This is a genomic window from Roseovarius gaetbuli (assembly GCF_900172365.1).
Classification (GTDB): domain Bacteria; phylum Pseudomonadota; class Alphaproteobacteria; order Rhodobacterales; family Rhodobacteraceae; genus Roseovarius; species Roseovarius gaetbuli.
Genome location: NZ_FWFJ01000014.1, coordinates 1 through 57,671 on the forward strand (window position 1 = coordinate 1; position 57,671 = coordinate 57,671).

41 protein-coding genes and 1 pseudogene (1 of these 42 running past the window's edge) are annotated in these 57,671 nt (G+C 62.8%); 21 read left to right on the forward strand and 21 right to left on the reverse strand.

What is annotated here, in order from left to right:
- Window positions 1-124: 124 nt before the first annotated feature.
- Window positions 125-304, reverse strand: a pseudogene (locus ROG8370_RS20915) (HNH endonuclease); the annotation flags it as partial.
- Between the two features lie 68 nt (window positions 305-372).
- Between ROG8370_RS20915 and ROG8370_RS08810 the strand changes: the two are divergent.
- A complete protein-coding gene (locus ROG8370_RS08810) occupies window positions 373-1,689 on the forward strand; it encodes a mechanosensitive ion channel family protein (protein ID WP_085826773.1) in 1,317 nt (438 codons plus the stop codon).
- Window positions 1,686-2,858 (forward strand): TIGR03862 family flavoprotein, encoded by a 1,173-nt coding sequence (locus ROG8370_RS08815; protein WP_085826720.1) that lies wholly within the window; start codon window positions 1,686-1,688, stop codon window positions 2,856-2,858. Before ROG8370_RS08810 ends, ROG8370_RS08815 begins: the two co-directional genes overlap by 4 nt.
- Here the strand turns inward: ROG8370_RS08815 and ROG8370_RS08820 are convergent.
- The 4 genes from ROG8370_RS08820 to leuS all read right to left on the reverse strand — a co-directional run bounded on the left by ROG8370_RS08820 (window position 2,834) and on the right by leuS (window position 7,739).
- Window positions 2,834-3,421, reverse strand: coding sequence for a glutathione S-transferase family protein (locus tag ROG8370_RS08820; protein ID WP_085826721.1), 588 nt, complete (start codon window positions 3,419-3,421; stop codon window positions 2,834-2,836). The genes ROG8370_RS08815 and ROG8370_RS08820 overlap by 25 nt on opposite strands.
- Window positions 3,422-3,494: 73 nt before the next feature.
- Complete coding sequence (gene holA / locus ROG8370_RS08825) at window positions 3,495-4,523, reverse strand: DNA polymerase III subunit delta (RefSeq protein ID WP_085826722.1); 1,029 nt, start codon at window positions 4,521-4,523, stop codon at window positions 3,495-3,497.
- Entirely contained in the window at window positions 4,520-5,011 is a 492-nt protein-coding gene (gene lptE, locus ROG8370_RS08830; RefSeq protein ID WP_085826723.1) for an LPS assembly lipoprotein LptE, read from the reverse strand. The genes holA and lptE overlap by 4 nt, the downstream gene beginning before the upstream one ends.
- Window positions 4,998-7,739: a leucine--tRNA ligase gene (leuS, locus tag ROG8370_RS08835; protein ID WP_085826724.1), complete on the reverse strand. Its 2,742-nt coding sequence runs from the start codon at window positions 7,737-7,739 to the stop codon at window positions 4,998-5,000. Before leuS ends, lptE begins: the two co-directional genes overlap by 14 nt.
- A 152-nt stretch (window positions 7,740-7,891) precedes the next feature.
- On the opposite strand from leuS, the gene ROG8370_RS08840 reads away from it, so the two are divergent.
- Window positions 7,892-9,136 carry a glycosyltransferase gene (locus ROG8370_RS08840; protein WP_085826725.1) on the forward strand — a complete coding sequence of 415 codons (1,245 nt, stop codon included), beginning with the start codon at window positions 7,892-7,894 and terminating at the stop codon, window positions 9,134-9,136.
- Between the two features lie 60 nt (window positions 9,137-9,196).
- Here ROG8370_RS08840 and ROG8370_RS08845 read toward each other — a convergent pair whose 3' ends face one another.
- Window positions 9,197-9,676 (reverse strand): DUF3576 domain-containing protein, encoded by a 480-nt coding sequence (locus ROG8370_RS08845; protein WP_085826726.1) that lies wholly within the window; start codon window positions 9,674-9,676, stop codon window positions 9,197-9,199.
- A gap of 143 nt (window positions 9,677-9,819) precedes the next feature.
- Between ROG8370_RS08845 and ROG8370_RS08850 the strand changes: the two genes are divergently transcribed.
- On the forward strand, window positions 9,820-10,473 hold the full coding sequence (locus ROG8370_RS08850; RefSeq protein WP_085826727.1) for a YggS family pyridoxal phosphate-dependent enzyme: 654 nt from the start codon (window positions 9,820-9,822) through the stop codon (window positions 10,471-10,473).
- Here ROG8370_RS08850 and ROG8370_RS08855 read toward each other — a convergent pair.
- Complete coding sequence (locus tag ROG8370_RS08855; RefSeq protein WP_085826728.1) at window positions 10,470-10,967, reverse strand: L,D-transpeptidase family protein; 498 nt, start codon at window positions 10,965-10,967, stop codon at window positions 10,470-10,472. The two genes, ROG8370_RS08850 and ROG8370_RS08855, sit on opposite strands and share 4 nt — an antisense overlap.
- Before the next feature lie 196 nt (window positions 10,968-11,163).
- On the opposite strand from ROG8370_RS08855, the gene ROG8370_RS08860 reads away from it, so the two are divergent.
- Window positions 11,164-14,049, forward strand: coding sequence for a calcium-binding protein (locus tag ROG8370_RS08860; RefSeq protein WP_170925206.1), 2,886 nt, complete (start codon window positions 11,164-11,166; stop codon window positions 14,047-14,049).
- Here the strand turns inward: ROG8370_RS08860 and epsE are convergent.
- Window positions 14,033-15,280 (reverse strand): exopolysaccharide biosynthesis GT4 family glycosyltransferase EpsE, encoded by a 1,248-nt coding sequence (gene epsE / locus ROG8370_RS08865; protein ID WP_085826730.1) that lies wholly within the window; start codon window positions 15,278-15,280, stop codon window positions 14,033-14,035. The two genes, ROG8370_RS08860 and epsE, sit on opposite strands and share 17 nt — an antisense overlap.
- Before the next feature lie 99 nt (window positions 15,281-15,379).
- Between epsE and ROG8370_RS08870 the strand changes: the two genes are divergently transcribed.
- From ROG8370_RS08870 to ROG8370_RS08900, 7 genes are all read left to right on the forward strand, one after another.
- Entirely contained in the window at window positions 15,380-16,222 is an 843-nt protein-coding gene (locus tag ROG8370_RS08870; RefSeq protein WP_085826731.1) for a glycosyltransferase family 2 protein, read from the forward strand.
- A gap of 102 nt (window positions 16,223-16,324) precedes the next feature.
- Window positions 16,325-17,683 (forward strand): oligosaccharide flippase family protein, encoded by a 1,359-nt coding sequence (locus ROG8370_RS08875; protein WP_170925207.1) that lies wholly within the window; start codon window positions 16,325-16,327, stop codon window positions 17,681-17,683.
- A gap of 105 nt (window positions 17,684-17,788) precedes the next feature.
- Window positions 17,789-24,223, forward strand: coding sequence for a type I polyketide synthase (locus ROG8370_RS08880; protein ID WP_170925208.1), 6,435 nt, complete (start codon window positions 17,789-17,791; stop codon window positions 24,221-24,223).
- Window positions 24,220-25,224, forward strand: coding sequence for a glycosyltransferase (locus tag ROG8370_RS08885; protein ID WP_085826734.1), 1,005 nt, complete (start codon window positions 24,220-24,222; stop codon window positions 25,222-25,224). The genes ROG8370_RS08880 and ROG8370_RS08885 overlap by 4 nt, the downstream gene beginning before the upstream one ends.
- 10 nt (window positions 25,225-25,234) lie before the next feature.
- Window positions 25,235-29,818, forward strand: coding sequence for a MupA/Atu3671 family FMN-dependent luciferase-like monooxygenase (locus tag ROG8370_RS08890; RefSeq protein WP_085826735.1), 4,584 nt, complete (start codon window positions 25,235-25,237; stop codon window positions 29,816-29,818).
- Window positions 29,819-29,822: 4 nt separating this feature from the next.
- Window positions 29,823-30,470 carry a 4'-phosphopantetheinyl transferase family protein gene (locus ROG8370_RS08895; protein ID WP_245827278.1) on the forward strand — a complete coding sequence of 216 codons (648 nt, stop codon included), beginning with the start codon at window positions 29,823-29,825 and terminating at the stop codon, window positions 30,468-30,470.
- A 218-nt stretch (window positions 30,471-30,688) separates the two neighbouring features.
- Window positions 30,689-31,984 carry a Wzz/FepE/Etk N-terminal domain-containing protein gene (locus ROG8370_RS08900; RefSeq protein WP_245827280.1) on the forward strand — a complete coding sequence of 432 codons (1,296 nt, stop codon included), beginning with the start codon at window positions 30,689-30,691 and terminating at the stop codon, window positions 31,982-31,984.
- On the opposite strand, the gene ROG8370_RS08905 is transcribed toward ROG8370_RS08900, so the two are convergent.
- From ROG8370_RS08905 to ROG8370_RS08930, 6 genes are all read right to left on the reverse strand, one after another.
- Window positions 31,978-33,165 (reverse strand): CpsD/CapB family tyrosine-protein kinase, encoded by a 1,188-nt coding sequence (locus ROG8370_RS08905; RefSeq protein WP_245827281.1) that lies wholly within the window; start codon window positions 33,163-33,165, stop codon window positions 31,978-31,980. The genes ROG8370_RS08900 and ROG8370_RS08905 overlap by 7 nt on opposite strands.
- A 181-nt stretch (window positions 33,166-33,346) precedes the next feature.
- The gene (locus ROG8370_RS08910; RefSeq protein WP_085826738.1) at window positions 33,347-35,452 is read right to left on the reverse strand and encodes an NAD-dependent epimerase/dehydratase family protein; all 2,106 of its coding nucleotides are present in this window, start codon (window positions 35,450-35,452) and stop codon (window positions 33,347-33,349) included.
- 13 nt (window positions 35,453-35,465) lie between these two features.
- Window positions 35,466-36,431 carry a glycosyltransferase family 2 protein gene (locus ROG8370_RS08915; RefSeq protein WP_085826739.1) on the reverse strand — a complete coding sequence of 322 codons (966 nt, stop codon included), beginning with the start codon at window positions 36,429-36,431 and terminating at the stop codon, window positions 35,466-35,468.
- Window positions 36,428-37,675, reverse strand: a complete 1,248-nt coding sequence (locus tag ROG8370_RS08920; RefSeq protein ID WP_085826740.1) for a glycosyltransferase — start codon at window positions 37,673-37,675, stop codon at window positions 36,428-36,430. The genes ROG8370_RS08915 and ROG8370_RS08920 overlap by 4 nt, the downstream gene beginning before the upstream one ends.
- Window positions 37,672-38,637, reverse strand: coding sequence for an NAD-dependent epimerase/dehydratase family protein (locus tag ROG8370_RS08925; RefSeq protein WP_085826741.1), 966 nt, complete (start codon window positions 38,635-38,637; stop codon window positions 37,672-37,674). The genes ROG8370_RS08920 and ROG8370_RS08925 overlap by 4 nt, the downstream gene beginning before the upstream one ends.
- Window positions 38,628-39,746, reverse strand: a complete 1,119-nt coding sequence (locus ROG8370_RS08930) for a Gfo/Idh/MocA family protein (RefSeq protein WP_085826742.1) — start codon at window positions 39,744-39,746, stop codon at window positions 38,628-38,630. The genes ROG8370_RS08925 and ROG8370_RS08930 overlap by 10 nt, the downstream gene beginning before the upstream one ends.
- Before the next feature lie 252 nt (window positions 39,747-39,998).
- Between ROG8370_RS08930 and ROG8370_RS08935 the strand changes: the two genes are divergently transcribed.
- Window positions 39,999-40,754, forward strand: coding sequence for a WecB/TagA/CpsF family glycosyltransferase (locus ROG8370_RS08935; RefSeq protein ID WP_085826743.1), 756 nt, complete (start codon window positions 39,999-40,001; stop codon window positions 40,752-40,754).
- Here ROG8370_RS08935 and ROG8370_RS08940 read toward each other — a convergent pair.
- From ROG8370_RS08940 to ROG8370_RS08960, 5 genes are read right to left on the reverse strand one after another with little or no spacing between them, the layout of a single operon-like run.
- The gene (locus ROG8370_RS08940; RefSeq protein ID WP_085826744.1) at window positions 40,746-41,513 is read right to left on the reverse strand and encodes an SDR family NAD(P)-dependent oxidoreductase; all 768 of its coding nucleotides are present in this window, start codon (window positions 41,511-41,513) and stop codon (window positions 40,746-40,748) included. The two genes, ROG8370_RS08935 and ROG8370_RS08940, sit on opposite strands and share 9 nt — an antisense overlap.
- The gene (locus tag ROG8370_RS08945) at window positions 41,510-43,093 is read right to left on the reverse strand and encodes a GMC oxidoreductase (RefSeq protein ID WP_085826745.1); all 1,584 of its coding nucleotides are present in this window, start codon (window positions 43,091-43,093) and stop codon (window positions 41,510-41,512) included. Before ROG8370_RS08945 ends, ROG8370_RS08940 begins: the two co-directional genes overlap by 4 nt.
- A complete protein-coding gene (locus ROG8370_RS08950; protein ID WP_085826775.1) occupies window positions 43,090-45,108 on the reverse strand; it encodes an acyltransferase family protein in 2,019 nt (672 codons plus the stop codon). The genes ROG8370_RS08945 and ROG8370_RS08950 overlap by 4 nt, the downstream gene beginning before the upstream one ends.
- A complete protein-coding gene (locus ROG8370_RS08955; RefSeq protein WP_170925209.1) occupies window positions 45,105-46,448 on the reverse strand; it encodes a glycosyltransferase family 4 protein in 1,344 nt (447 codons plus the stop codon). The genes ROG8370_RS08950 and ROG8370_RS08955 overlap by 4 nt, the downstream gene beginning before the upstream one ends.
- A gap of 10 nt (window positions 46,449-46,458) precedes the next feature.
- Window positions 46,459-47,853: a hypothetical protein gene (locus ROG8370_RS08960; RefSeq protein WP_085826746.1), complete on the reverse strand. Its 1,395-nt coding sequence runs from the start codon at window positions 47,851-47,853 to the stop codon at window positions 46,459-46,461.
- 202 nt (window positions 47,854-48,055) lie between these two features.
- On the opposite strand from ROG8370_RS08960, the gene ROG8370_RS08965 reads away from it, so the two are divergent.
- A complete protein-coding gene (locus ROG8370_RS08965) occupies window positions 48,056-49,288 on the forward strand; it encodes a glycosyltransferase family 4 protein (protein WP_245827282.1) in 1,233 nt (410 codons plus the stop codon).
- Between the two features lie 4 nt (window positions 49,289-49,292).
- On the opposite strand, the gene ROG8370_RS08970 is transcribed toward ROG8370_RS08965, so the two are convergent.
- Window positions 49,293-49,982 carry a sugar transferase gene (locus ROG8370_RS08970; protein ID WP_085826747.1) on the reverse strand — a complete coding sequence of 230 codons (690 nt, stop codon included), beginning with the start codon at window positions 49,980-49,982 and terminating at the stop codon, window positions 49,293-49,295.
- A 905-nt stretch (window positions 49,983-50,887) separates the two neighbouring features.
- Window positions 50,888-51,754, reverse strand: coding sequence for a branched-chain amino acid aminotransferase (locus ROG8370_RS08975; RefSeq protein WP_139838089.1), 867 nt, complete (start codon window positions 51,752-51,754; stop codon window positions 50,888-50,890).
- A gap of 166 nt (window positions 51,755-51,920) precedes the next feature.
- On the opposite strand from ROG8370_RS08975, the gene ROG8370_RS08980 reads away from it, so the two are divergent.
- The 7 genes from ROG8370_RS08980 to ROG8370_RS09010 form a co-directional block, all read left to right on the forward strand.
- The gene (locus tag ROG8370_RS08980; protein ID WP_085826749.1) at window positions 51,921-52,418 is read left to right on the forward strand and encodes a MarR family winged helix-turn-helix transcriptional regulator; all 498 of its coding nucleotides are present in this window, start codon (window positions 51,921-51,923) and stop codon (window positions 52,416-52,418) included.
- The gene (locus ROG8370_RS08985) at window positions 52,415-53,116 is read left to right on the forward strand and encodes a response regulator (protein ID WP_085826750.1); all 702 of its coding nucleotides are present in this window, start codon (window positions 52,415-52,417) and stop codon (window positions 53,114-53,116) included. Before ROG8370_RS08980 ends, ROG8370_RS08985 begins: the two co-directional genes overlap by 4 nt.
- 138 nt (window positions 53,117-53,254) lie before the next feature.
- The gene (locus tag ROG8370_RS08990) at window positions 53,255-53,752 is read left to right on the forward strand and encodes a hypothetical protein (RefSeq protein ID WP_212580071.1); all 498 of its coding nucleotides are present in this window, start codon (window positions 53,255-53,257) and stop codon (window positions 53,750-53,752) included.
- A 298-nt stretch (window positions 53,753-54,050) separates the two neighbouring features.
- Window positions 54,051-55,457: a 3-isopropylmalate dehydratase large subunit gene (leuC, locus tag ROG8370_RS08995; protein WP_085826751.1), complete on the forward strand. Its 1,407-nt coding sequence runs from the start codon at window positions 54,051-54,053 to the stop codon at window positions 55,455-55,457.
- A complete protein-coding gene (gene leuD, locus ROG8370_RS09000; protein ID WP_085826752.1) occupies window positions 55,457-56,062 on the forward strand; it encodes a 3-isopropylmalate dehydratase small subunit in 606 nt (201 codons plus the stop codon). The genes leuC and leuD overlap by 1 nt, the downstream gene beginning before the upstream one ends.
- Before the next feature lie 333 nt (window positions 56,063-56,395).
- Entirely contained in the window at window positions 56,396-57,241 is an 846-nt protein-coding gene (locus tag ROG8370_RS09005) for a hypothetical protein (RefSeq protein WP_139838090.1), read from the forward strand.
- 74 nt (window positions 57,242-57,315) lie between these two features.
- Window positions 57,316-57,671 carry the 5' portion of an endonuclease/exonuclease/phosphatase family protein gene (locus ROG8370_RS09010; RefSeq protein ID WP_245827283.1) on the forward strand. The gene runs 655 nt beyond the window's last position, so only the first 356 of its 1,011 coding nucleotides appear in the window; its start codon is at window positions 57,316-57,318; its stop codon lies off the right edge, out of view.

The following is a 57,671-nucleotide window of genomic DNA, read 5'->3' on the forward strand; positions in this document are numbered from 1 at the left end:
CCTCAGAAAAATGAGCCTCCGACCCGGCTGCGGCTCATTTTTCTGAGGGTACGATCATAAAGCGATTCTTTCACGCTGAAGCGGGTCCGACTGGAAGTCGGAGGGTTTGCTCCACGGCGTGGATACTAAAGTCACGCGCAAGCTCGGCCTCGGTCAGCGTGGCATGGATTTCGTTGTGGCAAATCTGGTGCAATAAGACGGTAGCCCCGCCCTTAAGTTTCGGCACAAGGTGGTGCAGGCTTTGCCGCGTGCCCGGCGCAATGACACGGCCACAAAGCGGGCAGATCGGTAATTCTGACGCTATGACTTGATCCTTTCATCCACTGCGGGCAAGAGGATGGCGCGCAGTGGATGAAAGACAAGAGGTACGTGATGGACGGGCAGCCAGAAATTATCACCCAGGCGATGGGATATGCCCTGCAAGGGTGGGAGATGGCCCAGGGCTGGCTGCTGAGCCCCGCCGCTTGGTCGCAATTCGCGCTTTTGGTTGCCGCCTATCTTTTGGCCGTGCTGATCAGTCGCCGCCTTGTCCCCAGCCTGACCCGGTTTTTGACACCTCCCGCAGGGCAGGAAAACGTCATCGCCTCGGCGCGGCGCTTTGTGCTGATCTTCTTGCCGCTTTTGATGCCCTTGCTGGCCTATGGCCTGACCGGGATTGGCGAGGGCGTGACCCGCTCGATCTTTGGGTCGGGCGAGGTGATCGCCTTTGGCAAGCGGCTGTTCCTGTTTTTGGCAGCGCGCCTTTTCGTTCGAGAGATTCTGACCGACCCGTTCCTGCGCATGTTGGGGCGGTTCGTTCTCATGCCGGTCGCCGCCCTCTATCTTTTCGGCCTGTTTGACGTTGCAAATGCCAAGCTTGCGGCGATTTCGGTCAACCTTGGCAATATCAGCTTTTCGGTCCTCGCATTGATCCGCGGGGCGGTCTCGGGCGCGCTGTTGTTCTGGCTCGGGCGCTGGTCGCACACGCAATCCGAGGATTATATCAAGCGCCAGGAAGAGCTGCGGCCCGCCACGCGGGAACTGGCGATGAAGGCCAGCCAGATCATGATTTTCGGCGCAGCCTTCCTGTTGCTGATGTCGATCATGGGCATCGACCTTACGGCGATCGCCGTCTTTGGCGGTGCGCTTGGTGTTGGTATCGGGCTTGGCCTGCAACAGATCGCGGCGAATTTCGTCTCGGGTGTCATCCTCTTGCTCGAGGGGCAAACAACGGTTGGCGATTACGTGGTTCTGGACAATGGCGAAGAGGGTACGATTTTCAAAATGACCGCCCGCGCCGCCATTCTGGAAACCATCGACGGGCGCTGGATCGTGGTGCCAAACGAGGATTTCATCACCAGTCGGGTGGTCAATTATTCCGATGCCGGCACGCGTCATCGCTATGAGGCGGCGTTTTCCGTTAGCTATGACACGGATATCAACCTGATCCCCGACATGGTCGAGGCCGCCGTGCGCAAGCTGCCCTTTATCCTGCAAGAGCCCGACGGCCCCGAATGCGAGCTTAAGGCCTTTGCCGATAGCGGCGTGGAATTCAGCGTCGAATATTGGGTCGAGGGGATCGAGGACCTGACCCAGAAATACCGCTCCGACGTTCTTTTCGCCATCTGGAACGTGCTCAAGGCCAACAATATCGAAATTCCCTATCCGCAACGCGTCGTGCACCACAAAGGGCTGAACCCGGTCACATGACACAGGCGTTGGTCATCGGGGCCGGGCCTGCGGGCCTTATGGCGGCGCAGGAGATGGCGCAGGCCGGGCTAAGCGTTGTCGTGGCCGAGGCGAAACCATCGGTTGGGCGCAAGTTCTTGATGGCCGGCAAGTCCGGGCTGAACCTGACCAAAGCCGAGGAGTTTGACGCATTTCTTGCCGCCTACGGCGAGGCCGCCCCGCACCTGCGCCCGATGCTGGCCGAGTTTGGGCCCGACGCGGTACAGGACTGGGCGCGTGACCTTGGGCAGGATCTTTTTACCGGCTCCACGGGGCGGGTTTTCCCGCGCGCGATGAAAGCCTCGCCGCTCATGCGCGCCTGGCTCAATCAGCTGCGCGCTGCGGGGGTAGATATCCGCACCCGCTGGTCCTGGCAGGGCTGGGATCAGGGCGCGGTTTTCGACACGCCCGATGGGGTGCAAAGGGTGGCCTCGGATGTCACGGTTCTGGCCTGTGGCGGCGCAAGCTGGGCGCGACTGGGGTCTGACGGGGCCTGGACGAGGCATTTGCCCCCCGGTGATATCGCCGCGTTTCAGCCCGCTAATGTCGGCGCTCTGGTCGAATGGTCGGCGCATATGAAACGCCATTTCGGACAGCCCGTCAAAGGCGTGGCGCTTGGGGCCGGGGCGCTTCGCTCTCGCGGCGAATTTATCATCTCGGCAAGCGGGATTGAGGGCGGCGGGGTGTATGAGGTCAGCGCCGCGCTGCGCGAGGGCGCGCCGCTTGTGCTTGATCTCCTGCCCGACATGACAGAGGCGCAGATCGACAGCAAACTGGACAAGACCCGCGGCCGCGACAGCCTGCAAAACCGGCTGCGCAAGGCGCTGAAACTTGATCCGGTAAAACAGGCGCTGTTGATGGAATTTGGCCGCCCTCTGCCCGATGATCCGGCAAAGTTGCTGAAAGCCCTGCCCATTCGTTTTGTCGGCATGCGCCCGATGGATGAGGCGATTTCAACCGCCGGGGGGCTGCGGTTCGAGGCCTTGGATCGCGGCTTGATGATCCGCAATCGCCCCGGCGTTTTTGCCGCCGGTGAGATGCTTGACTGGGAGGCACCGACAGGTGGCTACCTGTTAACCGCCTGTCTTGCGACCGGGCGTTGGGCCGGGCGCCACGCCGCCGCGTATCAGGGCAATGCCGCCGCCTTTTGAAACGCCGGACGCTCCATGATGCTCGCCGCATAGGCGTTCAGCTTGTCACCGGCATCCGGGAAATCCGCCTTTTTCGCCCAGCCGATGCAATGGGTCAAAAGCATATCGGGCACAGTCATTTCCTCGCCCATCAGGAACGGCCCTTCAAGGGCGTCCGAGATACGCGCGATATTGCGGGCATATTCCCATTTCAGTGAGTCCTTGACGGCCGGCACGCGCTGTTCTTCGGGCAGCACGAAACTGTGACGCGCGGCGGCCCAGAGAACGCCGTCGATGTCATCGAGAATCTGGTGGGTAAAGGCATCCTGACGGGCGCGTGCGACGGTGCCGGGCGCATTGGTGAGCGCGCGGTGCTTGTCGGCCAGAAAGGTCATGATCGCGGCGGAATCGGTCAGCACCGCATCGCCATCCCGCAGCGCCGGGATCTTGCCCGACGGGTTGGCGGCAAGCGCCTCGGGCGAGCGGGGCGCGGCCGGGATGTGGGTATAGTCCTGGCCAAGTTCTTCTAGCATCCAAAGCACGCGAAAGGCGCGGCTGGCGCGGGTGCCGATGACGTCATACATTACGAATTATCCCTGTTTTTGAGTGATTGACACAGCTTCGCCCAAACGGCGGGCGGGTGCAATGCCATAGCGCCTAGCGCATCGCCGCAAGCATCGCCAGACGGATCAGGGCGCGCTCGACAAGGGCCATGCCCGGCGCGCGCTGCCCGGCGGATCGCAATTGCAGGTCGGTATCGGTGAGGATCGTCAGCGCCTGTTCAAGCTTGGGCGCGCCCCAGCCTTGCGCCTGACGCAGCATGCGATCACGACGCGGACCAAAGATCGGCGGGCGCATGCGGCCGATGCCCTGTGCCGCGCCGCCGGGATCAGAGGCCGCCGTATAAAGCGCGCGAAAATGCCGGGTGGCGCCGATGCAAAGCGTCACCGGCTGTGCGCCCTGCGCCTTGAGCCGCCGCATCACCGGGCCGATTTCGGGCGAGCGGCCTTCGGCCACGATATTGAGCACATCATCAAGATCGGCCTCGGTCGAGGCAGGCGCGCAGGCGGTGATGTCATCCGCCGTCACCGGCGTGTCATCGTCGATCTTGTAGAGCGCAAGCTTTTCCATGGTCTGGCGGAAATCACCGGGGTCAAGATCCTGCGCAAGCGCCGTCAGATCGGTCATCGCGCCAGAGCCGACATTGCGCAGCCCGACCTTGGCCAGAGACGCCTCGATATCCGCGCGCGAGGGTGGATCGTCGTAAATCCCGACGGCATAGGCGTTGGGATGGGCCTCGAACGCCTTGCGCAGTTTTGATGTCGCCTTGAGCTGGTTGGCGCTTACGATGATCTGGGCGTCGCCCTCGGCCCAATCGGCAAGGGCGGCAAGAATCGGGGCGCAGAGCACCTCGGTCGCCTCTTCGACAAAGGCGACGCGGGGGCCGGGGAAAAACCCCTGCGCCTTGATCGCATCAAGCAAAAGGGCCGGGTCCTTGCGCAGATCGCCCGCCGACATGCGGGTCAGGCGCATTTCCTCTTCACCAGTGGGGCCAATGAGGGCCGCAATCACCTCTTGCCGTTTGAGGGCAATGCGCATGGCATCGGGGCCATAGATCAACAGGCCGGCGCGTCCCGGCTCGGGCCGCGAAAAATACCGCAGCGCATCACGAGGCGAGAGTTTCATTGCGCCGGGGTTGGCGCGGCGGCCAGAAGGCGGGTGCTTATCTGTTCGCTGAGGATGTTCATCAGGCGTGTTTCAGCGTCGCGTTCCGCGGCCAGCGTGGCAACCGGCGTGCCCGAGGCGGAATAGCTTGTAAAGCTGTCAACCTTGCCCGAGGTCACCACCGCGCCGGTTTCAAGATCGCGCAGGGCATAGGTCACATTGCCCAGAACGTTAAAACGGGTGGCCACGTTGCTGGCGCTGATCGCGATCGAATCTTGCCGGATATCAATGCCATAGCTAAGCCCATAGCGCGCCGAAGAGGTCCGCCCAAAGCGGTTTTCTAGCGCGCGGGTCAGCAGATAACCGGCGCGGGTGTTGGGCGCGTCGATCTCGATCTGGCCCTGAAGGGCATTACCCGCCCCGCCCGGCGCATAGGCCGGGGTAAACCCGCAGGCCCCAAGAGCAGCGGCCCCCAGAAAAAGCAGATGGCGGCGGTTAAATGACAACATTCACGATCCGTCCGGGGACGACGATGACCTTCTTGGGCTGGGCCCCATCCAGCGCCTTGACCACAGCATCGTGGGCCAGCGCGATTTTTTCAACCTCAGACTTCGGCATATCATGCGGAACGCTGATTTCTGCGCGCCGCTTGCCGTTGATCTGGATCGGCAGGGTGACGTTCTCATCGACCAGCATCTTTGCGTCGGCCACCGGCCAGGGCGCGGTGGCGACAAGGCCCTCGCCGCCCAGCATCGCCCAGATATCTTCGGACAAATGCGGCGTCATCGGCGACATCAGCTGTGCCAGCGTGAGGGTGGCGCCGGTCTTGGCCGCCTTGCCCGCGCCAGAGCGCGCCAACGTGTTGGTAAAGGCATAAAGCCGGGCGATGGCGGCGTTGAAGCCGAAGGATTCGACGCCCTTGGTGACCTCGTCGATGGCCTTGTGCATCTCGCGCAGGAGGGCCTCGTCGGCCTCTGGCGTGGCCGCCTCGGGGGCGTTGGCGACCTCGGAGGCGATGCGCCAGACCCGCGCAAGGTGTTTCGATGCCGCCTCGGCGCCCGAGGCGGTCCATTCGACGTCGCGCTCGGGGGGGCTATCGCTCAGCACGAACCAGCGGGCGGTATCGGCGCCATAGGCGGAAATGATGCTGGCGGGATCGACCACGTTTTTCTTGGATTTGGACATCTTGGCGGAGGGGATCACATCTAATGCGTTATCCTCTTCACCAACAGTTTTCGTGCGCCGCCGTTCAAATTCCCAAAACTCGTTGAGAGCAATCACGTTTTGCGCATCTATTTCTTCTTTCTCAACAGCACCTCTTAGCAGCGCCTTAGGCCGCCCGTTGAACTCAAAGCGAATTACGTCCTCAGGAAAATAATACTTAACTCTTGTTTCCCGTCCGGCATTTATGACCTGCCCCTCCTCCTCGTCGGAGCTTACGCCAGCTTCTCGAGTGGTCTCAGCACCCGCATACATTTCATGCGTGACCATGCCTTGGGTGAACAGCGCATTGAAAGGCTCGATTGCCTTTTTCGGCAAATGCCCGGTGATGTGCATCGCGCGGGCAAAGAAGCGCGAATACAAGAGGTGCAGGATCGCGTGCTCGATGCCGCCGATATACTGATCGACGTTCATCCAGTATTCGGCCTCGGCCATATCGGTGGGCGTCGCTGCATGCGGCGCGGTGAAGCGCGCGTAATACCAGGAGCTATCGACAAAGGTGTCCATCGTATCGGTTTCGCGGGTCGCGGGCGCGCCACAGCTCGGGCAGGTGCAATCGCGCCACGTGGGGTGGCGGTCAAGCGGGTTGCCGGGAGTCGAGAAATCAATCGGCGTGCCGTCCTCGTCGTAGGGCAATTGGACGGGAAGGTTTTCCTTGGCCTCGGGCACTACGCCGCAGGCCGCGCAATGCACCACCGGGATCGGACAGCCCCAATAGCGCTGCCGCGACAGGCCCCAATCGCGCAGGCGGAACTTGGTCACGCCCTGCCCGACGCCATTGGCTTCGCAGAATTCAATCGCGGCATTGACCGCCTCTTCGCCGGTCTGCACCTCGTCACCGGCAAAGCCGCGCACAAAGCGGGTTTTGTCGGATTTCGCGGGCACGAAGGCCTCGGGCAGCGGCTCGGCACCGCCATCAAGCGGCTCGAACACCGGGATGATCGGAAGCTCGTATTTGGTGGCAAACTCAAAGTCGCGCTGATCATGCGCTGGACAGCCGAAGATCGCGCCGGTGCCATAATCCATCAGGATGAAATTGGCGATATAGACCGGCAATTCACAGGATGTATCGAACGGGTGACGCGCGCGCAGCCCGGTGTCAAAGCCCATCTTTTCGGCCTTCTCAATCGCCTCGGCGGTGGTGCCGCCCTTGCGGGCCTCGGCGCAAAAGGCCGCCACGTCCTCACGCTCGCGCTCAAGCGTCTTGGCAAGCGGGTGATCCGGCGAAATGCCCACAAAAGACGCGCCCATCAATGTGTCGGGGCGGGTGGTATAGACCTCGACCCGGTCATGCCCGTCAAACCCGTCGACAAGACCAAAGGCAAACTGAAGACCGCGCGATTTGCCGATCCAGTTTTCCTGCATCAGGCGCACCTTGGCGGGCCAGTTTTCCAGCCCGTCCAGCGCCTCAAGCAATTCCTCGGCCATGTCGGAAATGCGGAAGAACCATTGCGTCAACTCGCGGCGCTCGACCTCGGCGCCAGAACGCCAGCCCTTGCCGTCAATCACCTGTTCGTTGGCCAGAACGGTCATATCAACCGGATCCCAGTTGACCACGGCGTTCTTGCGATAGACCAGACCCTCGGCGAGCATATCGAGAAAAAGCGCCTGTTGCTGACCGTAATACTCCGGATCGCAGGTCGCGAATTCGCGGCTCCAGTCGATGCTGAGGCCAAGCGGCTTCATCTGGGCGCGCATGTCGGCGATGTTCTGATAGGTCCAGTCCTTGGGATGCCCGCCGATCGCCATAGCGGCGTTTTCGGCCGGCATGCCAAATGCGTCCCATCCCATCGGGTGCAGCACGTTATGCCCGGTCGCGATCTTATAGCGCGCCACCACATCGCCCATCGTATAGTTACGCACATGGCCCATGTGGATACGTCCCGACGGATAGGGGAACATTTCCAGCACATAGTATTTTGGCTTGTCGCCCTCGCGGGTGGCCTCGAAAATACCGGCCTGATCCCAGGCCTGTTGCCATTTCGCTTCGATTTCAGCGGCTGAATAGCGCGACATGGACGGCGCCCCTTATCTGTGATCACGGTGTTGGGGCGGTGATAGGGCCTCGCTGCGCGCGGGTCCAGTGGTTAGGGCCAAAAATGCAGGGCTTTGCAGCGCAGAGCGGCAGTATTATAAGCCCACAAGTGACAGAGGCAGCGGCAATTTACATGAAAATCCTTTTCATCCATCAGAATTTCCCCGGACAATACAAACATCTGGCCCCGCTCTTGGCGCGCCAGGGGCATCAATGCGTGGCTTTGACCCTGCGGGTGAAAGAGGCGACCACCTGGCAAGGGGTGCGGGTTCTGCCCTATGCCCTGCCGGAACGGGACGGCCAAAAGCTTCATCCCTGGCTGGTTGATCTTGATACCAAGGTGACGCGTGGCGGGGCCTGTTATCGCGCGGCCAGCAGAATCCGCGATGCGGGTTTCGAGCCGGATCTTATCCTGGCGCATCCCGGCTGGGGCGAATCGATGTTTCTGCGCGATGTCTGGCCAAAGGCGCGGATGGGGCTTTACTGCGAGCTTTATCATCACGCAGGCTTTCCGCATCTGAATTTCGACCCGGAGTTCGCCAGCAAATCGCCCGAGGTCGAGCCGCTGCGCATTCGGATGAAGAACCTCAACAACCATCTGCATTTCGAGTTTGCCCATGCCGGGATAAGCCCGACGGCGTTTCAGGCCGATACATTTCCCGCGCCGTTTCGCAAGCGTATCACCCTGAGCCATGATGGTATCAACACGGTTCAGGCCTGTCCCGCCCCGGACGTGCGCCTTACCATCGAGGGGCAATGCGACGTCACCCGCAAGGATGAGGTGATCACCTTCGTGAACCGCAATCTGGAACCTTACCGCGGCTATCACATCTTCATGCGCGCCCTGCCCCGGCTTTTGCGCGAACGCCCGAATGCAACCGTGCTTATCGTGGGCGGCGACGAGGTAAGCTATGGCGCGCGCGCGCCCAAGGGAAAGACCTGGAAACAGATTTTCATCGACGAGGTGCGCGACCAGATTTCAGATGCCGATTGGGAAAGGGTCCGGTTCCTGGGCCGCATCCCCTATGATCAGTTCCTGCGCCTGCTTCAGGTCAGCCGCGTTCACGTCTACCTGACCTATCCGTTTGTTCTAAGCTGGAGTTTGCTTGAGGCAATGAGCTGTGGCGCGGCAATCGTGGCGGGCGACACAGAGCCGGTGCGCGAAGTGATCCGCGACGATGAAACCGGGCGGCTGGTCGATTTCTTTGACGGCGATGCACTGGTGGATCAGGTCTGTGATCTGCTCGACGATCCGGGGGCGCGCAAGCGTATGGGCGAAACCGCCCGCAAGATGATCCGCGCAAAGTATGATCTTCAAACGATCTGCCTGCCCCGGCAAATCGACTGGGTCAAAGATGTGATGGATCAGCCGCTTTAGCCAAGAACAGATGCAAAGCGTCGTGCCGGGGAGAACGCCCCGGCACGCATTTCGTTCAAATCAGAACTTCGCCGCATTGATCCGCAACTGACGGGCCCGGTTGAGAATCGCATCCTCGACCGCGCGTTCGGTGGCGGCGCTGACCGGTCCGCCACGGGTTTGCAGCGCGACATTCAAGGATCGTGCATCAAGCGCCGGATTACTGATCAGGATCGTGGCGCGATAGGCCTGACCGCCGCCCGGAGGTGTGCCATAACCGGTTGAAATCACGCCGGTAAACGGATCGGCCGCCTCGACAGGCAGGAAATCCAGCACCTGAAGCGTCGCGGTCCAGAGAAAGCGATTTACCTTGATCTGATCCTTGGAGCCCTTGAAGGCGTCAAGAAGAGAGGACCCATCGCCATAGACCGTGGCTTCGCGTCCGCCTTTCACCTGCATTGCTTCTGGATCAAGCCTTGCATCCTTGAAGGCGCTGCACCCGGTAAAGAGCACAAGGCAGGCCACACCAAGGCCAGCGATATTCATACGGGATTTGATCATGGCACCGTCCGACACTGTTTCTCTTCCCTACTATCCAAGCTGGGCCAGAGGGGCAAGGCGTTTGACGGAACCGGATGGACTTGTGCCCGCCCGTCGGGCTGTGGCAAGGATAAATCACCGCCACTTGTGAAAGGAAATGCGCCGTGGGCCTGAGCGAGATCAAACAGCGCGTGCATAAAGCCGAGGCCGAGGCCGGGCGTGCCCCCGGAAGCGTGACCCTGATCGCTGTCTCCAAGGTACAGCCCGATGCGCGCGTCGAGGCGGTTCTTGAAGAGGGCCACCGCACATTCGGCGAAAACCGCGTGCAGGAGGCGGCCGGCAAATGGCCCGGCTTTCGCGAGCGTTTTGACGGGATCGACCTGCACCTGATCGGCCCGCTTCAGACCAACAAGGCGCGTCAGGCGTTTGATCTGTTTCAGGCGATCCACTCGGTTGACCGCCCCAAGCTGGCCCAGACCATTGCCCGGCTCGCGCAGGAGGTCGGCCATTGCCCCGATCTGTTCCTTCAGGTCAACACCGGCGAAGAAAACCAGAAAGTCGGCGTTCTGCCCGCTGACGCGGATGCCTTCGTGGCCGACTGCCGCGCGCTTGATCTGCCGGTCAAGGGCCTGATGTGCATCCCGCCGGTCGACGAAGAACCAAGCCTGCACTTCGCGCTTCTGGCCAAGATGGCGGCGCGCAACGATCTAAGCGGTCTGTCGATGGGCATGAGCGGCGATTTCGAGCGCGCGATTGCCCTCGGCGCCACCCATATCCGGGTCGGCAGCGCGATCTTCGGCGAACGCGACTACGGCTAGCCCCTGACGATTAACCGCGTCCTCTCGGTGATCTGCCCGGCAATCCGGCGCAGGTGATCCGGGCGCAGCCCGATACACCCCGCCGTCGGATAACCCGGTCGCCGCCAGCGATGGATGAAGATGCACGACCCCCGCCCCGGCACCGCCTCGGGCCAGTTCCAATCCGTGATCAACACCAGATCATAAAGCGGGTCGCCCCGGCGCAACGCCTCATGACTATGAGGATAGGGCGCGCGCACCATCAGGTTATAGTCTTCATGGCCCGGATCATCCGACCAAAGATCGCCGGGGCCAATCGGCACCGCCCATTTGGCGGGCCGCGCCATGCGATCGGGCCGATACAGCATACCCACAATCCGGTGCACCCCGACCGGCGTCGCCCCGTCGCCCTCGCGCTTGCGCGCAGAAATCCCACCCAGCCCGATGGTACAGGGATACCGCATCCCGCGAAATCGCAGGCCAAGCGGGCTCAGGAAAAGATCATCAGGCGTCATCCGCTCATTTTGTCGCAAATCCCCGCATAGGGAAAGCCGCGACAGCCCTTCTTTTCAAAAGCCTGACTTTCATCTTTCCATAAATACTCAAATCCTCAGTCGGCCGCGCGCGATTCCGACTGTGGCAAGGCGCGCCCGCTGCGCCTATACTACTTCGAGTGGGGGCTTTGCGGGACATCGGAACGATATGAATTGGATGCGGATTTTCATCACCGGGCTTGCCATGCTGACGGCCGCCCCGGCCCTCGCCGAGCGCGACAGCGTGAAAAGCTATATTTTCGGCAATAGCCTGATCAATCACCTAAGCGACAGCCCCGGCACGGCCGTGCCCTATTGGCTTGGCCAACTGGCGCGCGCGGATGGCAAAACTTTTGCAACTTCGGGGCAATGGGGCTTTCTGCGCGACTTTGCCGATCTGCCGCCCAAACCCAACTGGTCCTTTCCCGGCGTGACCTCGGCGGGCACCCCGCGTGCCGGTGCCGGGTTTGACACGGTGATGATCAGCCCGGCGAATTTCATTCAATATCAGGCTCCCGATGCCGCCTTTGAGGGCGATAATCCCGACGCCCAAAGCCCGCTCTCCGCGACGCTCAAGGTGCTTGACTGGACCCAAGAGGCCTGGCCCGGCGCGCGCGTCATGATTTACGAGGGCTGGCCCGATATGGGCGGCTTTGCCCGCAATTTCCCACCCTCCAAGCGTGGTTTGCGCCGTTGGCACGCTCATGCAACGGGGGACTATCGCGACTGGTATGACAGCTATGTCATGGCACTGCGTGCCGCGCGCCGCGACGTGGATGTGACGCTCGTGCCGGTCTCGTCGATCCTGTCGGGGCTGCAAACCGGGCTTTTGTCCGATGTGCCCGTAGGCGCACTTTTCACCGACAATGCGCCGCATGGCACCGATACGCTCTATTTCCTCGCCGCCCTCGTCACCTATGGCGCGTTTTACGAGGCCCCGGCGCCCAAGGGATTTGATCTGCCCGACACGCTGCACCCGCTGGTGCGCGAGAGGTATCCGCAGATCGTCGACGATATCTCAAAAGCCCTTGGGCTAGCCCCCGAGCAGGCAAATGCCGCTGCCGCGGGTCGGCAAACGGCAAGTACCACCCTGCCCGGCATCGGGGTTCAGTCTCCAAGCCTCGGGATGGGCCTGAATGGTGTGTCGGACTGGTCAAGCCAGCACCCGTTTCTTGACGTGATGAAAACCGCGCGCCCCTGGATCGGCCATAGCACCGAGGACTGGGGCGCATTCACCACCGAAGCCCTGCGCGCGGGGGGCTATCTTGACGCCAATGGCTGGCCGCTTGCGATCCCCGAGGGTGCGCGTGCGCTTGAGTCCTTCATCCTGACCGATCAACCAACCGGGGCCAGCCATCTCAATGGTCGCTATCTTTTGCGCTATGACGGCGATGGCGTGATCCGGGTGACCGGGCGGGCCGATAATGTGCGCTATAATTATCGCCTCCGCGAGGTCCGCTTTGATGTGACACCCGGTGACGGGCCGGTCGCACTCAGCCTGCTGAAAACCAATCCTGATGATCCGCTGCGCAACATCACGATCATACGCGAGGACCAACTGGCGTTGAGCGACCTTGGCGTGATCTTCAACCCGCTCTGGCTTGATCGTATCGCCGATATGCGGGTGCTGCGGTTCATGGACTGGATGTTCACCAACGGCTCGGTTCAGATTACATGGGATGATCGGCCCACCCTGAGCGATGCAAGCTATGTCTGGCGCGGCGTCCCGGTCGAGGTGATGGTCGCACTTGCCAATGAGGTAGGCGCCGATCCGTGGTTCAACATGCCCCACGCCGCCGATGATGCCTATATGCGCGCCTTTGCCGAATTGGTGCGCGATCACCTTGATCCTGCCCTGCGCGCGCATGTGGAATATTCCAACGAGGTCTGGAATTTCATCTTTCCTCAGGCGGTCTGGGCGCGCGACGCCGCAACCGCGCTTTGGGGGGAAGAGGCGGGCGAAGATGGCTGGATTCAATTCACCGGCCTGCGCGGCGCGCAAATGTCGGCGATCTGGCGCGAGGTTTATGGCGACGGCGCCGATAGGCGGCTGGCGATGGTCGCCGCCACCCATACCGGCTGGCCCGGCTTGGAAGAGCCGCTCTTGCAGGCGCCCTTGGCGATCAAGGCCGGACAGTTGAAACAGCCCCCCGCCGAGGCCTTTGATGCCTATGCGGTCACCGGCTATTTCGGTCATGATCTGGGCGGTAAAGACACCGTAGAGAGGGTTCTGTCATGGATCGCGGCAAGTCGCGCCGTGGCCGAAGCCAAGACCTTTGAGACCGGGCTATCGGGCGCGGCGCGCGAGGCCTATCTTGAGGCGCATGCAAGCGATCTTGCCTATGATCTGGCGGCGGCAAGCCTGCGGCAGGGATCGTTTCGCGAGCTGCTGCAAGAGCTTTTGCCCTATCACGCCGAAGTCGCCCGCCGCCATGAGCTGCGCCTTGTGATGTACGAAGGCGGAAGCCATGTGACCGGCCGTGGCACGGCGGTGGACAACGAAGCGCTGACCCGCTTCTTTACCGCGTTCAATTACACCTCGCAGATGGGTGCGCTTTATGACGACCTTTTGACCGGCTGGTCAAAGGCGGGCGGCACCCTGTTCAACGCCTTCGTCGATGTCGCCGCCCCCTCGAAATGGGGAAGCTGGGGCGCGCTGCGCCATCTCAACGACACCAACCCGCGATGGGACGCCTTGATGCGCGCCAATAAAACCGCCCCCGAATGGGCAGATCCTCGCGCGCCGGATGCGTTTTTGAAGGGGATAACACGGCAGGCAGGCGAGAGCGGCGCGACGCTAAATGGCACCGCCAAGGCCGATATCCTGTTGGGCGGCGCGGGGGATGATACCCTGCGCGGACATGGCGGCAATGACCGCCTGCATGGCGGCGCGGGGCGTGATCTTGCGATCCTGACCGGCGCGCGCGCCGATTTCACAAGCCGACGCGACGGCCCCCGCGTGATCCTGAAAGGGCCGGATGGCGAGGTCACGCTTGTCGCGATTGAGGCCGTGGAATTCACCGCAGAGCCGGGTGCAGAGCACGCCCTTAACGATCTGATGTAATCGCGCGGCGCGCGCCCTCGATCAGGGTCTCGGCGCCAAGGGACGAGCGGAAATGAGCCACGACCCGGCGCCGCCCCGCCTCTGACAAAGCCGCACAAAGCGCGGGATCACCCGCCAAAGCGGCAATCGCATCGGCAAGCATTTCCGGCTCTTTCGGGGGCACAAGCATGCCGTCCTTGCCGTGGGTGATAAGCTCTCGCACACCGCCCGCATCGGTGCCGATGGTCGGCACGCCACAGGCCATCGCCTCCATATAGGCAACGCCAAGCGGTTCGTGCCAGCTTGCCAACACAAAGACATCCGCCGCCAAAAGATGACGGCGCACCTCGGCGGCACTTATCGCGCCCAACAGGCGGGCGTTCTGGCCAAGGCCAAGACCGTCAAGATGCGCCTGAAGCGCCTGATGATAGCCCGCGCCGCCGGCGTCATCCTCGCCCGCGATATCAAGCTCGACCTCGATACCGCGATCCCGCAGGATACGCAGCGCGCTCAGCAGGTCCTGATGGCCCTTGACCACATTGAGCCGCCCACAGGCAAAAAGCCGCAACGGCGCGCCGGGTTTGGGCGGGATGTAGGGCGCGCTGCGTTTGAAATCTTGCGTATCGACGCCCATCGGCTGAATCATGACGTCGCGCGGAAGGTCGGGGCCAAGCACCGCCTCGGCCTCGGCCAGCAATTTGCGGGTGATGATCGTGGCAAAGCTGGCATGGCGCCACTTGAAGCCCTGACCGGGGCCATAATCGGACATCGGCCCATGCAGCGTCAGGCTAAAACTCGGCCCGCCCATCCGCCGGGCAAGCGCACAGATCAGCGCGGCGCGACCACAGGAATGCGCGTGCACATGCTCAATTCCACGCGCCCGGCACTCGGCCATCAAGCGGTGCGCTGCGGGAAGGCAGATCAGGGCATCGCGCAAGAACGCCGTGCCGCCACCCTCGCCCAGAATATCACGCAGAATATCCCCCCAAGGCGCACGCAACAGGCCCGCAACCGCAGGAATCGGCGCGATTTCACCGAGGTACGTGGTGCGCGCCATCGCCTCTTTTGACCAGTCATGCGAAATCAGACCCGGCGGCGGCGGGCGGGTGCTGAACAACGTCGCCTCAACCCCGAGCCGCGCCAGATCGGCCAGTTCGCGCCAGAAAAAGATATGCGTCTGGCCCGGAAACTGGGGCACGAGATAGCCAAGTTTCAGCGGCGCATCCTGTTTTGTCGGCGGGAATTCTGGCATCTGCTGTTTCGCTTTTGAAAGGTTTGCTAAATAGGGGCTTAGCACAGGACGCGCAGGCGCATAAAGTTTGCGCAAGAAAGAATTGGAAACCCTCTGTTGATGGATCACGCCAAACCCGCGCTGAGCGTCATCATCCCCGCCCATAACGAGGCCGGGTTGATCGGGCCCTGCCTTGATGCGCTTTTGGCCTCGGATTGGGCCGGGGGCGGGGTCGAGGTGATCGTCGTCGCCAATGGCTGCACCGACGCGACCGTGCCCGAGGCCGAAACCCGGCGCGCGCCCACAGAGGCGCGGGGCTGGCACTTGCAGGTGCTTGATCTTGCTCAGGGCAGCAAACCCGGCGCCCTCAACGCCGGCGAGCGGGCGGCGACGGGTCGGGTGCTTGCCTATCTTGATGCCGACGTAGAGGTGACGCCGCCCCTGTTGGCCCAGATCGCACAGGTTCTGAGCGGCACGGACCCGGCCTATGCCAGCGGGCAGGTGATCATTCCGCCGCCGCAAACCGCCTTTAGCCGCACCTATGCGCGGTTTTACCGACAGGTGCCGTTCTTTCACCATGGCGTTCCGGGATGCGGGTTTTTTGCCATGAACCGCAGCGCGCGGGCGCGGTGGGACGATTGGCCCGGTATCATTTCGGATGATACATTTGCGCGGTTGAATTTTGCCCCTCAAGAACGCACCGCGGTCAAAGCCGGGTATCGCTGGCCCCTCGTCGAGGGGTTTGGCGCGCTTGTCAAAGTGCGGCGCAGACAGGATCGCGGCGTCGCCGAACTTGCCGAGGCCTATCCCGCGCTTTTGGCCAATGACGATAGCCGCCCCTCGGGGCGTGACTGGATCATCGGCGCGGCGCGCCGCGCGCCGCTGGCGTTTCTGGCCTATGTCGCCGTCGCGCTTGCCGTGCGCATGGGCAAAGGCAGCGGCGAATGGACACGCGGGCGCTAATGCCCTGCGATTTCAATGGATTCGCCGCAGAACTGCCGTAATGCTACGGCAGATCGGTGCGGGGTCGCCATCAAGGTCAAGACGGGGTTTAGAGTGCGCGTTATGACGCAGGTTTTCTCAGGAGACGGGCTTTTGGCTCGGGCGATGCGCTCTTCGGCGCTGACCGTGGCAAGCTTTGGCAGCTCGCAGGTGCTCCGGCTTGCCTCGAACCTGATCCTCGCGCGGCTGTTGTTTCCCGAGGCCTTCGGCATCATGGCGATTGTCAGCGTGATCATCCAAGGCCTGATGCAGTTTTCTGATGTCGGCGTCAGCCCGGCCATCATGCAGAGCAAACGCGGCGATGATCCGGATTTCCTAAACACCGCCTGGACCATTCAGATGATGCGCGGGATCGGCCTCTGGCTGGCGGCCTGTGCCCTGGCCTGGCCGGTGGCGCAGATCTACGACGCGCCCCTCCTGCTTCAGCTTTTGCCAGTCGCGGGGCTGTCCCTGCTGATCACCGGGTTCAACCCGACGCGGCTTGACAGCGCCAAGCGGCATTTGCGCTTTGGCCGGGTGACGGCGATAGATTTCGCCGTGCAGATCGCGGGCATTCTGGCCGCCGTTGGGCTTGCCTGGTGGCTTCAATCGGTCTGGGCGCTGGTGATTTCAGGGCTAATCAGCGCGCTTGTGGGGCTGGTGCTCTACTGGGTGTTTCTGCCCGGTCCGGGCAACCGCGTGCGGTGGGAAAAGCCCGCCGCGCAAGAGCTTGTCAATTTCGGAAAATGGATTTTCCTGAGTACGATCTGCGGCTTTCTGTTCAACCAGGCGGATAAGCTTATCCTTGGCAAATACCTTAGTTTCTCGGTCTTTGGCGTCTATAACATCGGGTTTTTCCTGGCCTCTTTCCCGATGCTTCTGGGCAATATGCTGACCTGGCGGCTGCTGATCCCGATCTACCGCGAATTGCCACCCGGCGAGAGCCCCGAGAACTTTGCCAAGCTCAGACGGATGCGCTTTGCCGTCACGCTTGCGCTTTTGGCGCTTGTGGCGATCTTTGCGCTTTTGGGGGTCTGGCTTATCGGGGTGATGTATGATGATCGCTATGAAATGGCCGACGCGGTGGTGGTCATGATGGCAGTCATGCAAATCCCGCAGATCGTTGTAATGACCTATGATCAGGCCTCGCTTGCCGCCGGGGATTCGCGCCGCTTTTTCATTCTGACGCTGGCCAAGGCCGTGTTGATGATCACCGCGCTTATCCTTGGCCTTGAATGGGGCGGCTTGATGGGGGCGCTGATAAGTTACGGCGTGGCCATGCTTTTTGCCTATCCGGTTGTGGTCTGGCTGGCGCGCCGGATGCGCGCCTGGGATCCGTTGCATGACGCGTCGATGGCGCTTGTCGGGCTTGGGATCGGGGGGCTGGCGGTTTGGGTCAATCTTGACGCGGTTGCCAATCTGGCGCGTGCGTCGGGGTGGTAAGGCGCAAGGCGGGGGACAAAAACTATGGTATTGCCAAGGAGTTGCCCCAAATTCTTCGCATTGTTTGGCAATATCAAAGCACCTATATTTTAAGCAGTGGATTTGATGAAAGATGACATGATCCCCCAAGCGGCCGACGACAATGACATTGCGATTGTCGGCATGGCGGCGCATCTTCCGGGTGCGCAGACGGTGGCACAGTATTGGGAAAATCTGCGCAGCGGCATAAGCTCGATCCGCAAGCTTTCGGAAGACGAGCTTTTGGCAAGCGGCGAAAGCCAGCACATGATCCGCCAGAAAAACTATGTCCCGTTCGGCGCACCGCTTGACGGGTTCGAGATGTTCGATGGCGAGTTTTTCGGCTTTGGCCCCAAGGAAAGCGCCATTCTCGACCCCCAGCACCGCCATTTTCTTGAAACCGCCTGGGAGGCGCTTGAAGATGCCGGGCACCCGCCGGAAAATTTCGGCGGCACTGTCGGGGTTTTTGCGGGCTGCGGCATGGGCAGCTATTTCTATTTCAACCTGTGTTCCAACCCTGATCTGGTCGACAATGTCGGCATGTTCCTGTTGCGCCATACCGGCAATGACAAGGATTTCCTGACCACGCGGCTTAGCCATATTCTTGATCTCAAGGGGCCGAGCCTGTCGATCCAGACCGCCTGTTCGACCTCTCTTGTGGCTGTGCATTACGCGGCGCAATCGCTTTTGAATGGCGAATGCGACATGGCGCTTGCCGGTGGCGTGACCATCGAGCTGCCGCAAAAACGCGGCTATCTTTACAAGGACGGCGAGATTCTGTCGCCCGACGGGCAATGCCACGCCTTTGATCACCGCGCCCAAGGCACGGTCTTTGGTTCGGGCTCCGGCGTTGTCGTGCTGCGCCGATTGGCCGATGCACTGGCCGATGGCGATCACATCTGGGGCGTGATCAAGGGCACGGCGGTCAATAACGACGGTGCCGCCAAGGCCGGTTACCTTGCCCCCTCGGTCGACGGTCAGGCGATTGCCGTGGCCGAGGCACAGGCGATTGCCGGCATCAGCGCCGAAACCGTGGATTATGTGGAATGCCATGGCACCGGCACCTATCTTGGCGACCCGATCGAGGTTGCCGCCCTCACACAGGCGTTCCGCGAGACCACCCAAGCGGTGGATTTCTGCCGCATCGGCAGTGTGAAGACCAACATCGGCCATCTCGATACCGCCGCCGGTGTGGCCAGCCTGATCAAGGCGACGCTGGCGCTCTATCACAAGGAAATGCCGCCTTCTCTGGGCTATGAGGCGGCCAATCCCGCGATTGGCTTTGACGGCAGCCCCTTTGCCGTCAATGACCGACTTACGCCTTGGCCAAAGCGCGACCATCCGCGCCGCGCCGGGGTCAATTCGCTTGGGGTTGGCGGCACCAATGCCCATGCGGTTTTGCAAGAACCGCCCGAAGCTGCGCCCTCTGAGCCCGGCGATTGGCCGTTTCAGCTTTTCACCCTCTCGGCGCGCAACAAATCCGCACTTGAAGACGGTGCCGCGCGGCTGGCAAGCCATCTGCGCGCGCATCCCGAGCAACCGCTGGCCGATGTCGCCTGGACCCTGAAAGAGGGTCGGCGCGCCTTTGATCGCCGCCGCGTCGTAGTCGCTGATAGCCACGAGGCCGCCGCCGCGCTTTTGGAAAAGGGCGATCCTCGGCGGGTGTTTACCCACGAGGTCCTGGGCCATGACCCGCAGGTCGTGTTCATGTTCCCCGGCGGCGGTGCGCAATATGCGGGCATGGCGCGCGACCTTTATGAAACAGAGCCGGTCTTTGCCGAATGGATGGATCGCGGGCTTGATCTGCTTCAGCCCAGGCTTGATTACGACATCCGCGCGATCTGGTTGCCGGACGGCGATGGACTGCCCGAGGCGCAAGAGCGGCTCAAGCGCCCTTCGGTGCAATTGCCGCTGATCATGATCACCGAATATGCGCTTGCCCAACTCTGGCAGAGCTGGGGGGTGACCCCCGCCGCCCTTATCGGGCATTCGATGGGCGAAAACACCGCCGCCTGTCTCGCCGGGGTGATGAGCTTCGAGGATTGCATCGGTCTTGTGCATCTGCGCGGGCAGCTTTTTGACGAGGTCGCGCCGGGCGGCATGCTGAGCGTGCCATTGGCCGCCGAGGCGCTGCGCCCCTGGCTTGGCGAAGGCCTTGACCTTGCGGCGGTGAATGCGCCCGAACTCTCGGTTGCCTCTGGGCCGCAGGCGGCCCTTGATGATTTGGCCGCGCGCCTTGCCGCCGAGGGGATCGAGGCACAGCGCATTCCAATCGACATCGCCGCCCATAGCCGGATGCTCGTGCCGATCCTTGACCGGTTCCGCGCCTATCTGGCCTCTATCACTCTCAATCCGCCACAAATCCCGCTGATCTCGAACCGCAGCGGCGATTACATGACGCCGGAGCAGGCCACCGATCCGGATTACTGGGTTGGGCATCTGCGACATACGGTAGAGTATGCAAAGGGCCTTGGCCGCCTTGCCGAGGGCGAGGCACGGGTGTTTCTTGAGGTCGGGCCCGGCAAGGCTTTGTCGTCCCTGGCTCAGGCGCATGACGCGATCACCGCCAATCAGGTGATCGGCACCCTACGCCATCCCGATGACGTGGTGCCCGATGACGAATACTTCATGGCGATGCTTGGCCGGATGTGGGCCGTGGGCGTCACCATCGACTGGCATCAGATCTGGGGCGAGGCGCGCCGCTTGCGCGTGCCGCTTCCGACTTATGCCTTTCAACACAAACCCTATTTCATCGCCCCCGGCGCGGCGCGGCACGAGGCAGCAACCGATTTTCCGCTGCGGCGCGATGATCTGGCGGACTGGGGGTATCGACCGCATTGGCGGCCTCGGCTGGCCGAGGTCGACCTCAGCGACGGCGCCGACATGGACGCGATCCCGCCCGAGAGCTGGCTTATCTTTGAGGATGACGCCGGGCTTGCCAAAAAGGTTGGCGCGCGCCTTGAGAGCGCCAATCATACGGTGACGTATGTTAGCCCCGGCGATGCCTTCGCCACACTTGCACCGGGGCGTTATGCGCTCTCGCCGGAACGCGGGCGCGAGGGCTATGATCAGCTGATCCGCGCGTTGGTCTCGGAGGGGCGTGCGCCCACCCGGATCGCGCATTTCTGGCAGGTTACGGCGGATGAACGCCACCGCCCCGGATCAAGCTTTTTCCACCGGCTTCAGGAACAGGGATTCTATAGCCTGCTGTTTCTGGCACAGGCCATGGCCGACGAGGGCCTGCCGACGCCGATCCATATCACCGCGATCACCTCTGGCGCGGCGCAGGTCAAGGGCGAGCCGCTTGCGCACCCGGCCAAGGCCACCGCGATGGGCCCGCTGCGGGTGATCCCGCGCGAGATGCCCGGCGTGACCTGCGCCAGCCTTGATATCCCCATGCCCGACACCCGGCGCGGGATGCCCGACGCGCTTGTCACGCAGGTGCTGGAGGATCTGCTGCAAGAGCCCGGCAACCGCGTGGCGGCCCTGCGCAGTGCGCGGCGCTATGAACAAGACTATCGCGCCCAGCCGATCCCCGAGGGCGAGACGCCGATTGCCGATGGCGATACGGTTCTGATCACCGGCGGCTTTGGTGGCATCGGCCGGACGCTGGCCGAAGACCTGATCCGCAGGAATGGCGCCAATATCGTGCTGATGTCGCGCCGGGCGCTGCCCGCGCGCGAAGATTGGCCACGCTATCTTGCGACCCGTGGCGCGGGCGATCCGCTGGCGCGCCGGATTGCCGCGATCGAGCGATTGGAGGGGCTTGGCGGGCGCGTGATGGTGATCACGGCGGATGTCTGCAACATCGAGGATATGCGCGCCGCACGGGCGCAGATCGAGGCCGGGTTTGGCCGCGTCAACGGCGTCATCCACGCCGCCGGCGTGATCGCCGACGCGCCACTTCTGAGCAAGGGGCCGGACAGTATCGAGGATGTGTTCACCCCGAAAATTCACGGCACGCAGGTGCTTGAACAGGTGTTCCCCGATGGAACGCTTGACTGGCTCGTGCTGTTTTCCTCGACCTCGACGGTGACCGCCCCGGCGGGGCAGGTCGATTACGTGGCGGCGAACGAATACCTCAACGCCTATGCCAAATCGCGCAGCGCCGACAAGACCCGCGTGCTTGCGCTCAACTGGGGGATCTGGGCCAAGGTCGGCATGGCCGCCGAGGCGGTTGCGCGCCAAAAGGGCGATGTCATTCCCGCCCCGCGTGTGCCCGTCACGGCGCCGCTGATCGACACGGCAAGCCATGACGCCGAGGGCAACCGGCTTTTCCATGCCAGCTATTGCGCGGCCGACACTTGGGTATTTGACGAGCATCGCACCAAGGCCGGTCAGGCGCTTTTGCCCGGCACCGGGTATCTGGAGCTTTTGGCCGAAGCCCTGCGCGCGCAGGGCGAAGAGGGCGCGTTTGAAATTCGCGACCTGTGGTTCCTGCGCCCGTTTGACATGCCGGATCAAGGCGCCCGCGACATGCGCCTGCGTTTGACGCGCAGCGCTGCGGGCTATGACGCAGAGGTGCAAAGCGCGTCGACCCTGGCCGGGCGTCAGGGGTGGCAAAGCAATGCCCAAGGCGGCGTGACCCTCGTGCCGCGCGCCGCGCCTGCGCCGCTTGATCTTGCCACCATTCGCAAGCGCATGGAAAGCTGGCAAGAGGCGGGCGATGCGCCCCTAAGCGCCCCGCAAGAGGCACATCTTGCGTTCGGGTCCCGTTGGCGGGTGTTGCAAGCCATGGGCTTTGGCGACGGTGAGGGCCTTGCGTATCTGCGCCTGCCAGAGGTGGCGATGGACGATCTCGCACAGGGCTATCTTTTGCATCCGGCCCTGATGGATATCGCGACCGGTTGGGCGATGAAGCTGATCGAGGGCTATGCGCCGACGCATCTCTGGGTGCCGATGTCTTATGGCGCGGTCCGGGTCTTTGCGCCGCTGGCGGGCGAGGTGTTCAGCCATGTGCGCAATGCCGACGACAACCGTGCCGGGGCCGCGACCGCAAGTTTTGACATCACGATCTGCGACAGGTCGGGCCGGGTGCTTGTCGACATCCGGAATTTCGCGATCCGCCGCCAAGAGGGCGGGCTTGCGCTTAGCGCGCCGACCGCGCGGGACCTGGAGTTTGACCCCGGACAAGGCGGCGAGGCCCAGAGCCTCTCGCCCGCAGAGGAACGGCTTCAGCACAACCTTGAACAGGGGATTTTGCCAAGCGAGGGGCCAGAGGCGTTTCGCCGCGCGCTTGCCAGCGGGCTGTCACAGGTGGTCGTGTCCTCGCTTGACCTTGACGCGCTTTGCGCACAGGCCGAAGATAGCGCCCGCGGCCCGGATGAGAGCGGGCAAAAGTTCGACCGCCCCGATCTTGAAAGCGATTTCGTTGCCCCCGAGGGCGAGATCGAAACCCGGCTGGCAGAGTTCTGGAGCAGCCTTTTGGGCCTTGAAACCGTCGGTGCCGAGGATAGCTTTTTTGATCTTGGCGGGCATTCCCTGATTGCCGTGCGGCTGTTCGGGATGATCCGCAAGGCGTGGCAAGTGGATTTCCCGATTTCGGTGCTGTTCGAGGCGCCCACGATCCGCGCGTGCGCCGCGCTGATCGAGGCGCGCATCGGGCCGCAAGGGGCCAGTACCACCACCGGTGCCGCCACCCAAAATCCAAGCACGCCAGAGCGCCGCTTCACCCATCTGGTGCCTATGCACCGGGGCGAAGGCGGGCCGAAGCGACCGTTTTTCCTTGTGGCGGGGATGTTCGGCAACGTCCTCAACCTGCGCCACCTTGCGCATCTTCTCGGCGATGACCGGCCATTTTATGGGCTTCAGGCGCGCGGGCTTTATGGCGGCGAGGCGCCGCATGACGATCTTGTCGAGGCAGCGCGCGACTATATCACCGAAATGCGCCAGATTCAGCCGCATGGCCCCTATCTTTTGGGTGGCTTTTCCGGCGGCGGCATCACCGCCTATGAGATGGCGCAACAATTGCGCGCAGCGGGCGAAGAGGTGGGTGCACTGGTCATGCTTGACACCCCCCTGCCGCAACGCCGTGCGCTATCGCGCAAGGATCGCCTGCTTATCCAGTGGCAGGAATTGCGCGCGCGCGGCCCGCTTTATCCGCTGCACTGGGCCAGCAACCGGATCAAATGGGAACTGGCCAAACGCCGCCCGCAAGAGGCCGCGACAAACACCGAGCATCAGTTTCACGACAGCGAGATCGAGGCCGCGTTCTATCGCGCGATTGCGCGCTATGACTTGCGCCCCTGGGATGGCCCGCTCTCCCTGTTCCGCCCGCCGCTTGTGGGCAAATGGCAGGTCTCGAACGGGCTCTGGGTGAATTCAGAGCGCGCTTATGTGCTGCCCGACAATGACTGGACCCGCCATGCGCCACAGGTGCAGGTGACAGAGGTGCCGGGTGATCACGATTCAATGGTGCTAGAGCCCAATGTGCGGGTTCTGGCCGCCCGCATCCGGCGCGCGATCGAGACCGCCGAAGCGGATATTCCCAACCCGCCCCTTGCCCGGAGGGCCGCAGAATGACGGACACCCCGCGCGTTCTCTGCATCATCCTGAATTGGCGCACGCCAGAGATGAGCCTGAAATCCTGCGCCGCGGCACAGATCGCGATGCAGGATATCGCGGGCGAGATTGTGCTGGTCGACAACGACTCCGGCGATGGGTCGTACGAAAAACTACAAGCGGGCATCAAGGGCCAAAGCCGGGTGCGCGTGGTGCAATCTGGGCGCAATGGCGGCTTTGGCGCGGGCAATAATGCCGGTATGCGGGCGGGCTTGGCCGACGGCACGCCGCCCGATTATGTCTATATCCTGAATTCCGATGCTTTCCCGGCGCGCGACGCGATCACCCGCCTTCTGGCGCATCTTGAGGCCACGCCCCAGGCGGGCCTTGTCGGCAGCTATATCCATGGCTCTGACGGGGCGGCGCATGTCACCTGTTTCCGCTTTCCCTCGATTGCCGGTGAGTTCGAAGGCGCGGCGCGCATGGGTCCGGTCAGCAGGATGTTGAAACGCCATATCGTGCCCCTTGCGGTGCCCGAGGCCGACCGCCCGGTTGATTGGCTGGCCGGCGCAAGCCTGATGATCCGGCAAGGCGTGCTTGATCAGATCGGCGGCTTTGACGAGCGGTTTTTCCTCTATTTCGAGGAAACCGACCTTTGCCTGCGGGCCGCGCGAGCAGGCTGGCACACCCATTTCGTACGCCAGAGCGAGGTCGAGCATATCGGCTCGGTCAGCACCGGCATGAAAACATGGGCACGGGTGCCCGATTACTGGTTCGCCTCGCGGCGGCATTATTTCGTGAAAAACCACGGGCGCGCCTATGCCGTCGCGGCAACGCTGGCGCATTTGGCCGGCGGGGTGCTGGGACAGGTCTGGCGCATCGTCCGGCGCAAACCGGCCGCTGGTCCGCCGCATTTCCTGCGAAGTTTACTGGTAAGTGATAGCCGTGCGGCGCTGCGCGATATTGCGGGTCGCGGCCCCAAAAGCGCCAGCAAAGGCGCGCGTGCCGTGGCTGAGAAATGAGGATAAGACGATGTTGACCGCCCTTCTGATCGGGAATGAATCGCTGGCCCTCAACTGTGGCGAGGCCTGGCTTGGGCGCGGGCATGAAATCGCGGCCGTGGTCACGCGCAACCCCGATGTGAGGGCTTGGGCGACGGCCAAGGGCCTGCCCCTGATTGCCCCCGGCGCGGGCCTCTCCGAGGCGCTCAGCGGGGTGTCGTTTGACTGGCTGTTGTCGATTGCCAATCTGTCGGTTCTTCCCGAGAGCGTACTGGCAAAGGCAACCAAGGGCGCGGTGAATTTTCACGACGGGCCATTGCCGCGCTACGCGGGGCTCAACGCGCCGGTCTGGGCCTTGATCGAGGGCGAGGCGCGCCACGGCATCACCTGGCATCTGATAGAAGGCGGAGTGGATGAGGGCCGCATCATCGAGCAGCGCCTGTTTGATATCGCGGCCGATGACACCGCCTTTACCCTCAACGCCAAATGCTATGGCGCGGCGCTGGATAGCTTTCCCACCGTGATGGATCAGCTTGAGCGCGGCCTGCCCGGTGCGGTGACCCAAGACCTTGACGCGCGCTCCTATTTCGCCCGCGCCGACCGCCCCGAGGCCGCCGCCTGGCTGGATTTCACCAAGCCCGCAAGCGATCTTGCCCGGCTGGTGCGCGCGCTGGATCATGGCGGGTATCTTAACCCGCTGTGCATGGCGCGCATCAAACTTGGCGATCAGGTGGTTCTGGTTGGCAAGGCCGAAATCCTAAGCGGTAAAACCGGCCCGGCGGGAACGGTTATAGAAGTCACCAAAGACCAACTGAGTGTCGCAACAGGCGATGGCGCAATCCGGCTAGGCGCGCTTTGCGCAGGCGACGGAACGGCGATTGATCCGGTCAAACTGGCCACGCCGGGCATGATGCTTGCACAAAGCGGCGCGGCGGAGGGTCTCACCCGGATCATGACCGATCTGGCGCCGAATGACGGCTATTGGCGCGCCGCCTTGCGGGCCATGCAGCCGATTACCCTGCCGGTTGCGCCGGGGGATGGCGCGGGCGAAGAGCGGCATGCGCTTGACCTTACAGGCGACACGCCGCTTGGCATTGCCGCCCTCTGGGCCAGCCGCCTTGCGGGAGAAGCAGGCGCAACGCTGGCCTATCGCGGCAAGGCGGTGTCACAGATCGAACACCCCGGTCATACCTGTCCTTGGGTGCCTCTGACCCTGCCCGAGGGCGAGACGCTGGCGGATTTGCAGACGGCAATGCAGGCCGCCCTTGACCGCGCCGAGACCAAGGGCGGCTTTGCGCTTGATATCTTTGCGCGCGACCCCGGCCTTGACGCGGGTCACCGGCCCACGCTTGGCCTTCGGGTTGAGGGCAGCGGGCTTATCCCCGGCACGGTGGTGACGCTCGATCTGGGATCGACGCCGTCGCTTGTTTATGATCCCGCGCGCCTCTCGCCTGCGATGGCCGATTTGCTGGCCAAACGGCTTGAGGATCTCGGTCGCGGCGCGCCGGACAGCACGATCAGCGATTTGCCCCTTCTGCCCGAGGCCGAGCATCGTCTTGTCACTCAAAGCTGGAACCGCACCGCGCAGACCTATGATCCGCTGCCGCTTCACAGGATGATCGAGGCCCGCGCCGCGCGCGCGCCCGATACGACGGCCCTGGTGTTTGAGGATCAGGCCCTCAGCCACGCAGAGCTTGAGACGCGCGCCAATCGCGCCGCGCATGTTCTACGCGAGATGGGGGTTGGCCCCGGTGTTCTGGTCGGGCTTTGCCTGCCGCGCTCGGCCGATATGATCGTGGCGGCGCTTGCGATCTGGAAGGCAGGCGGGGCCTATGTGCCGATGGACCCGGCCTATCCGACCGAGCGGCTTGCGCTTTACCTGACCGATAGTGGCGCGCCGGTGGTGATTAGCCACGCCGCATTGGCCGCGACCCTTCCCAAGACCGACGCAGAGGTGCTCTGTCTTGATAGTGATCCACGGCTTGCAAGCGCCCCCGCCACCGCGCCAGAGGGCGGTGCCGGACCGGATGATCTGGCCTATGTGATCTATACCTCCGGCTCGACCGGGCGGCCCAAGGGCGTGATGGTCGAGCATCGCAACGTGGCAAATTTCTTTGCCGGGATGGACGGGCGCATTGCCCATGATCCGCCGGGGGTCTGGCTGGCGGTGACCAGCCTCAATTTCGACATTTCGGTGCTTGAGCTGTTTTATGCCCTCGCGCGTGGTTTCAAGCTTGTGCTGAGCGGCGATGAGACCCGCGCGCTTGTCTCGTCGGGTCATCTTGCCACCTCGGATCGCGGGATGGAGTTCAGCCTTTATTACTGGGGCAATGACGATGGCACCGGGCGTGACAAATACAAATCCCTGCTGGAAGGCGCCCAATTTGCCGACACCCACGGCTTTTGCGCGGTCTGGACGCCCGAGCGGCATTTTCACGCCTTTGGCGGCCCCTATCCCAATCCTTCGGTGACCGGGGCAGCGGTGGCGGCGGTGACGCAAAACATCGGCGTGCGCGCCGGAAGCTGTGTCGCGCCGCTGCACCACCCGGCCCGCATCGCCGAGGAATGGGCGGTGATCGACAACCTCACCAACGGGCGCGCGGGCCTTGCCATTGCCAGCGGCTGGCAGCCGGATGATTTCGTGCTGCGCCCCGAAAACACCCCGCCCGATAACAAGCCGGCGATGTTCGACGCGATCCGCGATCTGCGCAAGCTGTGGAAGGGCGAAGCGGTTGAATACCCGCGCGCCGATGGTAGCCTGCACAGCGTCGTGACCCAACCGCGCCCGGTGTCAAAAGATGTCCCGATCTGGGTGACAACGGCGGGCAATCCGGCCACCTGGAAAGAGGCCGGGGCGCATGGCGCCAATGTTCTGACCCATCTTCTCGGCCAATCGGTGAGCGAAGTGCATCAGAAAATCGGCCTCTATCATGCGGCGCTGCGCGAGGCAGGGCATGATCCGGCTGATTTCACCGTCACGCTGATGCTACATACCTATGTGGCGCAATCGCGCGACGAGGCCGAGCGCGTGGCGCGCGAACCGATGAAGGATTACCTGCGCTCTGCGGCCGGGTTGATCAAGCAATATGCCTGGGCGTTTCCTGCCTTCAAGAAGCCCGAAGGCGTCAGCAATCCGTTCGAGCTTGATCTTGGATCGCTTTCTGAGGACGAGTTGGAAGGCATCCTCGATTTCGCCTTTCTGCGGTATTTCGAGGATTCCGGCCTTTTCGGCACGGTCGAGGATTGTGTCGCGCGGGTTGAAGAGCTTAAGCGGATCGGCGTGGATGAGGTTGCCTGTTTGATTGATTACGGCATTCCGGTGCGCCAGGTTCTGGACGGCTTGCGCCCGCTGGCGCAGGTGCTCGAACGCTGCAATCGCGTCGGCAGCATCCCCGAGGATGACTTTTCCATCGCGGCGCAGATTTTGCGCCATGGCGTCACGCATTTGCAATGCACGCCGTCGATGGCGCGGATGATCGCGATGAACGACGAGGCGCGCCATGCGCTTGGGCGCATCAAGCATCTGATGCTCGGTGGAGAGCCTTTGCCGGGGGCGCTTGTGGGCGAGATGGCAACGCTGAGCGGCGCCACAATCGAAAACATGTACGGGCCGACCGAAACCACGATCTGGTCCACCACTGCCCCGGCCACGCCGGGCACAGGCGTGGCGCCGATCGGCACGCCGATTGCCAATACCCAGACCTATGTTCTTGACGACACGATGCGCCCCGTGCCGGTTGGCGCGCCCGGCGAATTGTGGATTGGCGGCGACGGTGTAACGCGTGGCTATCTTAACCGCGATGATCTGACCGCAGATCGGTTTCGCGCCGATCCGTTCCGCCCCGGCGGGCGGATTTACGGCACGGGCGATCTTGTGCGATGGCGCGCCGATGGGCAGATCGAGTTTATCGGGCGGGCCGACACGCAAGTCAAGCTGCGCGGTTATCGGATCGAGCTTGGCGAGATCGAAAGCGCGCTTGAGGCCTGCGCCGGGGTCGAGCAGGCGGTCGTTCTGGCGCGTGAGGATAGCCCCGGCGACACCCGCCTTGTCGCCTATCTGCGTGGCTCTGCCGAGATTGAGGCTCTCAAGACAGCACTGGCAAGCACCCTGCCCGCGCATATGATGCCTGCGCATTTCCTGCGCCTTGAGGTGTTCCCGCTGACGCCCAACCGCAAGGTGGATCGCAAGGCGCTTCCGGCGCCGTCCCAGGCCGATCCCGCGCCGCAAACCGCAGTCAGCTCTGCCGCACAGGGCAGCACGCTGGAGCGCGATATCGCTGCGATCTGGTCGCGCATTCTTGGCGTGGCCCAGATCGGGCCGCAGGACAGTTTCTTTGATCTTGGCGGGCACTCGCTTTTGGCGGTGCAGGCGCATCGCGAAATCCGACAGGAGCTGGCGGCGAGCGCGTTGAGCATCACCGACATTTTCCGCTTTCCCAAGCTGGCGGCCCTGGCCGCGCGGGTGGCAGAGGCGCGCGGCGATACCCCCGCCATGAGCCCCGCCCCCGCGCAGCAGGCCAATGCCACCGCGCCCGCAGAGCTTGGCGCGCGTGCCACCTCGCGAGCCGATGCGATGTCGCGGCGGCGCGCGATGCGTGCGGCGCGCCAAGGCTAGGGCGATGCTGATCTCCGCGCTGCGCGCGGTCCTGCCGCCGGATGTCGCGCTTGGCAGTGCTGATCCCACCGCGCCCGAGACCGGGCTTTGGCCCGGCGAAAGCGCCGCAATGGCCCGCGCAATCCCTGCCCGGCGACGCGAGTTTGCCGCCGGGCGGCGCGCCGCACGCGATGCGATGCAGGCGCTTGATTTACCCCCCACAGCAATTCTGCCCGGCCCGGATCGTGCGCCGATCTGGCTCGACGGGATCACTGGAAGCATCAGCCATGGCGGCGGCACCTGTCTTGCCCTGGTGGCGCGACGGGGGGCTATCACCGGCCTTGGGATTGATCTTGAACCGGCAGAGCCATTGCCGCCGGACATGATTGAGACTATTTGTACCGGGCCGGAACACGACGCAATCAAGGACCATGATCTTATGGGCCGAGTGATCTTTTGCGCCAAGGAGGCCGCCTACAAGGCGCAATATCCGCTTAGCCGCAAAATCCTTGAATTTCACGATCTGCAAACCACCATCGACCTTGCCGGGGGGCAGTTCGAGGCGCGTTTCACGCGGACTTGCCCGCCCTTTCAGGCGGGCGCGCAGATGGTCGGCCGCATCGTCATCGCCCGAAACCTTGTTGCCGCTGTTGTGGTGCTGTCCGCGCCGTGAAACCGCCCGAGAACAGAGTGTTTCCAATCACGTGCAAATAAACTGTGGCGAGATTGCGGCCAAATCGCTAAATTAAGGCGGAGATTAGACAAAAATCTGTCAGGGCCGTTTGGGGGCATTCGGTCGGCAGGGTGTTTGAGGTGGGCATTGCCCCCGGCACTTGGCCGATGATTACGCACCTCGGGCGGTTTTTCGTTTCAAACGACGCTGAAAGGTGGATGATGGGTTCGATCCAATCCTTGCCCGGTTTATATCGCATGCTGCGCCGCAGGCTGTGGCTTATTGCATTCGTGACGCTTGCAGGCAGCGTTGGCGCGGTGTTTTTCGCGCTCAATCAGCCACGCGCCTATGAGGCGACAGCGGTCATCCAGATCGAAACCCCGCAAGTGGGCCGCGACATCACCGGGCGCGTCGTGCCGACGGATGCGATGCAACGCCTGCAACTGATCGAGCAGCGCCTGATGGCGCGCGACAACCTCATCAAGGTGATCGACAAGCATGCGCTTTTTGCCGACGCCCCCAATATGCCGCTGCCGCAGAAGATCTTTAACCTGCGGATCTCGACCCGGATCGAACAGATTTCCGTCGGGCTTCAGGGCGTGGCGACCACCCCTTCGGGGCTAAGCGTCACGGTGCGCCTTGGGGACGCGCAAAAGGCCGCCGATATCGCGAATGAATTTGTCGATACCGTGCTGACTCAGAACCGCGAACGGCGTCTGGCGCTGGTGCGCGAAACCCTTGGATTTTACAGTGCCGAAGAAGAGCGCGTCAGCGCTCAGATCGCTGCGGTCGAGGCCGACATCGCAGAGTTCAAGCGCGCCAATGCCGATGCCCTGCCCGAGAATGCGGGCGCGTTGCGCACGCAGCTTAACATGCTGAATGAAACCACCCTTGAGATCGAGCGCCAGATCATCGCGCTTCAAATCGACAGTTCGCGGCAGCGGCAGGAGGTCTTCGCGCGGCAGGTCGAGCAGCTTACCGATCAGCGCAACCTTGTCGGGGCGCGCATTGCCCGGATCGAAGACGCGATTGCCGCCGCCCCGCGCGTCGAGCGCGAGCTGGGCGCCTTGCTGCGCAGCCAGACCCAGTTGCAGGAGCAGCTCAACACCATCACCCGCAACCGGGTTGAGGCCGAAATGTCGAGCGTTCTGGAAAACAGCCAGCAGCAAGAGCGGTTCGAGATTTTGGAAACGGCGATTCCGCCTGCGATTCCGGTCTCGACCAGCCGCAAAAAGCTTGCGCTCATGGGCGGTGTTGCCAGCCTTCTTGCCGGGCTCGGCCTTGCGTTCCTGCTTGAGATCATGAACCCGGCGCTGCGCACCGCCGCGCAGCTTGAGCAAGAGCTAGACATCACCCCGGTGGTGACAATCCCGGTCGTGCGTCTGCGTCACGAGCGGCGCAAGCAGGCGGCAAAGGCGATTGGTGCCTTTATCCTTGCCTTGATCAGCCTGCCCTTTATCTTGCGTTTCATCCACGAGCGGGTCATCCCGCTTCGGATCTTGGGCAATCAATAACCGTATTTCGCGATGTCACCATCTTCGGCGCGGTTCATCACCACCCCAAGCAGCGGGGTCTCTGCGCCAAAGCGGCGTTTGACATCGCGCACCTCCTGGGCCGTGCTGCGCCCGCCGCCGATAACCAAAAGCACGCCGTCGAATTGCGGGCGGAACCCCAGAACGTCGTCGTAATAAAGCGCGGGCGGCATGTCGAACAGCACGACATCCGGCCGCAGGCGGGCATAAAGATTGTCGAGTACTTCGCCGGTCCGGGGCGCCTGCAACAGTTCGGCCGCATAGGTTTCGACGCGATCATTCAGGCCAAAGGCGAGGTTTTCGCCAATATTCAGCGCATTTTCGGCCGGGCGGACAAACTGTTGTTCAAGCGAGGTATCGCCCGTCAGAAAGGACGCAATCGGCCCCGGCGCAGACAGGCCGAGGGTACACGCAAGCGACGGGCGGCGCATATCAAGATCCATCAGAACGGTATGCACGCTTGTCTGACGCGAGAGGCTGATCGCGAGGTTGGCCGCGACGAAAGACTTGCCGCAATCCGGCGTCGGCGAGGTGATCGCAACGCGATGCCAGCCCTTCGCGCGCAGGACCGCCAAAAGCTTGGTGCGCAGCACGTCAAAGGCCACATGCGCGGGGTCTTCGCGCGTGGCACTGATCAGGCGGTTGCGCGTCAGATGTCTGGCGTCAAGCGGCACCGATCGCAGGTTTGGCCAAAGTAGGGGTAACGGCGCAGGCGCCTCATCGGCCGCATCTTCGGCAGGGTCATTGGTCAGGGTGACCTCTGGCACGGGGACGACGATAACCTCAGACTCGTCTTCGCGCGCCTCCTCAACAAAAGGCGCATCCTCGATGTCGAGCATGTCGGTATCGGTCGGCTCAGGCTCAGGCTCAGGCTCAGGCTCAGGCTCAGGCTCAGGCTCAGGCTCAGGCTCAGGCTCAGGCTCAGGCTCAGGCTCAGGCAGTTGTTGGCCATCGGCCTCTGGCGCAAGCGGTTCTTGGTCGAGCGGCGGCGCGATCATCTCGGGGCGCAGCGCAAAGGGCGCCTCGTCGGCCTCTTGCGTGGCCGCCTCGGCATCGAGCGACAGGGCATCCACTTGATCCGGACTATGGGAGTGAGGGCTTTCCAGGGCATCACGACGCGCGGCGCGGCGGCGCATATAGGCCTCATAGCGCGACAGTTTCATGGCGCGATCCTCCGGCCACGCCCCAAGCGAAACGGCGCGCCAAGGCACGTGATCTCCGCCAACCTGAAAAGGCCCTGCTCAGCCATTTGAAATTCCCTTACCTGCCCGATCAGGTAGACAGGATAAATCCGGCGACAATGCGACCGAAAAAGAGAGATTGTATGCCCCTTTCCGGGGAACCTCAGAAGCCCATCAAGTTGGCCTCATCCACCGCCTGTTGCAAAAACCCCTCGCGATCCGAGATCGGCGCCCAGCCAAGAACCGATTTCGGGTGGGCGTTGTCAAAGGGCGAGAAATGCGCCCGCGATTTCCAGTCACGCAAAGAGGCGCGGATCACACCGGGACGACGCAGCGCATAGGTTTTGAGCGCAGATTTGACCGCATCCGCCGCCCAAAGCGCCGTGAGATTGCCCGATGTCACGCGAATGCGCGCGCCAAGGCGGTTGTGGATGGCGTCAAAATAGGCGCGCGCCGACAGCTGAACATCGCCAACAAGGTTGAACGATTGACCAAGGGCCGCGTCCTGTTCGCCCATGCGGATAAGCCCATCCGACACATCGCCGATCATCACGAAGGGCAACGGGTTTCTGCCCGGCCCCCAGATCCGAACCGCGCCTGCCCCATGCCAGCGGCCAATCCCCCAATGTTGCAGCGGCCCGCCGCGCCCGACCACGATACCGGGGCGCGCAATGCAAAGGGGCAGCCCCTCGTTGCGGTGCATCACCCAAAGCCGCGCCTCGCATTCCGCCTTGGAGCGGGCATAGAGGTTACGGTCACTCATATCGGCGGCAAAGCCGGTCTGCTCGGTGATCCGTTGGGCCGGGTCGGACATGTCATAAGAGGCAATCGTGCCGGTATAGACAAAGCGTTTCACCCCCGCCGCCAGAGCCGCACGCGCGATCCGGTCAGACACTGCCACGTCGTTCTCAAGGCAATCCTCCCAGGTGGTGCCAAGCGCGCGGGCAAGGTTGAAGACCACCTCGATGCCCTCCATCGCGGCGACAAGACCGGCCTCGTCAATGAGGGAAACAGGACAGGTTTCAACCTGTTCGGCAAGATCGGCAAAAGGACCATGCGCGCCGCGCGACAGAACCCGCACATCACGCCCCTGCGCGACCAGGGCACGGGTCAGATCACGGCCCAGAAACCCGGTACCGCCAATGACCAAAGCGGTGGGTTTGGGCGCACGGCGCGGGGCGGGAAAGGTCTTGGTTTCGCGGCCCTGATCGGGCATCAGGACGATGGTGGCGTCAATCGCGCGCATCACCGTTTCCGCCGCCGCCCCGTCAAAGCGCGCGTCCATCGGGGTATCGCCACGAATGGCCGCGTAAAACCCGGCAAACAGCCCCTGAAAACTAAGCGCGTAGGGCGATTTGCGATTCAGCGAGGTGAATTGCCGCGCGGCGTTCACCGTACCTTCGCGAAGGTTCTCCCAGCCGGTGGCCATCTGGCGCGCAAACGGGTTCAGCACCAGATCAGCGGTGTTTTCATGCGCCAGCGTCAGAACATCCGCCGCGTAATCAAGCCGGGCAATCCCCGAAGAGCCGCGCACAGTCAGCGAGCGGTCATCAAGCGTTTCCACCAGTTGCAGGTTGAACGCGATATCGACATCCCCCGCCCGTGCCGTGATCCGCCAGCTTTGCGGGCGCGTGCCGCTTCCGGGCAGGTCAATCAGCTTGCCAAGGCTAAGCCCCGTTACCGTGACAGGGCCGAAAAGGTCATGCGCAAAGGCAAAAAGATGCGGGCCCAACTCAAGGATAAGATTGCGCGGCTCGCGCAGCATCCAAAGGCCAAACGGCCCCGAGCGCAGCGGCGCAAGCGGGAACGACCAGGTGATCTCGGCACTCGACAAACGCCCCAGATCGCCCGCCGCGATTTTGCGCTTGAGGCGGGCATAGGCGGGCAGCCCCATGAAATTATGCCCGGCGGCGAAATGGCGCCCCGAGGCCTTGGCGGCGGCGTTGATCTCGGCCACCTCATCGCCCGAAAGCGCGACGGGTTTTTCCACCAGGACATGCAGGCCGGCACCAAGGCAGGTCTTGACCAATGCCGCGTGGCTCTGCGGCGGGGTCAGGATATGCACGGCCTCAACCGCGCCCGAAGCGATCAAATCCTCGACCGAGCCAAAGGCGCGCGCACCATGCGCCGAGGCAAGCGCTTCCGCCGCGCCGCGCGAGACGTCACAGACCGCCGTCAACCGCACGCCGGGCGTGGCGCGCAAAGCATCGGCATGCCAGCCCGCGATATAGCCCGCCCCGATCAACCCGACCTTGATATCAATGGCCATGAAGCCCCCTCTTTCACTTGTACTCGATGATCCGCATCGCCTGTCCACGCCATTTGCGCAGGTGATAGGTCAGCATGCCGATCAGGTTTGGAAATTTCGATAAGCTCAGGAAAACCGAATGGTGCAGCGCGGCTCGTGTGGCCATGCCTTCGCGGCGCAACCCCTGAACGGTGCGCAGATAGGACAGGACATAGAGCGCCAGTGCAGCCGCCAAGAGCGGCCAGAACACCAGCCCCAATAGCGCCAAAACCGGCAAAACCGCCCCGTAAAGCCAGACCCGACGGCGTTCGCGGGTGAAGTATTCAGGGTGCAGATCACCGACCTGCGCAAAGCCGTGACCAGATCGTACCGCGCGTTGCCACCACTGGCCAAAGCGCGTCATATCCGCATCGTGACGCGTCATCGCGAGCGGCAGGCGCACTAGCCGCCAACCGGCCTTGCGCAGGCGTGTGCAAAACTCGTCATCCTCGGCGGCGATCACCGTCGGGTCGAACCCGCCAACGCCCTCAAAGGCCGATGCGCGCACCATCATGTCGCCGCCACAGGCCATGATCTCGCCCGCCGGGCGGTGCCATTCGTGATCGCAAAGCGCGTTGTAAACGCTGCGCTCGGGGTAAAGCTCGGAGCGCCAGCCGGTGACAAGGCCAAGGTCAGGGTCGTCCTGCAAGGCGCGCGCGCCCGCCGCGATCCAGCCCGGCACAACCGCGCAATCGCCATCGACGAATTGCACCGCATCGGGCATGTCCCCCGCCAGTGCCGCCACCCCGGCAGAGCGCGCACGCGCCGCCGTAAAGGGCGTTGCGGTATCAAGTTCCACCACCTCTGCCCCTGCCGCCCGCGCCGCCGCAACGCTTTGGTCGCGCGACCCGCTATCGACATAAATGAGGCGCAGGCCCTGCCCCGAAAGCGAGGCAAGACAGCGTTCAAGCCGCGCGCCCTCGTTGCGCCCGATGATCACGGCGGCGATCGACAAGCTCATGCATCCGCCTCCGGTCGTTTGGTCAACGGCGGGGTGCCCGTGGCGTATCCCTCGAACAGCTCTGCCAGCCATGCGCCCTCGGCCTCAGAGGTGAATTCGGCCAGCACCTTGGCGCGCCCGGCCTCGCCCATGGCGCGGCGCAGATCGCCATCCCCAAGGATCGACGCGAGCGCCGCGCGCAAAGCGCCCTCATCCCCCGGCGCCACCACAAACCCGCTTTTGCCATCCTCGACAAGCTCTGGCACCCCGGCGATGCGGGTGGTGATCACCGGCAGGCGGGCGGCCATTGCCTCCATCAACACGACCGGCACGCCTTCGGCAAAGCTCGGAAGGACAAGCGCCGTGGATTGCGCCAAAAGCCCGGCCACCTCGGATTGCGAGCGATAGCCCGCAAATGTGAGATGCGCGGTTAGCCCCATGGCCTGCGCCATGCGTTCAAGGTCATTGCGTTCCGGTCCGTCCCCGACCAGCGTCAGGTGCAGATCGGGGTGCGCAGGGAGCAGATCGCGCAGCGCCGCAAAGAGCACCGGCACGCCCTTGACCGCCGCCAACCGCCCGACAAACAACAGATGCGCGGGCGCACCCCGAGCGGGTGCGTCATACCGCGCGGGATCAACCCCGCAATGCACGATATGCAGCTTGGCCCAGTGCTTGGGCGCCGAAAACGCCATCGCCTGCGAGCGGCAGAATTCGCTGATGCAGGCGACAAATCGGGCGCGGGCGATCTTTTCGTCCAACCGCCAGCGATACGGCTCGAAAAAGATATCGGGGCCATGCAGCGTGAAACTATAGGGAATGCCCGACATCTCGCTCATCAGCATGGCCACGGTACAGCTTGATTTGGCAATGTGGTTGTGCAGATGGGTGATCCCGCGTCGACGAAGGTGATCGGCCAGAACCGCCGCTTCGACCAGATAGATAAGCTGGTAAAGCGTCGGTTTTATCCCGCCGGGGCTCGTGCGCCACGCAAGGCAGAGCGCGCTTAGCCAGCGTTTTGGCCGCCTGAATGCCGCCAGATGCGCGCGGATAAGGCGCAGCGGCGATGTGGCAGCCTCAAGCACGTGAAAGGTCTGCGCGGCCTCAAGGCGTTGCTCGGGGCCGGTATGATGCTCAGGCCCGGTGCGGCGCATCGAACAGGTCTCGACCACCATGCCATGGGCGCGCAGGGCGGCAACCTCGCGCTGAATGAAGGTATCGGTCGCGCGCGGGTATTCGCCGGTGAGATAGGCAATCGGGCCGCTCATGGGGTTGCCTCAAGGGCGTCGCGCAGTGCCGCCGCGCCCCCCTGTTCGGGATGCCAGCCAAGGCCGACCTTGGCGCGGGCGTTCGAATATCGGACCGGCATTATGCGCGCGCGCAACGTGGCGGGGCGCAAAAGACCCGGAAGGCGCGGGCCAAGCGGCGCAAGGGCGCGCGCCGATGCATGCAAAACCCGCCAGCTCAGCGGGATCACACCGCGCGGCCAACCGCCCCGGCGCAACGCCGTGACAAACTCTGCGCGACTCGGACAGGCATCGCCCAAGATATTGTAAACACCCCCTGCGCCACTGCCTCGTGCGGCCAGACCAAAGGCCCGCGCGCAGTCAGAGAGGGCAACAACCGGCACCTCGCCGCGCGTCTCAAGCAGGATCAGGACCGGACCGATGCCAAGGCCTAAATGCGCGTTCATCACCCGCCCCGGGCCGATGATTGCGCCGGGGCGCAGGATGGTCAGGTCAAGACCGGCCTCTTGGGCAATCCGTTCCTGCGCAAGCTTGGCGCGGGCATAGCTGTCGCGCTCCAGCGGAGCGGCTTCAAGCGGGGTATCCTCGTCGATCAGCGCGCCCTCAAGACCCGCATCGGCGCTATAGACCGCGATCGAACTTGCAAGCACAAGGCGCGGTGGTTTTGGCGCGGCGGCCATGGCAAGGGTCAAACGGCGGGTCGCCTCTAGCGTGTCACGCTCCTGCACATTCCAATCCCCCGACAAGGCGCTTGCCAGATGGATCACCACGTCAATGCCCAGCAAAACCTTGGCCAATTGCGCAGGGGTCGCTGCCGCAAGATCAAGGACCACCGTTTCGGCGCCATCCCTGCGCGCGCCGGGCTGTGAGGCCCGGACAAGCGCCCGCACCGCATGGCCCCGACCAAGCATGTCGGCAACCACCGCACGCCCCAGGAACCCACCGACACCGGTCACAAGAACGGTTTGCGGCGTCACGCCCATGGCAAAAGCTCCATGCGCTCACAGCCGCTCTGCATGACCTGCGGCCCGGTGGTACGGCCCGCATTCTGGATCGCCAAAGTGACTTCGGTCAGGTGCAGCGCCATGTCATTGGACAACCGACAGGCGCGCCCCTCGGCAAGAGCGGCGAGCATCTCGACCGGGCCAAGCGCGAAATTCATCGAGGCCGCGCCCCAGCGTCCCGGCTTGGGGTGCGTGGCCCCGCGCGCGCGAATGCGACGACCGAAAGGATGCTCCAAAAGGCGCCGACGGATCGTCAGACGGCGAAAGAACCGCACCGGCGCGGCATTGTCCCAGGCGCGCGCCACCTGCAAGACGCCCTTGTCGCCGATCACCCTGATCCGGTGATCATGCGGCGCGGCAATCGAACAGGTCAGCCGCGCCACCGGGCCATCGGCAAAAAACAGTGTCGCCACCGAGAAATCCGGCGTCGCACCCGCGCCCGGCTTGTCGGGGATCACGCTGGCCGAGGCCGCAACCACGGTCTCGACCCGGCCAAACATCGCGATCAGCCAACTGAGGTAATAGCCCGCATGTTCCAGCGTACAGCCAACGCGAAACTCGTCCTCATAGGGCCATGGCGCGCCGCTTTCGCTCTGCCATTTGCCATAGGGCGCCTGCGGGATGAAGCCGTCGTCAAGCTCTGCGTAAACAAGGCGCGGCGTGCCCGCCACGTCGCGGCGCACGGCGGCGGCCAGAACCTGCGCCGCCTCGCCAAGCACCGAACAGGGCGCCGAGGCCAACATCAAACCGCGCGTCGCCGCCAGATCAAAAAGCTCCTGCGCCTGCGCCACTTCCATCGCCAACGGCTTTTCGGAATAGACATGATGCCCGGCCTCAAGACAGGCGCGGTTGACCTCGTAATGCGCGCCCGGATTGGTCAGGTTCAACACCACACCATCCGTCCCGAGGGTCACCAGCAGGCCTGCAAGGTCAGCCGCCGGCGCCACGCCCCAATGGGCACAAAACGCCGCAAGTCGGGCGTGATCACGGTCATAGGCGGCGCAAGCCGTCACCTCGGGGTGGCTGGCGAGTGAACGCATGTAAAGATCGGCCACGAATCCGCAGCCTATGATCGCAACCCGGCTCATGCCGCTTGCCTCATATTGGCATTCTTTACCAAGATCATCGCCCAGTTCCCCTGCATTACCCCCCGCTAAGCACATGAAAATGGCGATAATTCGACCATTTTTCCAAATTCCGGGATATTTGCCGCCCCGTGATGCCGACCGGCCACGCCGAAGCGGCAAAATCGCAAAAAGACCCCGGTTTCGCCCTATGGTCAGCCATGTTTCAAGGCTGATATACCTGATTTGCGCAGATCGCGTATCGGGGCCATCATCGTGGAATTTCAGATCAAAGAACAGAGTATCCGGATCGCCCCGCGCGACCGCGCCGCGCTTGAGCGCGAGGTCGCGGCGCGCTTGCGCGAGGGGCGCGGCTTTGCTCTGGCGACGCTCAATCTTGATCACCTGGTGAAATTGCCGCGCGATCCGGCGTTTCTGGCGGCCTACGGCCAGCACGACATGATCGTGGCCGATGGCAACCCGATTGTCTGGCTGTCGCGGCTTGCGGGGCGGCCTGTTGGCCTGGTTCCCGGCTCTGACATGGTGATGCCGCTGGTGCGGATCGCGGCAGAGTGCGGCGTGCCTCTGGCCCTGCTGGGCAGTACGGCCCCGGTGTTGGCCGAGGCCGCAGACGCCCTGCAAGCGCAGGTGCCGGGGCTTAAGGTCGCTGCGCAGATTGCCCCGCCGATGGGGTTTGATCCAACCGGCCCCGAGGCCGATGACATGATTGCCCAGCTTGAGCAATCCGGCGCGCTGCTCTGCCTTGTGGCGCTTGGCGCGCCGAAACAGGAAATCTTTGCCGCCCGCGCCTATGCGCGGCTTCCCAATGTGGGCTTTGCCGCCTTTGGCGCCGGGCTTGATTTCATCGCCGGTCAGCAGGTGCGCGCGCCTCAATGGGTGCGCGCGATGGCGCTGGAATGGCTCTGGCGGATGCTGGGCCAGCCGCGCCGAATGGTGCCGCGTTATGCCCGCTGCGCAGCCATCCTTCCGGGTCACGCGCTGCGCGCGTGGCGCATGCGACGCCTAGGGTAAGATCACGCGCGGGCTCTGCCGCCGCATCAGCACCGCATCCTTTATCCGCCCCTTTAGACCGCGCGGCGGCAGGATTTCACGATCCTGTTCAAACACGCTTCCGGTGAGGGCCGGGTCGTGCCAGAGCGCAAGCGCCGCCCCCCATCGGGCCGATTGGGCGGGGTCAAGCCCATGCGCCACCCCCATCTTGGTCGCCAGCATGCCGGGCATCCAGTCGTTGATCACGATATCGGGGAAACGGTCGGCAAGATCGGCAATCATCGCCCGGCTCAGGATGCGCGCCGCGCCTTTGGATACCGCATAGCCCGACGAGGCCGACAGCGGCGCGAGATCGGCAAAGGTCGAGACATTCATGATTCGCCCGAAACCGACCTCAACCATCCCTTCAAGCGCGGCGTGGCTGCAATTGACCATGCCACCAAGATTGATCGCGACCGTATCCATAAAGCTCTCTGGCGTTTCATCCAGAAAATCGCGGCGCGGATAGACGGCGGCATTGTTGATCAACAGGGTGATCGGCACCTCTTCGCTGACCTCGCGCAGGCCTTCGCGCACCGCGCCCGCATCGGCGACATCGACCTGAAGCACCTCGACCGCGCCCTCGGGCGCCATCGCGGCGGTTTCCTCAATCCCTTCACGGCGACGGCCAAGCGCCACCACGCGCATTCCGCGCGCCACCAGTTCAAGCGCAAGCGCCCGGCCAAGCCCGCCGCCCGCGCCGGTCACCACGGCAATCCCAGATTTCATCCTGTCGTTCATTCCGGCGTATCCTTCGAGAGGTCCCGGCCAATCGCCTCGGCCACGCGGAGCGCGTTGGCGGCAATGGTCAGGCTGGGGTTCACCCCCATCGACGAGGGCATGAAAGAGGCATCCGCCACATAGAGATTGTCCAGCCCATGCGCGCGACAATCGGCATTGAGAACGCTGGTTTTCGGATCGGTCCCAAAGCGCAGCGTGCCACAGGGATGGCCAAAATTCAACTCGGGCTGATGGGTCAGGAACACCCGCCGGTGCCCGCGCAGCGCCTTGAAAATAGCACGGCGAAAGGCGCGGCGACGGGTCAGCAATTCGTCATGCAGGTGATAGGTGAAATCAAGCGCATCCGGCGCGCTCTCGTCCCATGTGACGCGGTTTTCGGGATACCCAAGATCCTCCATCAAGCCGACAAACACCTTGGCCCGCCCCATAAGGCGCGCGGCAATTGCCGCCGGAATGCGGGTCAGATGACGCAGGGCGCGGATATGGCGCAGCGCAGAGCGATCGAACATGCCGTTGAGGAAATGCACGATCTCGCCGTACCCAGCCTCAATCCCCATCGCCTGCACCGTGCCAAAACGCTGCCCATCCCGGTGGTAGAGATCGCGCAGCGAAATCGCCTTGCCGGGGCCGCCTGCCTGCGCGGTGCGCGGTGGCCAGAGGGCGAACATCTCGTTGAGGTGAAACATCAGGTTGCGCCCGACAAGCCCGCTTTGATTGGCGCAGCCCTCAGGCCACTGCGCGGATTTTGACGCCAATAGCAAACGCGGCGAGCCGAACGCCCCGGCCGCCAGAACAAAGCGGCGCGCGCGCAGATCAAACGCCTCGCCATCGCGCAGCACCTCGATATGGCTTATCCGGCCCGTATCGCCACAGAGCCGCCGTACCGTACACTTATCAAGCACCGTCGCGCGCCCCGTCGCAAGCGCCGGTTCCACCCCGGCAGAGCGGCCATCCATCTTGCAGCGGCGCGGGCATTTCAACCCCAGACAATCATGGCAGCCCTCGACATAACGGATCGCGGAATGGAGCCGGTAGGGATGAAGCCCGCCACGCCTGAGGCTTGCCATCAGGGCGCTGTCTGTGGGGTCAAGCGGCGGCGGCTTGGCCAGATCGGCGGGCGGCTCTTGCGACAAAGGATCGGCCTCGCCACAGACATGCAACAGCGCTTGGGCGCGCGCGTACCAGGGGCGCATTGCGTCAAACCCCACCGGCCAGCCGCCGGTGGGATGGGGCCGATCCTCGGTGGCCTCAAGATCGTGACGTTCCGGGCGCTCAAGCGTGGCGGCATAAAACACCGACGAGCCACCGACGCCTGCGCCAATCGGGCCAAAGAATTCCGACGCGCGCCCGTTGATCGTGGCGCGCATCGGCCCCGGCCAATAACCGCGCAGCTGTCGCGCCACCGGATCGGCCATGTCGGGGTTAAGGCCCTGACGCTCGGCGCGATGCCCGCTTGGGCCTTTTTCAACGAAGAGCACCGACAGACCCATTTCCGCCAGCCGACGCCCGACAATGCCGCCGCCCATGCCGGCGCCGATCACGATCACATCCCAAAGGGTCTCGCGAATATCGGCGCTCATTTCGCCACCGCAGGCAGGGCAAAGACCGGCGCGAACAGATCGCTGAGCGCGATGGCGGCGCGATTGGTCAGGTGGTTATTGTCGAAATACCACGCCGCGCCGCCCTGCATCACCGAACAGTCGCGCGCATCGCACAGGCGCGGCCAGCCGTCGATCAGCATGATCCGCCCGGCGCGGGCAAGCGCGAACAGCGGCGCTTCGGCGCGCGCAGCGCGGGCCTTGGCGGCAAAGCGCGGCACCGCAAAGCGGCTTTGATCGTCGCGCGCCATGCGCCCATGGGCCAGATCGCGGGCAACCTCGCGTGATGCATACTCGGGCACCTCGGGCATCTGGCGCAGTACAAAGACCGGCCCGAATTGCGCTCGCAGCTCTGCTACTGTGCGGGTCAGGGCGGCGTTGAATAGCGTGTGTTGCGGCCCGACCGGCAGATTGCTTTCGGGGGCGGGCGCAAGGGCGATGCGATTGTGCGCGTCAATACCGCTGCCCTGTCCCTCGGCGTAATAGCTCCAGCGGCCGACAAGCAGCAGGGTTTTGAGGCTTTTGATCTGCGACAGGCCCGCGCGGATCGTTTCAGTGGCGCGGGTGCAATCGGCATCCTGCGCAGGGGTGGCCGCGCTCTCGGTCTTGGTCACGTCAAAAAGCGGCGGACAGCCGGCATGCCAAATGACCAAGGCGGGGCGATTGGCGTCAAAAGCCGCGCGCTCGATCCCCTCTTTCATCGCCCTAAGATGGCTATCGCCCCAGATCAGAACTTCGGGCGGGCCATCCGGGCCGATGGGACAGGTTTCAACCCCGGCCAGCGGCCCGCTCTCGGGGGTCACACAGCGCGACCAATCCTGATTGAAATCGGCCGAGGCCTCGATATGGGTGCGCACATCAGGCGCGAACCGACCGGCCATGCCGTCGCCCTTCCAGACCAGAGCGCCAAGCGCCAGCAAGGCAACGGAGGCAAGGACCGTGCCGCCCACCAAGGGCAGGGTCGCGGGGCCGCGCATGCGCCGCACGGGCCGCTCGACATAGCGCCAGGACAACACCGAAAGGCCAAAGGCAAGCGCCAGCCAAAACGCCGCCTCGACCGCGCCGGAGTAACCGCCCCGCCAGTATTGCGAGAGGGTCAGAACCGGCCAGTGCCAGAGGTAAAGCGAATAGGAAATCACCCCGATGAACACCGGAGCGGGATGCGACAGCGCGCGATTGACCGGGTTCACGTCGCGCCCGTTGGCGAGGATCAGAACCGTGCCGATCACCGGCGCAAGCGCCTGAAGCCCCGGAAACCCCGGCCCTGGCGTGATCATCACGATCCCTGCCAGAACAAGGCCAAGCCCGGCCCATGACAGGGCCGGATGCACCACCCATCGCAGGTTTTTCTGATGCCCGGCAATGGCCAAAAGCACCCCGGCCAAAAGCTCCCATGCGCGGAACGGGAACAGGTAAAAGGCCGCTGTCGGCGATGTGTCGGTCAGGCGCACACAGGCCAGAAGCGAGAGGATCGCCGCGCCGACCATGATCGCGGGCAAGGCGCGCCGCCAGCGAACCAGAAGCAAGAGGGCAAATGGCAGGACGATATAGAACTGTTCCTCGACGGCGAGCGACCAGGTGTGCAACAGCACCTTATCCTCGGCGCCGATGTCGAAGTACCCCGCCTCGCGGTAGAAATGCACGTTCGAGAGATAGACCGTCGCCGCGATCAAAGCCTTGCCAAAGGCGCGGAATTCGAACGGCAAAAGCACGAACCACGCCACGAGGAACGACACCGCCGCCATGGCGAAATAGGCAGGCGCCAGCCGCCTGATCCGGCGCAGGTAGAACGCGCCAACGCGGATGCGCCCGGTCTCGATCAACTCGGACCAGAGGATGCCGCCGATCAGGAACCCCGAGAGCACGAAGAAGACATCGACGCCGACAAAGCCGCCCGACAGCCCCGGCAAACCAAAGTGATAGAGCACCACCGCCAAGACCGCGATCGAGCGCAGCCCGTCGATCTCGGGGCGATAGCCAGAGGGGCGCGCGCTCATGTTGTTGCCTCGGGATTGGCCCATGGCGCACAGGTGGCGGGCGTCGCGGGCGCGTCAAAGAACGCAGGCATCGGCGCGCCCGAAAGCACGGCCTGATAGACCGAAAGCACCTGTTCGGCTTTGCGGCCCCAGGTGAAATTCTGCGCCACCCAATCGCGTGCCGTCTGGCCGGTTTGCGCCAGGGCTGCGCGATCCTCGGCAAGAAACTCCAAGGCGCGGCGAAACCCGGAAATGATGCTTTCGCGCGACCCGATGGGCACTTTGTAGCCGCGCCCGGCCTGCACCAATTCGCCGGGACCGGCGTAATCGACGATCAAGGGCGGCACGCCAAGCGCCATCGCCTCTAGCACCACACCGCCGCCGAATTCGCGGATCGAAGGAAAGGCGAACAGGTGACAACCGGCAAGCACGTTCTGCACCTCTTGATGGGGCAACCAGCCGTGAAAGGTCACCGCGTCACTGACGCCAAGCGCCTCGGCCTGCGTGCGCAGATCGGCCATCATCGGCCCGTCGCCCACCAGATCAAGCAATAACCTGCCCGCGCGCAGCATCGGCACGGCGGCCTCGATCAGCATGTCGGGGCCTTTGTAGGGCACCAACCGCCCGACGAACCCGGCGCGCATTGGCCCGTCCCCCGGCGCGCCGGCGCGCGAAAACCGCGCCGGATCAATCGCGTTTTCCGGCAGGTAGATGCATTTGCCGCGCAGCGCCTCTGGCATCTCGCCAAGCGTGTGGCGCGACCCGGCAAGGATGGCGCTTGCGTGACGCAAGGTGGCGCGCCGCCCCGGCAGGGCCTTATAGGCGCTGCGCAGATAGCTAAGCCATTCGCGTTCGCGGCGGCGCTCGCGGTCAAAGCCCTCGGGCCATGGCACGCCACCATTCAAGGGACCAAGCACAAAGGGCACACCCGCGCGCGCGCATTTGGCGGCAATCGGGCTTGAGAGGGTCGGGCTTAGCGGGGTGATGCGATGCACGATGTCATACTTACCGGCGCGGACATCCGCGCCAAAGGTCTTCCAGACGAGATGTTCAAACCACGGATAAGACAGCGCGTTGATCAGTTGCAGCGTGGTCCAGCCCTTGCCCTCGCCCATCCGAAGCTTTTGCCCAAGCGCCCAGAGCGGGCGGGCAAGCGCCTCGGAGTCGATGGCGGTGAAATCACGGCCCTCGCAAAGCCCCGCGCGCAGGAATGCCTCGCGGTTGCGCACCTGCGTGACGATATGCACATCCGCCACCTCGCGCAGCGCGCTTGCCAGCGACCAGCCGACAAGCGGCACGCTGACCCATTCGGGATTGGCGGCCTCGGCGATTGCAAGAACGCGTGGTCTCTGCACTGTCATCGCGCGCCCCTCACATCACCGGACGCCAGCCAAGCGAGCGCGGCCCCTTGCGTGACGGTTTTTGATCGCGCATCCTTTCGGCAATCCCAAGAAGCGTGCCCGCAAACAGCCATGTCAGCGGCGTCAGCGTCGCATTCGGCAGCATGTCAATCAGGTTGATCGCCAGCAAAAGCGCAACCGGCCCCAAAAGCGGCGAGATATCTTGCCACCCAAGACGGCGGGCATTGCCCCAGAGCATCAGGATCGGCAGGGCGATCAGGCCAAACTCGGCCATGTAGCCAACCCAGCCATAAATCCCGATCAGGATGATCCAACGCCCGTCGGTCACGGTTTCGATAATCCCTGTCACCGGATTGAGGATGTGATTGCGCCCCCAGCTTCCCCAGCCGAAGAGCGGCTTGAGATAGGCACGCTCCATCAGGATATCCTCGTTATCCAGGCGAAAGCGGAGCGAATTCGCGCGCTCGGGGCTGGCGCGCCCGGCCTGTTCCAGCAACCAGTCGACCGGCACAAGCCCGGCGCCCTTGAGCACCGGATAGCTTATCGCGACAAGCACCATCGCCGCCGCGATCCGAAGCTGCAAGCGCACCGGCAGCAAAAGCGCCAGCGGCGCGAGGTAGATGCCATAGAGCAGCGAGCCAAGCGATTTGCACAGCACCAGCACAACACCCAGATAAAGCGCCGCGCCGATCAGGGTGGCGCGACGGCGCCCATCGGCCTCGCGCGCCAAAGCAATCGCACAGGTGATCGACATGACCGTAAAGAACGCCACCCAAAGCCCGTGATACATGAACACGATCGGGCGAAACCCGCCATCACGGATCATCTGTTCGAAGTTGTGCTGGAAATAGCCGTAGATCCAGATGTTGAGCTGTGGCGACAGGCGCACCTCAAGCAGCATCGGCAGCGAATAGATCATCCCGCCGACAAACAGCGCGCCGACCAGTTCGCGCAGGCCCTGCGGCGTGGCCAGGATTTGGCGCGCCATCAGGAACGGCAGGATCAGGATGAACTGTAGCAGGACCAGCGCCACCATATCCTTGAGGCCCAGGGCGGGCAGGCCGATGCTGCCGTAAAACACCGGCTCTGTGTTGCCGAGAACGGTGGCAATGGGGCTGAAGATGAACAAGACGACGAGCGCCCTTGCCAGCCGCGCGCGCGGCAAGAGCGGCGCCTGACGGCCATAATAGAACAGGCAGATGGCAAAGGTGACAACGCTTGGCAGGGATTCCTTGGTCAGCGGCGGCATAAGAGGAAAGTCAAACGCGGCGGGCGGCGGCGGCAGGAACATATAGGCCCCGAGCAAAGACCAGATCAGCGCACGCTCGATCGGCCAGCGACGAAACATCACCAGCGTCACAAGCGGCCAGACCGCCAGCATGAGATAGGCCAAACCATTCGGCATAACGCGCCGGGCACCTCTTTTTGTTTACAACCACGCCATCTGTCGTTGATCAAAGCGCGGGCCAATTCGCGACCCTAGCGCGCCTCATTCCCCGCCCCGGCCCCACCGCGGGGTTGATTTCATGCTTACTCTATGCTCCAAAAGGTGCAGATATCAACAAATTCAACGTGCTAGCGTCCTATTCCGCGCATGGCATGCATCAATGCCCGCGTATCGGGCCAATTGTTTTGACAAGGGCAAGGATCGCCCCAGCATGGCGCAGGCACAGCCCCTTCGGATCGCCTATTTGTGCGATCAAAGCCCCGAGGACCGGCACAGCTATTCCGGGGGCAACGCCCGTCTTTTGGCCACCCTGCGCGACCACGTCGGCGATGTCACCGTGCTTGGCTCGGGCTGGCATGCGGCCGAGCCCGTCCGACAGGCGATCGAGGCCCTGCCCGACAGCGTCACCATGCGCGCCCGTTGGCGGGCACATCTGGCGCTTGGGCGGGTGATCGCACGCGGTGTCGCCAATGACTTGCGACAGGGGCAATATGACGTGTTGTTCTGCGCCTATAGCTTTCACTCGCTGCATCGGCTGCGCCTGCCTTACCCCATGGTCACGGCCTATACATCCGACGCCACACCGACGGCTTACAAACGGTCCGAGGTGGGCGCGGCGTTCGGATCATTCCTCAAAGTGTCGCGATTGATCGACCCGCTGATCCTGCGCGCGGAACGCCAGGTGTTTCAGGCAAGCGACCTTTTGTTCTGGCCAAGCGAGTGGCTCAAGTCAGAGGCCGACCCGCTTTATGGGCTTGACCCGGCAAAGTCGCTTGTCGTGCCTTGGGGTGCCAATATCGCCGACCCCGGTCGGCCCGACGCGCCCCCCCTCCTTGGGCAAGGCGCACCGATTTATCTTTTGGTTCTGGGGCGCGACTGGTTTGCCAAGGGTGGCCCAGTGGCGTTTGACACGATGAAGGCCCTGCGCGCCCTGGGCCATGATGCGCGGCTTACGGTCATCGGTTGTACCCCGCCCGAGTTTCACCGCAACGCCCATGTCACCGTGCACCCGCATCTGGACAAAGCCAAACCGGACGAGCGCGCGACGCTCGACGCCTGTCTCAAATCGGCGCATTTCATGGTGATGGCTTCGTTTGAATCCTACGGCTTTGCCTTTTGCGAGGCCTCGGCGCATGGGCTTCCGTCGCTTTGCCTTAAGGTGGGGGGTGTGCCGGTGCGCGAGGGGGTGAACGGTCATGCCATTGCCGCCGAAGGCGACAGCGTGGCGGCCTTCACGTCGCTGATCACCGGCTATTTGCAAGATCCCGCCGCCTATTTCAGGCTGCGCGCCACCAGCCGACAGGAATATGAAACCCGGCTTAATTGGCGTGCTTGGGGAGAAACGGTTCGCGCGCGCCTGGTCGAGGCACGCGCGCGTCTTGAGAGAGGCTAGCCGATCAGCAGCCGGTTCCGCAGAGCACCACGCGGAAGGTACGCAGCATCACCACCACATCGGTGACAAGCGACAGTTCCTTGAAATAGCTGTTGTCGAATTCTGCACGCTCGGCAAAGCTGCTTTCGTTGCGCACCGAGATTTGCCAGAAGCCGGTAATGCCCGGGCGCATGGCGAAATAGGCAAGGCCCGGATACATCACGCGTTGTGACGGCATCATCGGACGCGGGCCGACAATCGACATATCGCCCTTGAGCACGTTGAAAAGCTGCGGCAGCTCGTCCAGCGATGTCTTGCGAATGATCCGCCCGATGGTGGTGATCCGCGGGTCATGGCGCAGCTTCTGATGCTCGTCCCATTCGCGGCGATGCTCGGGGTTCGCATTCAGATAGGTTTCAAGCTGCGCCTCGGCATCGGTGACCATGCTGCGCAATTTCCACATCCGGAAGGTCACGCCATTCCGGCCGACGCGGTTCTGCGCGAAAAACGGCGACTTCCCATCCAGGGCGACCAGCACCGCAAGCACCGCAACGACAGCGATGACCGGAACGGCCGCGACAAGGACAATCACGATGTCGATGAGGCGCTTGAAAAACCCTGTGTAAACCTGTGGTCGGCCACCCGGAACAGCAAAGGTTTGAATAAAATCGTTGGTATTCAGGCGTGGCTGCGCCCGAAGCATTCTAAAATTCATGTTGGCACTCCCCAGAAGGACACGATCCCCAAACTCACTACCGTTACGCAGTCGGGCACCCCTTGCACCCGTCGGCGGCCGGACAGCCCGGCCGACGTCTTTCAATTGCGACCTAATTGCGGCACAAACTGCACCGAATTACGACGCTCCGGATCACACGTAATCCGAAGGTGCTGCATATGACATCAAGGTTGCTCGGCAGCCTTCTCGACAGATAGACAGATGCCCCCACACCCACCTCGTCGGGAAAATTATTCAGCTTTTAAGCTAACTTACACAGGATCGCCTATAACGATAGAGCAAGTCAAGAACCCAGCAAAAACACAACCTTAGCGTTATTTGCGGCGCAAACCGTCGCCAAATTGACCCAAGGACAGCTTTGGCATTGCCGCAATTTTGCCCTGTTCGTTACCGTCCGGCTTCCCACCCTTTGTTCCCAATTTTGCCACATTTCAGCCCCAAAACGCAGCAAGACACTGTTGCCGAGGCGGCACCGCTTAACCACAGTCGCAGCAGCAATTACGACCGCATGCGAAACAATGAATATGTATAGGCACCATTGCTTCGCATAAACGGGGAAAATGCGGTCGCCGATCCCCCAAATGCCCATTTAAGCGGCGGATACTGTCGCCACTTGCGAAACGCATGTGCGGGCCGGGGCCGACCTTCGCAATGCGAAGACGGCCCGCGACCGACCTGCCGCATCCTTGCCACAATTCTGACACCTTTAAAGAGAGTCTGAAAAACGCCCCTCAGGGCGCGTCGCTCACGAAACCGTGATCACCATCCCCGAATCACCCCTGTGAAAATGGGCAATCCGGACGAAATCAGGGGCTGGCGCATGCAAAAACGCCGCCCGAGACTATCCCGGACGGCGTATGAAACCTGAGTTTTAAAAAGCTGTTTTAAGCGCGCACAAGCGCCTCATAGCCCTCGGAGATCTCGCGGGTCAGGGCGCCCACCTCGAAATTATAATCGCCGATCTGGCCCACCGGGGTCACCTCGGCGGCAGAGCCCGTCAGGAAGCACTGTTCAAAGCCCTCAAGCTCTTCGGGCATGATGTGGCGCTCATGAACCTTGATCTGGCGATCACGCAGCATGCCGATGACCGTCTGCCGGGTCAGCCCGTTGAGGATCGAATCCGGCAGCGGTGTGTGGATCTCGCCGTCCTTGACGAAGAAGATGTTCGCGCCGGTCGCCTCGGCGACATAGCCGCGATAATCAAGGAACATCGCATCCGAACAGCCCTTGGCCTCGGCCGCGTGCTTGGACATGGTGCAGATCATGTAAAGACCGGCCGCCTTGGCCGCCACCGGGATGGTCTCGGGGCTGGGGCGTTTCCACTTGGCGATATCAAGCTTGGCGCCCTTCATCTTGGCGTCGCCATAATAGTTGCCCCATTCCCAGGCGGTGACCGCCATGCGGATCGGGTTGCGCGAGGCCGCAACGCCCATGTCTTCGCCCGCGCCACGGAACGCGACGACGCGCAGATAGGCGTTGGTGAGATTGTTGGCATCGAGCACCGCGCGCTTGGCCGCCTCGATCTCATCCACGGTATAAGGAATCGCCATATCCATAAGCTCGCCCGACTTCAAAAGCCGCGCCGAGTGTTCGCGGCTTTTGAACACCTTGCCATCATAACAGCGCTCGCCCTCGAAAACTGAGCTGGCATAGTGCAGCGCATGGGTCAGGATGTGGACATTGGCATCACGCCAATCGACAAGGCCACCATCCATCCAGATCTTTCCGTCGCGATCATCATAGCCAGACATCATCCGTCTCCTCTTGACTGTCTTTGCATTTGTTGCGCAAATTCCGTCCGTTTCGGACATAAAGTTACGTTAAAACTGAGATTCGCTACCAGTTTGACCTTGGAATGTCAATAAAGCTGACTTAATATGAAATATATCGCGTGAGTATTGTGAACGGAGACGGGTCATGGCCGAATTTCAGGGTGGCGAAAACCTTCTGTTTCTGACCGATGAACAGCTGCGCCAGGGTATCGAGGCGATGTTCTTTGCCTATCGCGGCTTTACCGCCGATCCCGACCGCATTCTGGCCACCATGGCCTATGGGCGCGCACATCACCGGGCGATCCACTTTATCTCGCGCAGCCCCGGCACCACGGTCAACAACCTGCTTGCGATCCTCGGGGTGACCAAGCAATCGCTCAACCGGGTGCTGCGGGCCCTGGTCGAGGATGGGCTTGTCGATAGCAGGGTCGGCAAAAGCGACAAGCGCGAACGTCATCTTTACCTGACCGAAGAGGGCGAGGCGCTTGAACGCAAGCTGTCGGATGCCCAACGCGCCCGCATGCGCGCCGCTTACCGCGCGGCGGGGCCGCAGGCGGTGGCCGGGTTTCGTCAGGTGCTGGAGGCGATGATGGACCCCGACATGCGCCGCCGTTATTACGCTATCAGGGAGACTGACGCATGACCGGGCCTGCACCACACCTGTTGATCGTCGATGATGACGAACGCATTCGCGGCCTGCTGCGCAAGTTTCTGATGCGGCACGGGTTTCTGGTGTCCGTCGCCCGCGATGCGGCCCATGCCCGCCGGGTGCTGGCGGGGCTGGATTTTGACCTTATCGTGATGGATGTGATGATGCCCGGCGAAAGCGGGATCGACCTGACGCGCGCGCTGCGTGAAACCCATAGCACGCCGATCCTTCTTCTGACGGCGCGCGGCGAAACCCCGGATCGCATCGAGGGGCTTGAGGCCGGTGCCGACGATTACCTGGCAAAACCCTTCGAGCCGAAAGAGCTTTTGCTTCGGATCAACGCGATCCTGCGCCGGATGCCGGAGCCAGAGCCGGACAATGCCGCGCCCAAGGTCGTGCAGATGGGCCCGGTGCGCTATGACATCGAGCGCGCAGAGCTTAGTCGCGGCGGCACGCCGATCCGGCTGACTGCGACCGAGGTTCAGCTTATGCGCATCTTTGCCGAGAACCTGCGCCAGCCGGTGACGCGCACCAAGCTTGTCGAGGATCTTGGGCGCGACGGCGGTCAGGCCCAGGAACGCGCTGTTGACGTGCAGATCACGCGTCTGCGCCGCAAGATCGAATCCGACCCCAAGCAGCCGCGCTATCTTCAGACCGTGCGCGGCGAGGGCTATATGCTGTCGCCCGACTAGGCAGTTACACGCTTAAGTGATCGCGCGACCCCACTCTATGATTGAAACGAGGGCCCCTCGGCAGGCATGCTGCGGGCACCTGAACACATGCAGGTTTATGCATGAAAGAGTTCGTCATAAATATATAGGGAGATGACCATGAAATTCGGAAAATTCATCGGGGCCGCCACGCTTGGCCTATCGATGCTGGCAAGCGTCGCACTGGCCGAACAGGTCTCGGTCAAGGCGGTGATGGTACCGCAGGAACAGATGAAATTCGACATGAATGATGGCACCAAGCATTTCGTCCTTGCGGTGCATCGTCAGGGGGATGCCACCGGCGACGGCCCGCTGGCAGGGGCCAAGGTCGACGAATTTGGCTGGCATGACATCAACCCGCCGATGGCCGGTGATCCGCGCGGCTATCTGCGCTTTGAAACGGAAACGGGCGATGTTGCGGTCGTCAAATTCACCGTCCGCGCCGTGTTCATGAAGGGCGAGGACAAGCCCGCGCTGCATGACAACGGGTTTTGGGAGCTGACCAGTGGCACCGGTATCTTTGCCGGAAAACGCGGCGTTGGCGCGCTTGAAATTCATCCCGCGGGCGGGCCGAATCGTGAATTCACGCTGACAGGTGTGATCGACGACGCCCCGTAAGAGCGAAGCCCGGTGATGGGGGCGCCGCCCCCGTCGCCCAAGGGCGACTCCCCCGGGATATTTGGGGCAAGAAGAACTCGGGGAGAAAGATTGATTGGGGCTGCATTATAAGGGCCCCTTGATAGACTCGGGCGGGCGCTGTATCTGCTCTGGCATGATACCGATTTTTGACATGGATGACCGCGCGCGCCTGCCTTGGCGTTTCTTTGGTGCGACGCTTACAATTCTTGCCCGCCTATGAGGCGCGCAACGCCCTGTCACATCTGAAAACCAGCCACTAGAGAACGGGAGAGGACACATGTCCCCCAAGACGCTTTATGATAAAATCTGGGATGCCCATGTCGCCCACGAGGCCGACGATGGCACCTGCCTGCTTTATATCGACCGCCACCTTGTGCATGAGGTCACCAGCCCGCAGGCCTTTGAAGGGCTGCGGATGACCAACCGCACGGTGCGCGCGCCGGACAAGACCATTGCCGTGCCGGACCACAACGTGCCCACCACGCTTGACCGTGCCAATGCCGCCACCATGACCGAAGACAGCCGCATTCAGGTTGAGGCGCTTGACAAGAACGCCAAGGATTTCGGCATTCACTATTATCCGGTGTCGGACGTGCGCCAGGGCATCGTGCATATCGTCGGCCCCGAGCAGGGCTGGACCTTGCCGGGCATGACCGTGGTCTGCGGCGACAGCCACACCGCCACCCATGGCGCGTTCGGCGCTTTGGCCCATGGCATCGGCACGTCCGAGGTTGAGCATGTTCTGGCGACCCAGACGCTGATCCAGCGCAAGGGCAAGAACATGAAGGTCGAGATCACCGGCAAGCTGCGCCCCGGTGTGACGGCCAAGGATATCACCCTCTCGGTGATTGGTGTGACCGGCACGGCCGGCGGCACCGGCTATGTGATCGAATATTGTGGCGAGGCCATTCGCGACCTCAGCATGGAAGGCCGCATGACCGTCTGTAACATGGCGATCGAGGGTGGCGCGCGCGCCGGTCTTATTGCGCCGGATGAAAAGACCTTTGAGTATTGCATGGGTCGCCCGCATGCGCCGAAAGGCGCGCAGTGGGAAGCCGCGCTTGCCTGGTGGAAAACGCTCTATTCCGATGATGATGCGCATTGGGACAAGGTTGTCACCCTCAAGGGCGAGGATATCGCCCCCGTGGTCACCTGGGGCACCAGCCCCGAGGATGTCTTGCCGATCACCGCAAACGTGCCCTCGGCGTCGGATTTCACCGGCGGCAAGGTAGATGCGGCGCAGCGCAGCCTTGATTACATGGGCCTGACCCCCGGCACCCCGCTAAGCGACGTCGAGATCGACACCGTCTTTATCGGGTCCTGCACCAACGGGCGGATCGAAGATCTGCGTGCGGCTGCGGCGATCCTCAAGGGTAAGAAGGTCAAGGACGGCATTCGCGCGATGATCGTGCCCGGCTCTGGCCTTGTGCGCGCGCAGGCCGAGGAAGAAGGCCTTGCCGATATCTTCAAGGAGGCCGGCTTTGAATGGCGTCTGGCGGGATGTTCGATGTGTCTTGCGATGAACCCCGATCAGCTGTCACCCGGCGAGCGCTGTGCGGCCACGTCGAACCGCAACTTCGAGGGCCGCCAGGGCCGCGGCGGACGCACGCACCTGATGAGCCCCGCCATGGCGGCGGCAGCGGCGATAACCGGCAAACTGACCGATGTTCGGGAGATGATGTAATGGAAAAGTTCGAAAAACTGAGCGGGATCGCCGCGCCGATGCCGATGATCAACATCGACACCGATATGATCATCCCCAAGCAGTTCCTGAAAACGATCAAGCGGTCGGGGTTGGGTGTGAACCTGTTCGACGAGATGCGCTATGACGATGATGGCAATGAAATCCCCGATTTCGTGCTCAACAAGCCGCAGTACCGCGAAACGCAGATCCTGATCGCGGGTGACAACTTTGGCTGTGGCTCGTCGCGCGAACATGCGCCTTGGGCGATCAAGGATTTCGGCATCCGCTGCGTGATTGCGCCAAGCTTTGCCGACATCTTTTACAACAACTGCTTCAAGAACGGCATCCTGCCGATCGCCCTGCCGCAAGAACAGGTCGATATTCTGATGAAGGAGGCCGAAAAAGGCGCCAACGCCCGCGTCGAGGTGGACCTTGAGGCGCAGACGGTATCGACATCGGACGGTGAAGTCTTTGCCTTTGAAGTGGACGCATTCAAGAAGCATTGCCTTCTGGAAGGGCTTGATGACATCGGCCTAACGATGGAAAAAGCCGCCTCTATTGATGCTTTCGAGACCAAGGCGGAACAGACGCGCCCCTGGGTCTAAGGCAGCAAGACCAGAAAAAATCACGCCGCGAGCCAGTCTCGCGGCGTTTTTGCTTTCAAGCCCCGTCTTGTGCCGAATTTCCCGCCACACACAAGATGCAGTATTTACATAGGCTTACGCCGCAGTTTTGACCCAACTTTGATGTAATACTGCACCAGTTACTCCCTCAATCGGCCTTAAATCTTACGTCTTATTAACCAAGCTCTTGAGCTGTTTGGTGAAAGTGGGCAAAAGTTGGGCAATATTGAGGCATACCGCCATAATTTGGCAGGTCAAGTTGGAACAAGGCCGCGGCATCGTATCGCGACCGACCAAGTTGGAAGGGAACGGGCAGTGTTCTCACAGATACCCGGCGCGCTATCGCGTGCCATCCTGATCGCAATGATGGTGGCAGCGCCCTCTTTGCTCGTGCCTTCCACGGGGCCCGACACAGCTCAGATCGTGATCGTCTTGTCGATCCTTGCCGCCTTAATGACCTTTATTGAATATTACGGTAAATATCCCAGCATCATCGAGTTTCGCTTTGCGCCGCCGTTCAACCGGCTCAAGTTCTTTGCGCTCTCTGCCATTCTTATCATCTTGTCGCTGATTTGCAGGGGCACGACCGAGCCGACCGGTTGGACCGTGTTGCTGACCAATATGGGCACGGCCCTTGGTGAGGCGGTTGATTTCCCCTATTCGCCGGTGCGTGTGGTGGTGCTGATGATGCCTGCAGATGCCGATCAGGCGCTTATTGATCTGGTGCGCACGGCCTCTGGGATTTCCTATACCGTGTCGCTTGTGATGGTGTTCGTCTTCCTGACGATGGTGCGGCTTTTGGGCTGGCCCTCGCGCAATGGCGCGTTCAATGTCTGGGTGAACCTGCCGCTGTTTGATCCGACCGGGGGGGGCGATGTGCTTTATCGGCTGCGTCGGGATGCGGGTCTTAACATTGTGTTAGGGGCTTTGCTGCCATTCTTGATTCCGGCGGCTATTCAGGCGGCCTCGGATATGATTGATCCGATTTCGATTGCGAACCCGCAAACTTTAATCTGGACGATGACCGCATGGGCGTTTTTGCCGACAAGCATGTTGATGCGAGGGATCGCCATGAGCCGGATCGCCGACATGATCGAGCAGAAACGGCGCCGTGCCTATGCCAAAGACGACATTCTCGGCAAGGGTTTGCAACGCGCCTGATCCATTTCATTTCAACGATCGGTCTTGTCCTGATCCTGTTGGCGACAGGTCCGGCCGCAGCAGAAACCATTCGCGTGGCGACCTGGAACGTCGGGCTGGATCGCAAGGGGCCGGGGTTGTTGCTGCGCGATATCCTGCGCGACGACGACCCGCAGATTGCCGCCATCGCCGCGATCCTGACCGAGTTGCGCCCCGATATCCTTGTCCTGCAAAAGGTCGATTACGACCTTGATCTTATCGCCCTTGGCGCGTTGCGCGACCGGATTGCCCGCGACGGCTGGCGGTTTGAGCACCTGTTTGCACGTCGCCCCAATAGCGGGTTCGCCACCGGGCTTGATATGGATGGGGACGGCCGCCTTGGCGGGCCCAATGATGCGCAGGGGTTTGGCTATTTCTCGGGACAGGGCGGCATGGCGATCCTGTCGCGCTA

Bases quoted from the DNA above. Each gene is read 5' to 3' on its own strand.
- ROG8370_RS08810 (WP_085826773.1), top strand. From the start codon at position 373: ATGGACGGGCAGCCAGAAATTATCACCCAGGCGATGGGATATGCCCTG.
- ROG8370_RS08815 (WP_085826720.1), top strand. From the start codon at position 1,686: ATGACACAGGCGTTGGTCATCGGGGCCGGGCCTGCGGGCCTTATGGCG.
- ROG8370_RS08820 (WP_085826721.1), bottom strand. From the start codon at position 3,421: ATGTATGACGTCATCGGCACCCGCGCCAGCCGCGCCTTTCGCGTGCTT.
- holA (WP_085826722.1), bottom strand. From the start codon at position 4,523: ATGAAACTCTCGCCTCGTGATGCGCTGCGGTATTTTTCGCGGCCCGAG.
- lptE (WP_085826723.1), bottom strand. From the start codon at position 5,011: ATGTTGTCATTTAACCGCCGCCATCTGCTTTTTCTGGGGGCCGCTGCT.
- leuS (WP_085826724.1), bottom strand. From the start codon at position 7,739: ATGTCGCGCTATTCAGCCGCTGAAATCGAAGCGAAATGGCAACAGGCC.
- ROG8370_RS08840 (WP_085826725.1), top strand. From the start codon at position 7,892: ATGAAAATCCTTTTCATCCATCAGAATTTCCCCGGACAATACAAACAT.
- ROG8370_RS08845 (WP_085826726.1), bottom strand. From the start codon at position 9,676: ATGATCAAATCCCGTATGAATATCGCTGGCCTTGGTGTGGCCTGCCTT.
- ROG8370_RS08855 (WP_085826728.1), bottom strand. From the start codon at position 10,967: ATGACGCCTGATGATCTTTTCCTGAGCCCGCTTGGCCTGCGATTTCGC.
- ROG8370_RS08860 (WP_170925206.1), top strand. From the start codon at position 11,164: ATGCGGATTTTCATCACCGGGCTTGCCATGCTGACGGCCGCCCCGGCC.
- epsE (WP_085826730.1), bottom strand. From the start codon at position 15,280: ATGCCAGAATTCCCGCCGACAAAACAGGATGCGCCGCTGAAACTTGGC.
- ROG8370_RS08870 (WP_085826731.1), top strand. From the start codon at position 15,380: ATGGATCACGCCAAACCCGCGCTGAGCGTCATCATCCCCGCCCATAAC.
- ROG8370_RS08875 (WP_170925207.1), top strand. From the start codon at position 16,325: ATGACGCAGGTTTTCTCAGGAGACGGGCTTTTGGCTCGGGCGATGCGC.
- ROG8370_RS08880 (WP_170925208.1), top strand. From the start codon at position 17,789: ATGAAAGATGACATGATCCCCCAAGCGGCCGACGACAATGACATTGCG.
- ROG8370_RS08885 (WP_085826734.1), top strand. From the start codon at position 24,220: ATGACGGACACCCCGCGCGTTCTCTGCATCATCCTGAATTGGCGCACG.
- ROG8370_RS08890 (WP_085826735.1), top strand. From the start codon at position 25,235: ATGTTGACCGCCCTTCTGATCGGGAATGAATCGCTGGCCCTCAACTGT.
- ROG8370_RS08895 (WP_245827278.1), top strand. From the start codon at position 29,823: ATGCTGATCTCCGCGCTGCGCGCGGTCCTGCCGCCGGATGTCGCGCTT.
- ROG8370_RS08900 (WP_245827280.1), top strand. From the start codon at position 30,689: ATGATGGGTTCGATCCAATCCTTGCCCGGTTTATATCGCATGCTGCGC.
- ROG8370_RS08905 (WP_245827281.1), bottom strand. From the start codon at position 33,165: ATGAAACTGTCGCGCTATGAGGCCTATATGCGCCGCCGCGCCGCGCGT.
- ROG8370_RS08910 (WP_085826738.1), bottom strand. From the start codon at position 35,452: ATGGCCATTGATATCAAGGTCGGGTTGATCGGGGCGGGCTATATCGCG.
- ROG8370_RS08915 (WP_085826739.1), bottom strand. From the start codon at position 36,431: ATGAGCTTGTCGATCGCCGCCGTGATCATCGGGCGCAACGAGGGCGCG.
- ROG8370_RS08920 (WP_085826740.1), bottom strand. From the start codon at position 37,675: ATGAGCGGCCCGATTGCCTATCTCACCGGCGAATACCCGCGCGCGACC.
- ROG8370_RS08925 (WP_085826741.1), bottom strand. From the start codon at position 38,637: ATGGGCGTGACGCCGCAAACCGTTCTTGTGACCGGTGTCGGTGGGTTC.
- ROG8370_RS08930 (WP_085826742.1), bottom strand. From the start codon at position 39,746: ATGAGCCGGGTTGCGATCATAGGCTGCGGATTCGTGGCCGATCTTTAC.
- ROG8370_RS08940 (WP_085826744.1), bottom strand. From the start codon at position 41,513: ATGAACGACAGGATGAAATCTGGGATTGCCGTGGTGACCGGCGCGGGC.
- ROG8370_RS08945 (WP_085826745.1), bottom strand. From the start codon at position 43,093: ATGAGCGCCGATATTCGCGAGACCCTTTGGGATGTGATCGTGATCGGC.
- ROG8370_RS08950 (WP_085826775.1), bottom strand. From the start codon at position 45,108: ATGAGCGCGCGCCCCTCTGGCTATCGCCCCGAGATCGACGGGCTGCGC.
- ROG8370_RS08955 (WP_170925209.1), bottom strand. From the start codon at position 46,448: ATGACAGTGCAGAGACCACGCGTTCTTGCAATCGCCGAGGCCGCCAAT.
- ROG8370_RS08960 (WP_085826746.1), bottom strand. From the start codon at position 47,853: ATGCCGAATGGTTTGGCCTATCTCATGCTGGCGGTCTGGCCGCTTGTG.
- ROG8370_RS08965 (WP_245827282.1), top strand. From the start codon at position 48,056: ATGCCCGCGTATCGGGCCAATTGTTTTGACAAGGGCAAGGATCGCCCC.
- ROG8370_RS08970 (WP_085826747.1), bottom strand. From the start codon at position 49,982: ATGAATTTTAGAATGCTTCGGGCGCAGCCACGCCTGAATACCAACGAT.
- ROG8370_RS08975 (WP_139838089.1), bottom strand. From the start codon at position 51,754: ATGTCTGGCTATGATGATCGCGACGGAAAGATCTGGATGGATGGTGGC.
- ROG8370_RS08980 (WP_085826749.1), top strand. From the start codon at position 51,921: ATGGCCGAATTTCAGGGTGGCGAAAACCTTCTGTTTCTGACCGATGAA.
- ROG8370_RS08985 (WP_085826750.1), top strand. From the start codon at position 52,415: ATGACCGGGCCTGCACCACACCTGTTGATCGTCGATGATGACGAACGC.
- ROG8370_RS08990 (WP_212580071.1), top strand. From the start codon at position 53,255: ATGAAATTCGGAAAATTCATCGGGGCCGCCACGCTTGGCCTATCGATG.
- leuC (WP_085826751.1), top strand. From the start codon at position 54,051: ATGTCCCCCAAGACGCTTTATGATAAAATCTGGGATGCCCATGTCGCC.
- leuD (WP_085826752.1), top strand. From the start codon at position 55,457: ATGGAAAAGTTCGAAAAACTGAGCGGGATCGCCGCGCCGATGCCGATG.